This is a genomic window from Candidatus Schekmanbacteria bacterium RIFCSPLOWO2_02_FULL_38_14 (assembly GCA_001790855.1).
Lineage (GTDB): Bacteria > Schekmanbacteria > GWA2-38-11 > GWA2-38-11 > GWA2-38-11 > 2-02-FULL-38-14-A.
Genome location: MGDH01000022.1, coordinates 121,661 through 179,331 on the forward strand (window position 1 = coordinate 121,661; position 57,671 = coordinate 179,331).

Annotated in this window: 50 protein-coding genes, 1 other RNA gene and 1 pseudogene (2 of these 52 running past the window's edge); 13 read left to right on the plus strand and 39 right to left on the minus strand. The window is 39.1% G+C overall.

The window, feature by feature from the left end:
- Together A3H37_01475 and A3H37_01480 are read right to left on the minus strand one after the other, a co-directional pair.
- A pseudogene (locus A3H37_01475) lies at positions 1–2,333 on the minus strand (hypothetical protein) (it extends 904 nt beyond the left edge of the window).
- Positions 2,334–2,551: 218 nt separating this feature from the next.
- On the minus strand, positions 2,552–5,431 hold the full coding sequence (locus A3H37_01480) for a hypothetical protein (protein OGL49686.1): 2,880 nt from the start codon (positions 5,429–5,431) through the stop codon (positions 2,552–2,554).
- A gap of 353 nt (positions 5,432–5,784) precedes the next feature.
- Here A3H37_01480 and A3H37_01485 point away from each other — a divergent pair, with 353 nt between their 5' ends.
- Complete coding sequence (locus A3H37_01485) at positions 5,785–6,006, plus strand: hypothetical protein (GenBank protein ID OGL49687.1); 222 nt, start codon at positions 5,785–5,787, stop codon at positions 6,004–6,006.
- A 265-nt stretch (positions 6,007–6,271) separates the two neighbouring features.
- Here the strand turns inward: A3H37_01485 and A3H37_01490 are convergent, their stop codons facing one another.
- The 5 genes from A3H37_01490 to A3H37_01510 form a co-directional block, all read right to left on the minus strand.
- Positions 6,272–6,466, minus strand: coding sequence for a hypothetical protein (locus tag A3H37_01490; protein OGL49688.1), 195 nt, complete (start codon positions 6,464–6,466; stop codon positions 6,272–6,274).
- A gap of 99 nt (positions 6,467–6,565) precedes the next feature.
- Positions 6,566–7,273 carry a hypothetical protein gene (locus tag A3H37_01495; protein ID OGL49689.1) on the minus strand — a complete coding sequence of 236 codons (708 nt, stop codon included), beginning with the start codon at positions 7,271–7,273 and terminating at the stop codon, positions 6,566–6,568.
- 43 nt (positions 7,274–7,316) lie between these two features.
- Positions 7,317–7,934 (minus strand): hypothetical protein, encoded by a 618-nt coding sequence (locus A3H37_01500; protein ID OGL49690.1) that lies wholly within the window; start codon positions 7,932–7,934, stop codon positions 7,317–7,319.
- Positions 7,935–8,524: 590 nt separating this feature from the next.
- Positions 8,525–10,156, minus strand: a complete 1,632-nt coding sequence (locus A3H37_01505) for a chaperonin GroL (protein ID OGL49691.1) — start codon at positions 10,154–10,156, stop codon at positions 8,525–8,527.
- A gap of 71 nt (positions 10,157–10,227) precedes the next feature.
- Entirely contained in the window at positions 10,228–10,515 is a 288-nt protein-coding gene (locus A3H37_01510; GenBank protein ID OGL49692.1) for a co-chaperone GroES, read from the minus strand.
- Positions 10,516–10,978: 463 nt separating this feature from the next.
- Between A3H37_01510 and A3H37_01515 the strand changes: the two genes are divergently transcribed.
- Positions 10,979–11,959 (plus strand): cyclic pyranopterin phosphate synthase MoaA, encoded by a 981-nt coding sequence (locus A3H37_01515; GenBank protein ID OGL49755.1) that lies wholly within the window; start codon positions 10,979–10,981, stop codon positions 11,957–11,959.
- Between the two features lie 4 nt (positions 11,960–11,963).
- Here the strand turns inward: A3H37_01515 and A3H37_01520 are convergent, their stop codons facing one another.
- The 16 genes from A3H37_01520 to A3H37_01595 all read right to left on the minus strand — a co-directional run bounded on the left by A3H37_01520 (position 11,964) and on the right by A3H37_01595 (position 29,248).
- Entirely contained in the window at positions 11,964–13,127 is a 1,164-nt protein-coding gene (locus A3H37_01520; GenBank protein OGL49756.1) for a cell division protein FtsZ, read from the minus strand.
- Between the two features lie 32 nt (positions 13,128–13,159).
- Positions 13,160–14,398: a cell division protein FtsA gene (locus tag A3H37_01525; protein ID OGL49757.1), complete on the minus strand. Its 1,239-nt coding sequence runs from the start codon at positions 14,396–14,398 to the stop codon at positions 13,160–13,162.
- 45 nt (positions 14,399–14,443) lie between these two features.
- On the minus strand, positions 14,444–15,301 hold the full coding sequence (locus tag A3H37_01530) for a hypothetical protein (GenBank protein ID OGL49693.1): 858 nt from the start codon (positions 15,299–15,301) through the stop codon (positions 14,444–14,446).
- A complete protein-coding gene (locus A3H37_01535; protein ID OGL49694.1) occupies positions 15,298–16,239 on the minus strand; it encodes a hypothetical protein in 942 nt (313 codons plus the stop codon). Before A3H37_01535 ends, A3H37_01530 begins: the two co-directional genes overlap by 4 nt.
- A complete protein-coding gene (locus A3H37_01540) occupies positions 16,229–16,504 on the minus strand; it encodes a hypothetical protein (GenBank protein OGL49695.1) in 276 nt (91 codons plus the stop codon). Before A3H37_01540 ends, A3H37_01535 begins: the two co-directional genes overlap by 11 nt.
- A 36-nt stretch (positions 16,505–16,540) precedes the next feature.
- Positions 16,541–17,470 carry a UDP-N-acetylenolpyruvoylglucosamine reductase gene (locus A3H37_01545; protein OGL49696.1) on the minus strand — a complete coding sequence of 310 codons (930 nt, stop codon included), beginning with the start codon at positions 17,468–17,470 and terminating at the stop codon, positions 16,541–16,543.
- Positions 17,471–17,508: 38 nt separating this feature from the next.
- The gene (locus A3H37_01550; protein ID OGL49697.1) at positions 17,509–18,879 is read right to left on the minus strand and encodes a UDP-N-acetylmuramate--L-alanine ligase; all 1,371 of its coding nucleotides are present in this window, start codon (positions 18,877–18,879) and stop codon (positions 17,509–17,511) included.
- A 35-nt stretch (positions 18,880–18,914) separates the two neighbouring features.
- Complete coding sequence (locus A3H37_01555) at positions 18,915–20,009, minus strand: undecaprenyldiphospho-muramoylpentapeptide beta-N-acetylglucosaminyltransferase (protein ID OGL49698.1); 1,095 nt, start codon at positions 20,007–20,009, stop codon at positions 18,915–18,917.
- Between the two features lie 157 nt (positions 20,010–20,166).
- Positions 20,167–21,258 carry a cell division protein FtsW gene (locus A3H37_01560; GenBank protein ID OGL49699.1) on the minus strand — a complete coding sequence of 364 codons (1,092 nt, stop codon included), beginning with the start codon at positions 21,256–21,258 and terminating at the stop codon, positions 20,167–20,169.
- A 1-nt stretch (position 21,259) separates the two neighbouring features.
- Entirely contained in the window at positions 21,260–22,609 is a 1,350-nt protein-coding gene (locus A3H37_01565) for a UDP-N-acetylmuramoylalanine--D-glutamate ligase (protein OGL49758.1), read from the minus strand.
- A 16-nt stretch (positions 22,610–22,625) separates the two neighbouring features.
- Entirely contained in the window at positions 22,626–24,017 is a 1,392-nt protein-coding gene (locus tag A3H37_01570; protein ID OGL49700.1) for a hypothetical protein, read from the minus strand.
- Positions 24,014–25,519, minus strand: a complete 1,506-nt coding sequence (locus A3H37_01575) for a UDP-N-acetylmuramoyl-L-alanyl-D-glutamate--2,6-diaminopimelate ligase (protein ID OGL49701.1) — start codon at positions 25,517–25,519, stop codon at positions 24,014–24,016. The genes A3H37_01570 and A3H37_01575 overlap by 4 nt, the downstream gene beginning before the upstream one ends.
- A gap of 8 nt (positions 25,520–25,527) precedes the next feature.
- Entirely contained in the window at positions 25,528–27,357 is a 1,830-nt protein-coding gene (locus tag A3H37_01580) for a hypothetical protein (GenBank protein ID OGL49702.1), read from the minus strand.
- 28 nt (positions 27,358–27,385) lie between these two features.
- Complete coding sequence (locus tag A3H37_01585) at positions 27,386–27,793, minus strand: hypothetical protein (GenBank protein ID OGL49703.1); 408 nt, start codon at positions 27,791–27,793, stop codon at positions 27,386–27,388.
- Between the two features lie 60 nt (positions 27,794–27,853).
- Positions 27,854–28,789 (minus strand): 16S rRNA (cytosine(1402)-N(4))-methyltransferase, encoded by a 936-nt coding sequence (locus A3H37_01590; protein OGL49704.1) that lies wholly within the window; start codon positions 28,787–28,789, stop codon positions 27,854–27,856.
- 15 nt (positions 28,790–28,804) lie between these two features.
- Positions 28,805–29,248, minus strand: a complete 444-nt coding sequence (locus A3H37_01595) for a division/cell wall cluster transcriptional repressor MraZ (GenBank protein OGL49705.1) — start codon at positions 29,246–29,248, stop codon at positions 28,805–28,807.
- Positions 29,249–29,771: 523 nt separating this feature from the next.
- On the opposite strand from A3H37_01595, the gene A3H37_01600 reads away from it, so the two are divergent.
- Both A3H37_01600 and ssrA read left to right on the plus strand, forming a co-directional pair.
- Positions 29,772–30,800, plus strand: a complete 1,029-nt coding sequence (locus tag A3H37_01600) for a pyrophosphate--fructose-6-phosphate 1-phosphotransferase (GenBank protein OGL49706.1) — start codon at positions 29,772–29,774, stop codon at positions 30,798–30,800.
- 110 nt (positions 30,801–30,910) lie between these two features.
- Positions 30,911–31,266: a transfer-messenger RNA gene (gene ssrA / locus A3H37_01605) on the plus strand.
- Positions 31,267–31,295: 29 nt separating this feature from the next.
- Here ssrA and A3H37_01610 read toward each other — a convergent pair.
- Positions 31,296–31,802 (minus strand): hypothetical protein, encoded by a 507-nt coding sequence (locus A3H37_01610; protein ID OGL49707.1) that lies wholly within the window; start codon positions 31,800–31,802, stop codon positions 31,296–31,298.
- Between the two features lie 70 nt (positions 31,803–31,872).
- A complete protein-coding gene (locus A3H37_01615; GenBank protein ID OGL49708.1) occupies positions 31,873–33,384 on the minus strand; it encodes a hypothetical protein in 1,512 nt (503 codons plus the stop codon).
- Here A3H37_01615 and A3H37_01620 point away from each other — a divergent pair.
- From A3H37_01620 to A3H37_01645, 6 genes are all read left to right on the plus strand, one after another.
- A complete protein-coding gene (locus tag A3H37_01620; GenBank protein OGL49709.1) occupies positions 33,347–33,562 on the plus strand; it encodes a hypothetical protein in 216 nt (71 codons plus the stop codon). The genes A3H37_01615 and A3H37_01620 overlap by 38 nt on opposite strands.
- Positions 33,563–34,080: 518 nt before the next feature.
- The gene (locus A3H37_01625; protein OGL49710.1) at positions 34,081–35,016 is read left to right on the plus strand and encodes a hypothetical protein; all 936 of its coding nucleotides are present in this window, start codon (positions 34,081–34,083) and stop codon (positions 35,014–35,016) included.
- Positions 35,017–35,125: 109 nt separating this feature from the next.
- Positions 35,126–36,577, plus strand: coding sequence for a hypothetical protein (locus tag A3H37_01630; protein OGL49711.1), 1,452 nt, complete (start codon positions 35,126–35,128; stop codon positions 36,575–36,577).
- A 140-nt stretch (positions 36,578–36,717) separates the two neighbouring features.
- On the plus strand, positions 36,718–37,500 hold the full coding sequence (locus A3H37_01635) for a hypothetical protein (protein OGL49712.1): 783 nt from the start codon (positions 36,718–36,720) through the stop codon (positions 37,498–37,500).
- A gap of 92 nt (positions 37,501–37,592) precedes the next feature.
- Positions 37,593–38,444: a ferredoxin-NADP reductase gene (locus tag A3H37_01640; protein OGL49713.1), complete on the plus strand. Its 852-nt coding sequence runs from the start codon at positions 37,593–37,595 to the stop codon at positions 38,442–38,444.
- Positions 38,441–39,850 (plus strand): glutamate synthase (NADPH), homotetrameric, encoded by a 1,410-nt coding sequence (locus tag A3H37_01645; protein ID OGL49714.1) that lies wholly within the window; start codon positions 38,441–38,443, stop codon positions 39,848–39,850. Before A3H37_01640 ends, A3H37_01645 begins: the two co-directional genes overlap by 4 nt.
- A 143-nt stretch (positions 39,851–39,993) precedes the next feature.
- Here A3H37_01645 and A3H37_01650 read toward each other — a convergent pair whose 3' ends face one another.
- The 14 genes from A3H37_01650 to A3H37_01715 all read right to left on the minus strand — a co-directional run bounded on the left by A3H37_01650 (position 39,994) and on the right by A3H37_01715 (position 53,807).
- On the minus strand, positions 39,994–41,571 hold the full coding sequence (locus A3H37_01650) for a bifunctional phosphoribosylaminoimidazolecarboxamide formyltransferase/IMP cyclohydrolase (GenBank protein OGL49715.1): 1,578 nt from the start codon (positions 41,569–41,571) through the stop codon (positions 39,994–39,996).
- A 141-nt stretch (positions 41,572–41,712) separates the two neighbouring features.
- Entirely contained in the window at positions 41,713–42,276 is a 564-nt protein-coding gene (locus A3H37_01655) for a hypothetical protein (GenBank protein OGL49716.1), read from the minus strand.
- A gap of 283 nt (positions 42,277–42,559) precedes the next feature.
- Positions 42,560–43,723 carry a hypothetical protein gene (locus A3H37_01660; GenBank protein OGL49717.1) on the minus strand — a complete coding sequence of 388 codons (1,164 nt, stop codon included), beginning with the start codon at positions 43,721–43,723 and terminating at the stop codon, positions 42,560–42,562.
- Between the two features lie 126 nt (positions 43,724–43,849).
- Positions 43,850–44,089: a SirA family protein gene (locus A3H37_01665; protein ID OGL49718.1), complete on the minus strand. Its 240-nt coding sequence runs from the start codon at positions 44,087–44,089 to the stop codon at positions 43,850–43,852.
- Between the two features lie 144 nt (positions 44,090–44,233).
- Positions 44,234–44,629: a Fe-S cluster assembly scaffold protein NifU gene (locus tag A3H37_01670; GenBank protein OGL49719.1), complete on the minus strand. Its 396-nt coding sequence runs from the start codon at positions 44,627–44,629 to the stop codon at positions 44,234–44,236.
- Between the two features lie 216 nt (positions 44,630–44,845).
- Complete coding sequence (locus tag A3H37_01675) at positions 44,846–46,024, minus strand: cysteine desulfurase NifS (protein OGL49720.1); 1,179 nt, start codon at positions 46,022–46,024, stop codon at positions 44,846–44,848.
- A gap of 29 nt (positions 46,025–46,053) precedes the next feature.
- Entirely contained in the window at positions 46,054–46,491 is a 438-nt protein-coding gene (locus A3H37_01680) for a hypothetical protein (protein ID OGL49721.1), read from the minus strand.
- Positions 46,492–46,650: 159 nt separating this feature from the next.
- The gene (locus tag A3H37_01685) at positions 46,651–46,869 is read right to left on the minus strand and encodes a hypothetical protein (GenBank protein ID OGL49722.1); all 219 of its coding nucleotides are present in this window, start codon (positions 46,867–46,869) and stop codon (positions 46,651–46,653) included.
- 92 nt (positions 46,870–46,961) lie between these two features.
- Positions 46,962–47,168 (minus strand): hypothetical protein, encoded by a 207-nt coding sequence (locus A3H37_01690; protein ID OGL49723.1) that lies wholly within the window; start codon positions 47,166–47,168, stop codon positions 46,962–46,964.
- 376 nt (positions 47,169–47,544) lie between these two features.
- The gene (locus tag A3H37_01695; GenBank protein ID OGL49724.1) at positions 47,545–47,754 is read right to left on the minus strand and encodes a hypothetical protein; all 210 of its coding nucleotides are present in this window, start codon (positions 47,752–47,754) and stop codon (positions 47,545–47,547) included.
- Between the two features lie 240 nt (positions 47,755–47,994).
- Positions 47,995–49,395 (minus strand): hypothetical protein, encoded by a 1,401-nt coding sequence (locus tag A3H37_01700; GenBank protein OGL49725.1) that lies wholly within the window; start codon positions 49,393–49,395, stop codon positions 47,995–47,997.
- A gap of 250 nt (positions 49,396–49,645) precedes the next feature.
- Positions 49,646–51,430 carry a hypothetical protein gene (locus A3H37_01705; protein OGL49726.1) on the minus strand — a complete coding sequence of 595 codons (1,785 nt, stop codon included), beginning with the start codon at positions 51,428–51,430 and terminating at the stop codon, positions 49,646–49,648.
- 136 nt (positions 51,431–51,566) lie between these two features.
- Complete coding sequence (locus A3H37_01710) at positions 51,567–52,265, minus strand: acetyl-CoA synthetase (GenBank protein OGL49759.1); 699 nt, start codon at positions 52,263–52,265, stop codon at positions 51,567–51,569.
- Between the two features lie 144 nt (positions 52,266–52,409).
- Positions 52,410–53,807, minus strand: coding sequence for a hypothetical protein (locus A3H37_01715; protein OGL49760.1), 1,398 nt, complete (start codon positions 53,805–53,807; stop codon positions 52,410–52,412).
- Positions 53,808–54,117: 310 nt separating this feature from the next.
- On the opposite strand from A3H37_01715, the gene A3H37_01720 reads away from it, so the two are divergent.
- The 3 genes from A3H37_01720 to A3H37_01730 all read left to right on the plus strand — a co-directional run.
- Positions 54,118–55,281: an acyl-CoA dehydrogenase gene (locus tag A3H37_01720; GenBank protein ID OGL49727.1), complete on the plus strand. Its 1,164-nt coding sequence runs from the start codon at positions 54,118–54,120 to the stop codon at positions 55,279–55,281.
- Between the two features lie 142 nt (positions 55,282–55,423).
- A complete protein-coding gene (locus A3H37_01725; GenBank protein ID OGL49728.1) occupies positions 55,424–56,824 on the plus strand; it encodes a hypothetical protein in 1,401 nt (466 codons plus the stop codon).
- A gap of 193 nt (positions 56,825–57,017) precedes the next feature.
- Positions 57,018–57,671: the 5' portion of a hypothetical protein gene (locus tag A3H37_01730; protein ID OGL49729.1), read on the plus strand. 33 nt of this gene lie beyond the right edge of the window; 654 of the gene's 687 nt are visible here — the first part of the coding sequence; it begins with the start codon at positions 57,018–57,020; its stop codon lies off the right edge, out of view.

The window sequence follows — 57,671 nt, forward strand, 5'->3', positions numbered from 1 at the left end:
ATTCCTATACTAATACCGCCAAATTCATTTTTTTCAATAACGTTATTTTTTATAGTTAAAAAACTTGAATAGTTCGCCGCAATTCCTGCATTTGAATTTTTTATGGTAAATCCTTCAACTGTTACATTTTCTTCATAATTGATATTAATTGCCCAACTGCTATATTTAGCATCAATTACTGTATTTGCAGCAGCACCACCCATTAAAACAATACCTGATGACAATGTAAGCGGGAAAAATTCCTTGTCAGTTGAATAGGTTCCGGGATTTACAACAATTTCCTTTATTTCAATGCCTGAAGATTTGGCTGATTGTACTGCAAGGAGTGCCTCTGTGATTGATGAATAGGGACTTTGTTCAGAGCCATTCCCGCCGGATGAAGCTTTTGAGTCAACAAATATTTTTTCAGTACCTGCTTCTGGAATGTTCACCGGGAAATCCTTAGGATTCAGCGAGGCAGTGCCTTTGCTTATCTCTTCAATGTCAGAGTATCCGTCATTATCATCATCAGTATCAGCATTATCCCCTGTAACATCTTTATCTGTATCAATGGTTTCAGAAGGATTCTGCGGAAAGGCATCAAAAAAATCTATCACCCCATCGTTATCAAAATCTTTTTCATCTGGAGTAGGAATTGAAACCACATAAAGACCAAAGGCTGTATCCAGAATAAAACCATAATCCCCGTTGATTTTGATTTTTTTGGCACTGCTTGGTGTATCAATAACACCAACTGATTTGATATTTTCTTTATTACTTATATCAAAAACCTGAATACCTACCTCATGGCTTGCCAGATACACAAAGTTTCCGGATATTGCTATGTCAGCATATTTACCTTCGATTGTCCGGATACTGGGAATTTCAACCGGAGATTCAGGAGTGCTTATATCAACAACATGAAGCTTATCTTCATAATAATCTACATAATAAAGATAATTGCCTGAGATTGAAATTGATGAAGAAACAGCTTCTCCAAATGAATACAAGATACCCGGTGAAAAAGGATCCTTGATATCTATAGGTATAATACCTGATTCTCCGCTTGCCACATAAAGAAAATTATCTTTAATTTTTAAGTCAGAAGGGATATGATAAATGTCTATAATGATGTATGAAAGATTGTCTATATCAATTATAAAAATCTTACCGTTTTCGTTTACCCTGTTTTGATATAATATAAAAAAATATTGATTCTGCTTTAAAGTTTTAATTGGAATATCCAAATCCTCTACTGGCAAATCAATATACTTTATCAAAGCATCCGGGATTCCGTCGCTATCTGAGTCTTTTTGAAAATCAATACTCGCAGGATTATTTACATCAATAACAAAAAGCCTATTTGGGTCGTAATTAACTAAATAACAGATATTGTTATCTACTAACAAAGATTGAGCTGATAAATTTTTTCCAAGAGCTTGTGAAAAGGTATTAACTATTTTTGGTTCAATGGGGTTAGAGATATCTACAATCTGCAAACCTGAAAATCTGTCAGCAATAAATGCATAATTTCCGGAAATATCTAGGTCTGTTGGCAGGTCCGGCGTATCAACTGAACCAACAATGGCAAAAAATGTTACAGATTCTCCGGGGATTGATGGCGAGGTGACATTTATCTTTAAATCCTTATCAGAATTTCCAAGCTTAACCCTGAATTTTGCCCTGCCTTTTGAGTCAGTATAAATTCTTGTGCTGTTTTTAGATTTGAATGCCCTGTTTTCATTTTTCTTTTCCTCTGCTTCTGAACCTGTGATTATCTCCCCCTCACCCTTATCAACTGAGATATTAATTGGAACCTTAGGAGCGGGTTTTCCGAGTTCGTTCTCAACTGCTATTATGAAGGGTTCCTTTAAAATCTTACCGAGATTGCCTGTCTGATTGTTGCCTGATATCGGGATTATCTTTGCTGGTTTAAATGCGGCTCCCTTCTTCTTTGCTTCAAGGCTTATATTTCCCTCAACAGAGTTCTTATTGGTGTCAGTTGCAATTACTTTGAAAGAGATTTTTCCCGGCTTTTGCGGTGAGATTTTAAACCTTCCTGAATATATCCCGTCCCCTGAAGCGATATCTCCATTTTTCCCATTGTCCTGAAGGGGTCCGGTTTTTACCCAACCTGAGCCTTTTTTTATTTTAACCACTACATCTTCTAAATTGTTCTCCGGGACTAATATCTCTGCAGAAATTGTGATTTCTGATGCCCTGTTTGCCAAAATTGCCTGAGGGGTTATTGATGGAATACTCATTACAGGAGAATCCGCGTAGGAGCTGCTTGTCAGCAAAGAGATGATAAAAGCAATGGTTATGGGCAGAAAATTTCGGGTTAATTTATTCATCTTTTTATTAAATCAAAAAAATATCCTTGAAGTTTTCAGGCTGTCCTAAAATGTCATTGCGAGGAGCGAAGCGACGAAGCAATCTCAGAAATATTATTGTTATTAAGGAGATTGCCACGCTCCCTTTGGTCGCTCGCAATGACAGACATGGAATTGTCGGACAGCCTGCTCTGCTACGGGGTATTTTAAGTTTTAAAAAGCAAGGCTTCGCTTTTCATCTACTCTGTAATCCTCGTCCCCTTTTTTATCTTATCCTGCCCGCTTAAGATTTTTGCAACAGAGTCCTTTTCAGAAACATGGATGATTTCTATTTTTCCCGATTCCTCTCCTGCTCTGCTGATTGCCTTCATCTGCAATCCCTGCCTTGCTCCCTGAGAAGAACCAATATCAATGGTTATTTCTCCGTTTTTGCCGGATTCTGTAATCTCACCCCTAAGAGGGAATTCTTTTGAGATTTTCTCATTTATCTTTTTTGAAATTTCTTTTGCAATTTCGCCAAGAGATTTATTCTTACTGAAGCTTTCAGCAAAGGCAAACTTTATGCCGGAGGTTTCTGTTTCAATCATCCGCAGGCTCACCTGAATATCATCACCAAAACGCATAATGCCTCCTGTTGAGATGAGTTTTGCTGACAGGATTTTCCCGACCCTCAATGCTGTCTCATTATCAGCAAGGTCAGTTTGAGAAAGCTTTAACTCTTTTAAGAGTTTATCAAGGGCTTCCCTTTCAATAATCTTTATTCTTCCGCTTTCCTGCAGGCTATTTGTTATTGCCAAAGCCAGAAACTCGTTTTCCCCCTCTCTTTTTGATTTTTCACCCTTATTTTCAAAGCCTATGAATGTTGCTGTCAGCGGCTTTGAACTCCACTGGTTTTTTTCTCCCGCAACTCCTCCTTTTTTCTGGTATTGGGAGACTAAATCCTTTACAAGAGAATCAATTTTGTCCTGCTGCTCCTTATCCTCAGCAAACTTAATTTTCTTTTCTGCACCGGCTAAAAGGATTCTGCTCATCTCATCCTTTGGGTTGAGCTCAAGAGCCTTTTTGTAAAGAGCTATTGCCTCCGGTGTTTTTCCATCCTTTTCAAGCAGGAATGCCTTGTTCGCAAAATCAAGATATTGAGATGAAGAGTCTTTTGGCAGAGCAGTATAGATAATCTGGGTTTTCGATTTTCCTCCGGTTATTACTCCTGAATAATTTATTGCAAGGATTATGGCTGCAAGGAAGAGGAGAAGCACTGTTGATGGCAGTATAATTCTTGAAATCCTTTCTGTGTCGCCACGGAATTTCCCAGCCTCGATTACTTTTTTAATTTTAGGTTCAAGCTCTTTTTCGTGCTCTTCTTCTGTTTCCTCTTCTCCAGAAACTTCGAGGTATCTGAACTGAGGGTCCCCGTAGAGCATATAGCTTGCCCAGACTATTGTTTCCTCTCCATAGATTTTAATCAGATTCTGTCTTGACAGCCTTACAGCCTCGCCGATGCTTGTGCCCTTTAAAAGCTCCTGATATAGGCTGATTGCAAATTTCGAGCTTGACTCATCCATTACCTCCCAGAATGTTCCAATGTAGTGCTGGACTCCTGAGATTAGGAAGGCATTGGCAATTCCATAAATCCTCTGCTCATATTTCTCATCAATCTTCCATTCTTCTGTTCTTCCTGAATGGCATGCATTGGAAAATACAAGGGCGGGAAAGGGGCTTGAACCCCTCATACTCATCAGATCCTGCGCGCTGAGTTTGCCGTCGCTCAGAAGCCATCCGCTGTCAGAAGGATTTTTCTCATTATAGTCAGCATGTCCTGCATAATGGATAATATCAAAATTCCTTATTTTTTCCTTTACATAGTTAGCCCTGATATTGCTGCTTTGGAATGTGGTATTGATTAAATCCTCTTTCTCAAGGAGATTTCTTACCCTAAGACCTTCTTCGTAGGATGCGTTTAAATCCCCTTTCGGGTCTGCGAGAATTAAAATTTTAAGCGGTTTTTCAACCTTTCTTATCCTTGTTTCTGTTATGTCAAATCTTGTGGAAACAACCCTTCCTATATTAAATTTAAGGCAGAAAAATTCATTGCCGTCATAAATGAGTTCCCAAGGAATCTGGACAAGTTCATCATCAATATTGAGAATCATGGAGGTTGCCTTTGTAGAGGTTAATTTTTTCTTGGTTTCCAGAGGAAGGATCTGGTCATAAAGGACCTGCCCTGTTTCACGCAGTTTCAGTAGTATTTCTTTTGAGAGTTTCCCCTGCTTGTTTGCATTATTGAGGAGTCTTGTTACTTCACCGCAATAACGGCTGATGTCATTTTCAGAAACAGAAATTTCCTCATAGTGCCTTACTGTTACAACGCTTGATGACGCCCTTTCATAGGAGCTTATCTTTAATTTTCCTTCTTCCTTTGAAATCTCAAGCACAAAGACCTTTTCCTCTTCAGCTTTTTTCCCTGAGACTTTTTTTTCAGAAATAGTCCTTGTCTTGCTTGTCAGTATATCTTCATCAGTCCATATAACCCTGTAAATCTCTATTTCCTCTGCTTTTCCCTTTAGTTTTGAACTTTTTAAATGGCGGCATATGATTTCTTCAGAATTTTTTATGTTGGTATATACTGATTTTGAGATTACTATCTGGTCAGGTTCTGCAAGGGGTTCAATGCGCGCCGCAGTGTTTACCACATCGCCGAAGATGTCATTTTCTTCAACGATTCCCTTTCCCTGATTAATTCCAGTCCTTATATGAATCTGTTTGTTGGAATCTTTGTTTTGGTTAAAGCCAAAAAGTTTCTGCTGCATTTTTATTGCCGCTTTAACTGCATCTTCAGGATTCTCAAAGGAAGCCATTATGGCATCTCCGATTGTTTTGATGATTTTTCCGCTGTTTTCCTCTATGACAGGGAAGAGGAGGTCGTTATGTTCATGAACCATAAGGCGACCATCAAAGTCTCCCCTTGTTTCAAAAAATGCGGTTGATTCGCAGATATCAGTAAACATTACTACGATTTCTCTTGAATATTTTTTTTCAAGCTCAGCATCAAGCTCGCTTCGTAGTTTCAGGAGAGTTTTTATATCCTTCTGTTTTTCCTCTTTTTTTTCATTTTCTTCCATGCTTTTTCTCCCATATTGTGAGGTTTCTGCAATATCTCTTTATTGGTCATTGCAAGGAACGACTTGCCTACCGGCAGACAGGTAGTGACGCGGCAATCTCATTTCAGCTGTAAACTTTTAAGAGATTGCTTCGCTTTGCTCGCAATGACATGCGAGGAAACTTATACACAATAATAGTATAAAAATTTTTTCATAGCTTCCTCATACTTTAATAGACGACGCTCTATAAAAATCCTTGCATGCTAAAACCTGTGGTTGCCAAATCTGTGTAATCTCTCTTTAATCTCTGTAATCCTGTTTGAAATTAAAAATGTATTATTGATGAAACAAGTAGCAGATGCTGTTTTACATCAATGGTTGAATTTGGCACACTAGAGACTAAACCTTCAGCATCGTTTCCAAAACGATACGAGTCAAAGTCTATGATAACAGGACCTATTGATACACCTGAGCCAACAGGATTAAGGGTTGACGGAACCTCAGCCATCTGGGAATTGGAATATGACGGAACAGAGAAAACAAAAAATAGAAACAAGAAAATTCTTATTGATTTTAAAATTTCAGTTCCTCCTTGATAAACACATACTACTTCAAGGTTTGCCCCTACATTTTGTCTGTGGACAGGCGAGACCTACCTACCGCAGGCAGGCGCCTGTTCTACTGTTTTTCAATCTTCCTTCCTAATAGACGAATGAAATCTTAAAACCTTGCAAGAAATTTTTGAGAACTCAGAAAAATCAAATATCAGAAAATCTATTAAAACAACGCAACCTAAAGGTTACGAATGCAAACTTAATAAATTATTTGGTGGTAAGAAGTTTTTAATTAAGTATTGTGTTTTTAGATATAGGTTATTGGTTTTTTTGTCAATGCTTTAAATTGTTTAACTTTATCATCTCTTCTTGCTTTTAATAGACGAGGGAGGGGAGGAAACCTTGCAGGGAAATTTTTGATTTTTAGTTTTTGAATTTTTGTATGATTGTCGCTAGTAGTCCGTATACCGTATTCCGTAATCCATAGTTTAGTTGAAAGCAAAGCTTCGCTTTGCAGCTACATTTTACAATCCAGAATCTGCATTTTGATAGTTAGGAGCCGGTTGAAATGAGTTGAGCGGTTTAAACAGGTAAAAAAAGACTAACTAATCAGGCTTAATGAGAATTCGCCAACAGTCTCGCCCTTTTCTGAAATCTTTATATAGTAGTTTTTTGGTTCTATGTTTTCAAAACAGAGAAAATCATCTTCCATAGTATCTGATGCAAGCTCTCTGTTCTCATCTTTCAGGCTGACCACAAGGTTTTTTACACTCTTTTTCCTTTTGCTCAGGGTTCTTACTTTTAAATTTACAAGAGCTTCTACCTTTTCTACTTCAATTTCAAGGTCTATTTCCCCAATTTTTTTTACAAAAGAAAAACTCTGATAGGATTCCTTTTCGTCTTTACCCCTTACAAATACAGGCGCTAATCTTGGTATAAGGAGTGTGGTATCAAGAGAAGTTTCCACTATCTTAATTATACCTTTTGCTATTTCTATTACGACATCAAAGGTACTCTTTTTGCTTTCAGATAGCTTTAATACCTTATCAATAAGAGCCTTTGAAGGCTTAAGGAAGAGTTCATCTTTGGCTGCCTTCTTGGCAAGGATAACCTCATCAAGACACTTTTCACACTGTGAGAGGTGTTTTTCAACAGCTTCTTTTTCCTTTTCATCAAAGAGGTTATCAAGATAGCAGGAGATAAGCTCTTCTGAGAGACAGTTTTTCACAGAAAAAGAGGTTTTTGTTTTCATAACCTTTTTAAAAGTCATTTCAAATTTGTCTTCTATGTTTTTGTTTCTATTTTCCATAAATTCCTCCAATCCATATAGACGAACTGGTTCTAATTTTCTTTCAAGAGTTATCAAATTTTTTTAAAATTTTTTCAAATTTATCCAAAAGCCTTGATTTCTTGCTGTAAATTGCATTAAGTGACAGGTTCATAGTATCTGCAATTTCTTCCGTTTCCATTTCCCTTTCATAATAGAGCGTTAAAAAGAGTTGGTCTTCAGGAGAAAGCTCATTGATAATTTTTTCTTTTAGCTTTTCCATTTCCTCTCTTTTAATTTTTTCATCAGGAAGCTCTCTTTCATCCCTTAAAACTTTTGCAGGGGAATTCTCGTTTTCATTCTGATTATCAATAGAATCAGATTCTTTATGTGTTCTTAAAAAATCAAGGACAATTCTTGTGGCAATTGTTCTTATCCATGTTGCAGGGCTACAGCCATTCTTTCCTTCAAACTGGTGGAGCTTTTTGCAGTTATTCTCAAAAAGTTTCAGGAATATATCGCTGAAAAGATCATCAACGTCGTCTTTGGTATAACGAAAATTCTTTATTTTGAATATTTTGTGGATAGAGCTGTAGATAAGACATGAATATTTATTTACAAAAAGTTTCCATGCTTTCTTGTCACCCTGAGCACACTTTTTGAAAAGTTCTAAGTCTTCTGAATCTGGTTTTTTATCAGTCATAGTAAATTAAAAAAATGTAGAAACAATTCTACTCTCTTCAGTATGTTCCATAGTGTCATTGCGAGCGATAGCGAAGCAATCTCAATTTAGCTGTCAGCTACCAGTCATCAGCAGTCAGTTTCTTAAGTAGATTGCTTCAGGGTTAAAGCCATTCGCAATGTATCATGAGGAATATCTTGCGACAACAATGCTGGTGTTTTTTCAAAAAGCTTTTAATATCCATAATCACAGATGTGAATTAATTTCCAGAAAAATTTAACATAATATATTTCCCCATTTAATCCTGTGATATCAATTGCTATGGCAAGATTATTATAAATCCTGTGAAAAAAGGCTATTGTGTGAAGTGTGGTGGCTTCTGTGTCAATATAGTTGAGACACCTTCCCTATGATAAATTAGAGTAGAGGGCGGGGAAGAGAAAACATAATGATAGCTGAAAAGGAAAGCAGACAATGTCCAGAATACGACAACATCACCTTCATAGAGATTCAATCCCTGACCTTATGAAGCTTTTAAACAAAAAAGCCCTTCCCTGAAACCGGAAAGGGCTTTTTGATATAGCACAGCAAATCTCTTGCTTCTCTCTATCTTAGTACATTCCTCCGCCTGGAGGCATTTGAGGCATTCCACCCATTTCTTTCTTCTCTTCAGGTTTCTCTGTGATGAGCGCTTCGGTTGTTATGAGAAGCGCAGCAATGCTTGCGGCATTCTGCAGGGCTGACCTTGTAACCTTTGTCGGGTCAATAATTCCTGCTTTCATCAGGTCCTCATATTCCTCTGTCTCTGCGTTGAATCCAAAGGATCCCTTTTCAGTCTTTACTCTCTGAACAACGACAGAACCTTCAGCGCCTGCATTGTTTGCAATCATTCTTATTGGTTCTTCCATGGCGCGCTTTACGATTTCAATACCTATCTGTTTGTCACCATCAAGCTTTATTTTTTCAAGTGCTGGTATGCATCTTAAAAGGGCAACTCCGCCGCCAGGAACGATTCCTTCTTCTACTGCAGCCCTTGTTGCGTGAAGCGCATCTTCAACCCTTGCCTTTTTCTCTTTTAATTCTGTCTCAGTGGCTGCTCCAACATTGATTATTGCAACTCCTCCAACAAGTTTCGCAAGTCTTTCCTGAAGTTTTTCCTTGTCGTAATCAGATGTTGTTTCTTCAACCTGTGCTCTTATTTGCTTTACCCTGCCTTCAATTGATTTTGAATCGCCTGCGCCTTCAATTATTGTTGTATTATCCTTGTCAATAATAACCTTTTTGCACTCTCCCAGATCCTCAAGCTTTACATTTTCAAGCTTCAGTCCAAGGTCTTCAGCAATAACCTGTCCTTTTGTCAGTATTGCAATGTCCTCTAACATTGCCTTTCTCCTGTCACCAAAACCCGGAGCCTTTACAGAACAGCAATGGAGCGTTCCTCTCAGTTTATTAACAACAAGAGTTGCAAGAGCCTCACCCTCAACCTCTTCTGCAATAATCAGGAAATTTTTTCCTGTTTTTGCAATTTTTTCAAGTATTGGAAGAAGGTCTTTCATGTTGCTTATTTTCTTTTCGCAGATAAGGATGTAAGGATTTTCTAAAATACACTCCATTCTTTCTGCATCTGTAACAAAGTATGGAGACAAGTAACCGCGGTCAAACTGCATTCCCTCCACTACTTCAAGGGTTGTTTCCATGCTCTTTGCTTCTTCAACTGTAATGACTCCATCCTTTCCAACCTTCTCCATTGCCTCGGCAATCAGGTTTCCGATTGTGGAATCATTATTTGCAGAGATTGTTCCAACCTGGGCTATTTCTTTCTTGTCTTTTGTTGGCTTGCTCATTTTCTTAAGCTCATCAATCACTGTCTCAACAGCCTTTTCAATCCCTCTCTTGAGTTCCATCGGATTAGAACCTGCTGTAACATTTTTTGAACCTTCTCTGAAAATAGCCTGAGCAAGAACTGTAGCTGTTGTGGTGCCATCTCCTGCAACATCGCTGGTCTTGCTTGCAACCTCTCTTACCATCTGAGCACCCATATTTTCAAACTTATCCTCAAGCTCGATTTCCTTTGCAACTGTTACGCCATCCTTTGTAATTGTTGGTGAACCAAAGCTTTTATCAAGAACTACATTTCTTCCCTTTGGTCCAAGTGTTACTGCAACTGCCTGAGCCAGAATATTCACACCCTTTAAAATTTTACTTCTGGCTTCATCACTAAATAGAATCTGTTTAGCTCCCATAAGGAAAACCCTCCTTTTAAAATTTTTCTGTCTTTACTGTTTCTTTAGTCAGGAAAGACACAATTCTGTTTTTATTCAATAACACCGAGGATATCGTCTTCTCTCATAATCGAATACTCTTCGCCTTTAATCTTGACCTCTGAACCTGCATACTTGCTGAAAAGAACCTTGTCACCCACCTTTACATCAAGAGGGGCGATTTTTCCATCCTCAAGCATCTTTCCTTTGCCCACAGCAATAATCTTTCCTTCCTGTGGTTTCTCCTTTGCTGTATCAGGAATAATAATTCCTCCCTTGCTTTTTTCCTCTTCCTCAAGCCTCTGAACTAATATACGGTCGTGTAATGGTCTGATTTTCATACCTTAAACCTCCTTTTTAATAAAAATCAACAAGTTATCTTGTGGATAATTAAACTAAAAAATTTTAAATCTGCTGTAGATATTGCAACAGAATTTAGAAAACCCTCACCCCCTTTTCTATTAGCTATTAGCACTCTCTCTGAGCGAGTGCTAATTATAAGAATCTATAAAAAATTTGCAAGTCTTTTTTTTTTAAAATTGAGAACTGTTTGATAAATAATAGCATTTTTTGCTGGTTGAACAGATATGTCGTTTGTCACTTAAAGCTAATTGTCATTCTATCATCTGGTAGCCTGAATTTCTTTTATTTACTCCTGACTTTTCTTTTTAGGATTGACATATTGGGTTTAATTATATATTCAAAAAAAAGATTCAAGGATTCGAGGGGCAAGGGTTCGAGGGATTTTAGAATTTAGAATTTGGATTAAAATTTTGATATTTGATTTTTGATTTTTTAACCATGCTGATTGACACACAAAACAGAGTAATCAATTATCTCAGGGTTTCGGTTACTGACCGCTGCAACCTGCGCTGTATATATTGTATGAGCAGAGACGGGGTTGATATTAAGGCGCGCTCAGAAATCCTCTCCTTTGAAGAGCTTGAAAAGATAATCTCAGTAGCAACAAAAAGCGGTGTTACCAAGGTGCGAATAACCGGAGGAGAGCCGCTGATTAGAAAAGGGCTTATTGATTTCATTTCACGGATTTCAAAGCTTCCTGAAATAAAAGACCTGAGTATGACCACAAACGGAATCCTGCTTAAAGATTATGCCTCCTTATTAAAGTCCGCCGGGCTTCAGAGAGTAAATGTAAGCCTTGATACCCTTAGCCCTGAAAAATACAGAGAAATAACAGAAAACGGAGAGATTGAAAGGGTCTGGAGCGGAATATTTGAAGCAGAAAGGATAGGGCTTTTACCAGTGAAAATCAATCTCGTTGTAGTGCGCGGCTTAAATGACAATGAGCTCTGTGATTTTGCGCAACTCACAAGAAAATATCAATATGATATCCGTTTCATAGAATATATGCCGGTTGGCGCAACAAACTACTGGAGCAGGGAAAAATTCATGGCAAGCTCTGAAATACTGGAAAGAATCAGCCGCAGATTAGGAGAATTAACACCTCTTGAAACAGAAAATCACAGCCCTGCAAAATATTTTCAGCTCGCCAATTCAAAAGGAAGAATAGGGGTAATAAGCCCTATTTCAAATCATTTCTGCAGCAGCTGCAACAAGCTCCGCCTTACATCGGATGGAAGGCTTAGGGCGTGCTTATTCTCTGATGATGAGGTTGACCTTAAAGCAATTCTGAGAAGCAACTACAACACAGATGATATAAACAATCTTCTTAAGGAAGCTGTTTTGAGAAAACCTAAAGATCACAATTTAAAAGAAGGTGAATCCTTTCTTTTAGAAAGAACTATGTCACAGATTGGCGGATAATTTTTTAATCAACCTTCCTTCTCAAAAATGCAGGAACTTCCAAGTCATTCTCATCATATATAACAGGCTCATCCATGATTTTTCCGGAAACCGCCTTTATTACTACATTTTTTCTCCTCATATAAGTTGGTATTTCTATATTTTCAGGATGGAACTGGTAGATAGCTCCCTTCCCTTCATCTCTTTTAATGGGAATAATTTTCTGTGATTCCTCTTTTCCGAAGCCTGTTGCAATCACTGTAACCATCATCTCATCTTCAAGCCTTTCATCAATAACAGCGCCGAGTATTATGAGGGCTTCCTCATGAACACATTCATTGATAATTGATGCTGCTTCAGTTATCTCGTGAAGTGTAACATTTGCTCCACCGGTTATATTTATCAGGACTCCCTTTGCGCCTTCAATTGAACCGTCCTCCAGAAGCGGGCTTGAAATCGCTTTTTGTGCAGCTTCACCTGCCCTTCCTTCTCCTGAAGCAACACCTGTTCCCATTATGCATCTCCCCATGCTCTCCATTACTTTTCTTACATCAGCAAAATCAACATTTATACGTCCGGGCTTTACTATTATATCTGATATGCCCTGAACTGCCTGTTTCAGTACATCATCAGCAAGCTGGAATGATTCGAGGAAAGGAAGTGTTCTTCCGGCAATATTTAAAAGCCTCTGGTTTGGCACAATAATCAGGCTGTCAACAACTTTTCTAAGTTCTTCAATGCCTTCTTCTGCAATCCGTGTTCTCGGTTTACCCTCAAAAAGAAAGGGCTTTGTCACAACTCCGACTGTTAGCGCATTGCAGTCCTTTGCTATCCGCGCAATTACAGGCGCAGCCCCTGTTCCGGTTCCGCCTCCCATACCTGCAGTAATAAATATCATATCAGCCCCTTTGCAGGCTTCTAAAATCTTGTCAGTATCCTCAAGTGCAGATTTTTTCCCAACAGAGGGGTCCGAACCAGCACCCAACCCCTTTGTTGTTTTTTCCCCAAACTGGATTTTTTGGGATGCAAGAGACGCTTTCAGAGCCTGCACATCCGTGTTTGCTGCAATGAACTCAACACCTGAAAGAGATGCCTTTACCATTGTGTTAATTGCATTCCCGCCACCGCCACCAACACCAAAAACCTTTATTTTAGCAGTACACCTTAAATCTTCTTCAAATTCTAACATGCCTTCACCTCCATTTAAAAAAAATTGAAGCTTTAGAAGAATTCCTGAACCCATTCTTTCATTCTCTTGATGATTTTATTAAACATCCTGTCATCTGAACCCCCGCCAAGCCCTTTTCTTCCTCTGTTTCTACTCCCGTAAAGCACAAGTCCTACAGCTGTGGAATAAATAGGACTATTAACTATATCAACAAGCCCTCCGACTCCGCTTGGGGTTCCAATGCGCACAGGAAGCTCAAACACCTGCTCTCCTATGTTCTGTATCCCTTCCATTATTGAAGCACCTCCAGTAACCACGATTCCTGAAGCAATCAAATCCTCTATGCCTGAACGCTTTATTTCCTGGCGGATTAAAGTTAAAATCTCCTCAACCCTTGGCTGGATTATTTCACTTAGAATCTTTCTTGAAAGGACTCGTGAATCCCTGCCGCCAACACTTGGCACTTCAACGGTTTCATTTGCCTTGACAAGCAAAGCAGAGGCAGAGCCAAATCTCCTTTTTATCATCTCAGCATCTTTTGTTGGAGTCCGCAGACCTACAGCTATGTCATTTGTCACGTGGTTCCCTCCCAGTGCTATGACAGACGTGTGCTTAATGCTTCCCTGATAATAAATTGCAAGGTCCGTTGTGCCTCCTCCAATGTCCACAAGAGCCACGCCAAGCTCCTTTTCATCAGCTGTAAGCACTGCCTCGCTTGAAGCCAACTGCTGCAGGACAATGTCCCTTACATTAAGCCCTGCGCGGTTACAGCTTTTGATTATATTCTGGGCTGAAGTAACAGCCCCTGTAACAATGTGGACCTTAACCTCAAGCCTCACTCCTGACATTCCAAGCGGGTCTCTTATTCCATCCTGGTCATCTACAATGAATTCCTGCGGCAAAACATGTATTACTTCCCTGTCAAGCGGCATTGCCACGGCAGTTGCAGCATCCACTGCACGCTGAATATCCTTGGTAGTAACTTCCTTGTCCTTCACTGCAACAACACCATGGCTGTTAAAACCCCTTATATGGCCACCTGCTATCCCTGCATAAACAGAATCAAACTCAACTCCTGCCATGAGTTCTGCTTCTTCAACTGCTTTTTTTATGGAATTAACCGTACTCTCAATATTTACAACCACTCCCTTTCGTAGTCCGAAGGAAGGATATGTTCCTATCCCGACAATCTCTATCTCTCCTGATTTTGAGATTTCAGCCACAAGCGCACATATTTTGGTTGTACCGATATCAAGCCCAACTACGATATCATCTTTTTTGCCCACGCTAATCACCACCTTTAACTGAATTTAGTTTTAAATTTTTATTAAAAGTTTTCATAAAATGTCTCCTTTATTTTTATCCGCCCGCTTAATAGGCATAACTATAACCCTGTTTTTAAAACGAAGGTCAATATAAGATACCAGCGGAAATGCCTCTTTCTTATTTGAGCTGAAGGCTTTGAGCTTTTTTATTTTCTCATCCAGGTTCCCAACTCCGAGATAAATCTGCCCCGGATAATTTTTTACAGTCAAGACAGGGTTTGACGGGTCTTTTACATCAATTGTTGAAATATCCGACACAGGAATCAGTCCTTTGCCCTGAATTTCCTTAAGAGTCTCTATTCCGGTTTTAAGATTAAGAGATGAAATCTTATCTCCTTCCTTCATGGATATATTCTCATTAAATCCTGAAATCACAGGGAGTTCTTTTTTCTCTGTCCCGATGGTTCTGCTAAGAATTACTCCTTCCTCATCTATGAGATTCAGGTTATCAAGCTTTATCAGAGCAAATGGCGAACGCTCGTTAACTGCTATGGAAATTTTATTTGGAAACCTTCTTCTCATATCAACCCCTCTTATCCACGGATTTCCAACAAGCATTGATGCAGCTTCTTCTAAATTTACAGCAAGAAAATTTTTTCCTTCTATTCCTGAAATTTTTTTGATTTCATCTTCAGAGAGACTCCTGTTGCCGCTCACCTTGATATTTTTTGCTTTTAGAAATTCTATTCTGAACAAACCCCATGGCGCATATTTCCAGACATAGAACGCTGAAGCAGAAACAAACACCAAGACTATTATGCTATAAATAAAAGTCTTGTTCTTGATAGAAAAGAAATTTATATTCCTTCTCTCTGCCCTGCCTTTCTTCTGCCTTTTATTTCTTATCCGTGTTCTTTTATAATCTTTCAACTTACAGATTCCTCCAGCATTATCTCAACAAGTCTGTTAAAGCCGATACCTGCCTTTGAAGCTGCCATTGGAAGAAGGCTTGTTTCTGTCATTCCCGGAATAGTATTTGCTTCAAGAATAAATGGTCTGTTATCAGGAGTCAGACGGAAATCAATCCTCGGCGCACCCTTACATCCAAGCGCAAGGTATGCCTTCATGGCAATATCCTGAACCTTCTCTGCTGCTCTGGATGGAATTTCAGCCGGGCATATATATTTTGTTTTACCCATTTTGTATTTTGACCTGTAATCATAAAAACCGCTTTTTGGAACCATCTCAACAATTGGAAGAGGGCGGTTTTTCAGAATTCCAACCGTAAGGTCTCTCCCTTCTATATATTTTTCTATCAAAATTGTGCTGTCAAAAGACAGCGCCCGGGAAACAGCTTTTTTCAAATCTTTTTTTGACGAAACAATACTGATTCCGATGGTTGACCCTCCTGTTGCAGGCTTTACAACAACCGGGAGTTTTACTGATTGAGTCTTTATGAATTTTTCAATTCCGCTTCTCTTGCCTGAATAAATCCAGAATTCAGGTGTTGGAAGCCCGTGATAGAAAAATATTTCCTTTGAAAGTATTTTATCCATAGCAACAGCACTCGCACATACCCCTGAACCCGTATAAAGGATTCCCATTATCTCCAAAACCCCCTGAATTCCTCCATTCTCACCCCAACCGCCATGCAGGGCAATGAAAGCAACATCAATTTTTGTTTTTAAAAGTTTTTCAATTATATCTTTGTCAGCATCTATTCTTGATGCCTTGTATCCTGAAGCTTTAAGCGCTCTGAATACAGCCGTTCCTGTTTTCAAAGAAATCTCCCTCTCGGGAGAAGTTCCTCCCATGATTACGCCAATCCGTCTCTCTTTTAGCGATACCGTTTTCTTTTTAGCTCCCATTCTCTTTTCCCAAATTTCCTCTCGAATCTCTTTTCATTTTCTCAAACTTATTATCTATAAACTTAATTATCTGAGTGTGCAGTTCCTTTGAGTTTGCTGCAACAAGCGACTGAATATTCCATTCATCAGAGCTTGTCATAAAAGTATCTTCAAGCCCCACAACTGCTCCCTTGCCGGTTATTTCAGATGATGAAGCCTTCCCGAGAAAAGGAAACGCTTCCTTTTTAATTTCTTTAGCAAGCTCTATTGTAATATTGTTCAACATAATCGCTTTCACAGGGTTCAATGGGTCCAAATAGTTTCAAATAAATCCCTCACCCAGCAGAACAATTTCAAGTTCAAGGTTAATCCTGAATTTTTCCCATACCTTTTCTTTAATCTCGCATATCAACTTATAAACATCCTTTGCCTTTGCTTTGCCTGTGTTTACAATGAAGTTTGCATGCTTTGCTGAAACGTGAGCATCTCCGCACCGTTTTCCCTTAAGCCCTGCCATATCTATCAGTTTCCCTGCATTGTAACCCGGAGGATTTTTAAATACAGAACCTGCAGTAAATGAACTGCATGGCTGTGTTTTTTTTCTCATCAACTTGTACTTTGCTGCCAGTTTATCAAAAATTTTCTTATCCCTTTTTTGCAATTTAAACCACGCCCCTGTTATGATATAGTCATCAGGAATGTTACAGCTTCTGTATTCAAAGGAGATTTCTTTTTTTGAGATTTCCCTTATCTCTCCCTCAGAATCTATAACCTGAAGCCTCTCAAGCCTTTCAGATATGCACATGCCAAAAGAACCTGCATTTCCCTTTATGCTTCCACCAACAGTACCGGGGATTCCGCAGGCAAATTCCAGGCTTCCAATCCCCTCTTTCCCAAGCCCCATTATCATAAGAAGGAGATTTACACCGCCCTGTGAAAAAACCATTCTGAAATTTTTCGCAACGCTCTCCACTACTTCAAACCTGTTAAAAGTTTTCGAAAGGTTTATTACTACTCCATCAAATCCCCAGTCGCTTACAAGCAAGTTAGTTCCTTTTCCGATTGTAAAATAAGGCATCCTGTTTTTTAAGCAGAAAGATACCACACCGCTTATTTCCTGAATTCTTTCCGGAAAAACCATCGCCCGGCATTTTCCGCCTATTCTGTAAGATGTATATTTATCCATTGAAACTTCAAACCTGATTCTGTCTTTGAAAATATTTTTAAGTTCCTTTATTTTTTGAACTTCCATAACCTTCCAAATTTTTTTAATTTTTTAATCCTATATAGCTATGATTGCCTGCCTTTTAAAAAAGCCTCGCCTATTTTATAAACATCACCTGCACCAAGAGTAATCAGAAGGTCTCCTTTCTCTGTTACCTTGAAAAGATGTTTCAGAATATCCTTCCTTTCCTTTATATGGCTTACATTTTTATGCCCATGGGCCATAATTCCCTCACGCAACTTATCGCTGTCAATACCATCAATTGGCTTTTCTCCTGCAGCGTATATATCCGCGAGTATGAGCAAATCAGCGTCATAGAAGGACTTGAAAAACTCCTCCAGAAGGTCCTGAGTTCTTGAATAGCGGTGAGGCTGAAAAAGGGCAACAATCCTTCCTGTCCAGTTTTCTCTTGCTGCTTTCAAGGTAGCCTTGATTTCTGTTGGATGATGCCCGTAGTCATCAACAACAGTCACTCCATCCCTCTTACCCTTTACCTGAAATCTCCTCTCAATTCCCGAGAACCCCTCAAGGGCTTTTTTGATGTCATCAAACTTTATCCCAAGTTCAATTCCAACTGCGATTGCTGCAAGGGAATTGCAGATGTTGTGGATTCCTGAAATTTTCAATTTAATCCTCCCAATCACATTATTATGTTCTATGACATCAAACTCAGATTTAAATCCTGAAAAATTTATGGAAGCTGCTGTATAATCAGCCTGCCCTTTCAATCCATAGGTTATAAGTCTCTTCTCTATTGCAGGAATTATGCTCTGAATATTTTCATCATCCATGCATATTACCGAAACCCCGTAAAATGGTACCTTATTGATGAAGTCTGAAAAGGTTTCTTTGATTTTTTCAAGACTCCCGTAGTAGTTCAGATGCTCCCTGTCTATGTTTGTTATCACTGCTATTGATGGTGTAAGGCTCAAAAATGAGCCATCACTCTCATCAGCCTCTGCAACCAGAAACTCTCCCTGTCCAAGCTTCGCGTTTGTTCCAAGGCTGTTAAGTCTTCCGCCAATAACAACTGTCGGGTCAAATCCTGCATGGGCTAAAATCTGGGATATGAGTGAGGTTGTAGTGGTTTTCCCGTGAGCGCCTGCAACTGCAATCCCGTATTTCATTCTCATAAGCTCTGCAAGCATTTCAGCACGGGGAATAAGGGTAATCTTTTTTGTAATGGCTGATTTTACCTCAGCATTTTCCTGTGTAACAGCTGATGAGTAGACAACAACATCAGCGCCTTCAGCATTTTCTGCCCTGTGACCTTTACAGATTTTTGCTCCAAGCCTTGAAAGCCTTCTTGTAACCTTTGAAGGCTTAAGGTCTGAACCGCTCACCTGGTAGCCGAGGTTTAACAACACCTCTGCGATACCGCTCATACCTATTCCTCCAATTCCAATAAAATGGATTTTCAAGTCTTTTTTGTACATTTTATTTCATCAAATCCTAAGCCGTAAATTTCAAATTATCCCCTTATTAACTCCTCACACGCATCCACTAATGTCGCAGCAGCGTCACCCTTTGAAAATTTACTGCTGTTTCTGCTGAGTTCATTAATTTTATTTCCCCTCGTTATCAAACTTATGATTTTCTCAGATAAAATTTCTCCATTGAGTTCTTTGTCAAGAACCATCAGAGCCGCATTCTCATCAGCAAACGCCCTGGCATTTAATTCCTGATGATTATTTGCCGCGTATGGGAAAGGAATCAGTATTGACGCCTTGCCGCATTCTGACAGCTCACTCAGTGTTATTGCGCCTGCGCGGCATACAACAAGGTCTGCAATTGCATAGGCATTTTTCATTTCTTCTATATAAGGAGTAACATAATTCCTTATCATGTTTTTGTTGTACTCCTCCTTTACAAACCCGAAATCGTTCTTCCCTGTCTGATGCACTATCTGAAGCATATCAGAATATTTCTCAAGTATTGGCAGTGCCTGAACAACGCATTGATTGATTCTTCTTGCTCCCTGACTTCCGCCAAAAACAAGAAGGGTAAAACAGTTCTCCTTCATCCCCCACTGCTTTAAAGCCTCTTCTCTTGAGCCCCTGTTGATATCTCTGCGCACAGGGTTACCAGCGACAACAACCTTCTCTTTCTTGAAAAACTGCGTTGATGATTCAAAATTAACCCCAACCCTTTTCACAACCTTTGAAAGTATCCTGTTGGTCAGACCCGGATAAAAATTCTGCTCAAGTATTATTGTTGGCAGACGCAGCATAGCAGCGCAGAAAACTGTTGGTCCCGAGGCATAACCGCCAACTCCAATTACTATGTCAGGTCTGAAGCTAAAAATAATCTTCATAGCCTGAAAAAATCCCATTGGTATTTTCAAAATGCCTTTAACCATGTCATTTAAAGACTTTTCTTTTATTCCTGATGCCTCAATCAGCTTTAAATTCATCCCATGAGCCGGAATTATTCTTGCCTCAAGCCCTGAAGCTGTGCCAACAAAAAGTATTTCAGAATCAGGTTTTCGCTTTTTTATCTCATTAGCGATTGCAATGCCGGGATAGATATGTCCTCCAGTTCCTCCACCGGCTATAATTGCTCTCACAAGAATTTTCCACCTATCAAATTCTTTTTGTAGAAACAGGTTTTTAAACCTGTTAACAACAGACCTGAAGGTCTGTTTCTACAAATTCGCAGGCTAAAGCCTGCGGCTACAAAAATTAATACATCAACTTAGTCACCTCAGTCTAACTCTCTGATTTTCACGCATGGTCCGAGATACTCAGGAGAACTCCAACTGAAAACAGAGACAACACAACTGAAGAACCTCCATAGCTTATAAATGGCAGAGGCAGCCCTTTTGTTGGAAAAAGCCCCAGTGTAACACCAATATTTATTGCACTCTGCAGCCCTAGTAACAGCGTGATTCCAAGGGAAAGAAAAGTTCCAAAAAGGTCTCTGGAATTCATCGATATCCTGATTCCCCTCCATATTAATGTAAAAAACAAAAAGATTACTGCTGAAACTCCTATAAAACCAAGTTCTTCTCCAATAATTGAAAAAATAAAATCTGTATGTGGCCACGGGAGGTAGAAGAGTTTTCCCTTCCCTTCCCCTATTCCGGTTCCCCATATCCCGCCACTGCCGAATGCCAGAAAAGATTGGACTATCTGGTATCCTGTATCAAGCTGGTCACTCCATGGGTCAAGAAAAGCAAGAATCCTTCTCCTCCTGTAAGAAACATTTAAAATTGAAAAATATAAAAATGGCAGTGAAGCAAGAACAAGATAGATTAAATGGCGGAGCTTTGCACCTCCTGCAAAAAGGAGCAAAAAGGTCGTTGATGCCATTACAATCACTGTGCCAAGGTCCGGCTGGAGCATGATTAACATGCAAAAGATTCCAAGCATTATCAGAAGCGGTAGCGTGCCATTGAAAAAGTCGTGAATTTTTTCTTTCCTTTTTGAAATGGAATAGGCTGTATAGAGAACAAGGCTGAATTTGGCAAGCTCTGAAGGCTGAAAAACAAACCCGAATATGTTCAGCCATCTTCTTGCCCCGTTTTTTTCAAGGCCTAATCCAGGTATTAAAACTGCAATGAGCATTATGAATGAAAGAAAAAGGAAGGGAACTGCAAGATTCCTGAGACGGGTGTAATCAAAGTGCATGACAATTGCCATCAATACAAACCCCATGAACAGGAAAACCAGTTGTTTCTTTAGGAAGTAGTAGGAATCATTCTTCCCCTCAAGAGCAATAATTGCGCTCGCACTGTAAACCATTATTGCTCCTATTCCTGTCAGAACAAGAGTAATGAAAAGAAGCAGATGGTCATATGCATATTTTCTTGGCATATTACTTAAGCCCCATTACAGCCCTCCTGAAGGCAACTCCCCTTTCCTCATACGAGTTGAACATATCAAAGCTTGCACAGCCCGGGGAAAGAAGTATTATGTCTCCTGAAGATGCTGCTTCAAATGATTTTTTTACAGCGTCATTCATATCGCTTGCATTAATTGAGTGAGTAAATCCGTTTAAAGACTTTTTAATCTTCTCCTTGGCTTCACCAATCAAAACAAGTTTTTTTACTTTTGATTTTACCAAATCCCTGAGCATATCAAAGTCGCCTTTCTTATCCCTGCCTCCTGCAATCAATATAATTGGAGAGGAATAGCTCATAAGGGATTTAACCACAGCCCCAACATTTGTCCCCTTTGAGTCATTAATAAACCTGACCCCGTTTAGCTCCCTGACAAATTCTATCCTGTGAGAAGGAGGTTTGAATTCACTTAAAACCTTTTTAATTGTCTCCGGTTCAACATGACAAAGACTGCAGGCAGTTATTGCAGCAAGGGCATTCTCAAGATTATGAAGCCCTTCAAGTTTTACATCACACAAAGAACAGACAGCTTTTACACTATTTTGAAAGCCAAAAAATATTTCGCCGCCTTTTACAAAACATCCGTTGTTAATTACTTCTTTTGTACTGAAATAGAGCACTGAAGCTCCTGTTTGGGGTGAAAGTTTTCTCAGCATCAGGTCATCATAGTTTAATACCAAAAAGTCCTTTTTTTTCTGTTTCTCAAAAATTCTGTATTTTGTTCGGGAGTATTCTTCAATGCCTTTGTATCTGTCCATGTGGTCAGGAGTAATGTTTAAAATAAGGCTGATAAAAGGCTTGAAATTGACAACCTCTTCAAGCTGAAAGCTTGAAACTTCAACCACCAGATAATCATATTCCTGAGAGTTCAGAGCAAATTCTGAAAGAGGTGTCCCGATGTTTCCAAGTCCCAAGGACCTGTAACCAGCAGCAATTAAAAGTTCATTTATGAGCTTTGTTGTTGTGGTTTTACCGTTTGTACCTGTTATTGCAATTACAGGTACTTGTAAAAAATTATAGGCAAACTCTATCTCGCTCACTATTTTTATCCCCATATTTCTTGCCTTTAAAAGTATAGGTATTGTGCCTTGTATGCCTGGAGAAACCACTATTAAATCGATTCCCTTAAGAAGCGATTCAGGATGGGAACCAAGGAAAAATCTAACATCAGCGCCTTCAAGCATTTTAATATGCTCATTTAATTCTTCCTGAGATTTTATGTCAGAAACCATAACATCTGCGCCAAGGCTATTGGCAAGTCTTGCTGCTGCAACTCCTGTTCTTGCAAGACCAAGTATGAGGAGTTTTTTGCCTTTAACTTCCAATCCGTTAAACTTTTTTTCACCTGCTGATTTCATTTACTATCTCATCAAGCTTCATTCCTCTTGAGCCTTTTACAAGAATCCAGTCTCCCCGGGATAACAAGTCCTTCAATGGTGCAATAACTTCCTTAGAATTTTTAAAACTTTTTACTTTTCTCTTTTCCATCCCCTCTCTTACAGACGAAAGGGCTATAGTTTTTGCAAGCTCTCCAACTGTAAAAAGAAAGTCATAGTTGCCTTTTGCCACAATAACACCTATATCTCTGTGGCATTTCAGAGCAATCTTTCCAAGTTCAAGCATATCTCCAAGAAGGAGAATTTTTTTCCCCGCAGCAGATATCTTGGAAAAGCTATCAAGGGCTTTTGCCATAGATAAAGGATTTGCATTGTAAGAATCATTCAGAATATTTATCCCTTCAGGAGTTTTAATAACCTCAAGCCTCAGATGCACCCCTTTGTAGGACTCAAGACCCCTCTTTATCTCCCCTTGGGTAACACCAAAATGGTATGAGCATGCAGAGGCAGCAAGCGCATTATATACATTATGCTCACCAATAACAGGGAGACAGATTCTCTGTTTCTTCTTGCCAATGCATAGAGTGAATTTGATTTCCAATCCTCTTTCATCAATCCTATCTGCCCTGACATCATTCTCATAAGCCTTACCAAAAAATATTTTCCTTCCCCTGAAACGGCTAACTGCCTTTACTAAGTTTGGGTCATCTCCATTAATGATAGCCACTCCGCTGACAGGGAGTGAATAAATAAGCTCAGCTTTTTCTTTTGCAATATCCTTGATGCTTCTGAAATTCTCTGCGTGTGCAAGTCCAACATTTGTAATAACCCCAACCGTAGGCATTGCTATTTTGCAGAGTCCCTTAATCTCTCCTGCTCTGCTCATCCCTAGTTCAAAAACACCAATCTGATGTCTTTTATCAAGATGCAGAAGACTGAGAGGCAACCCTATATGATTATTAAAATTGCCCGGGTTTTTAATGGTTTTGAATTTACGGCTCAATATTTTATCAGTCATCTCTTTAACAGTGGTTTTTCCGTTGCTTCCGGTAATTCCAATAAGAGGCATTGAAGTCTTTTTCCTGTAAAATACTGCAATATTCTGAAGTGCTTTCAGGGTATCATTTACCTCAATAAAAACAGTTTTGGAAAATGACTTAATCAGTTTATCTAAAAAAAATTTTTCAGAATAAATAACTCCTTTAGCTCCGCGCTTCAGAGAATCAGAAATAAACGAGTGTCCGTCAAACTTCTCACCCTTTATCGCAATAAAAAGCTCGCCGCTTTTTATTGCCCTTGAATCTATTGAAATGCCTCTGAAAGATTCAGCCTTTTTCCCTGACCTGAGCAATCCCCTTGTCCCTTCAAGTATGTCAGAGAGATGGAACCTCTTCATTGCACCTTTATCTCTTCAAGTTTTTCCATAATCACTTCTCTGTCATCAAAATGGATTATCTTTTCACCAAGAATCTGATAGTTTTCATGCCCCTTCCCTGCAATAATAACGAGGTCATTTGGTTTCGCTGCTTCCAGAGCCTTAAAAATTGCCTTTTTTCTGTCAGGAACTATTCTGACTTTACCGTTGTTTTTTTCTCCATTTATCCCGGCTTTGATATCATCAATTATCTTAAGAGGGTCTTCACGCCTTGGATTGTCTGAGGTGATAAAAACTATATCACTCAGCTCAGAAGCAATTTTTCCCATTACAGGCCTTTTGCTTTTGTCTCTGTTCCCGCCACATCCAAAAACAGTTATGACATATCCCCCTGAAATCTTCTTTGCCTCTATTAAGCATCTGAGCAAAGCATCAGGAGTATGGGCATAATCAACTATGACATCAAAGCCGCCTTTCCATTCAACGCGCTGAAATCTTCCCGGAACAGATTTTAACGATTCTATCCCTTTTTTAATTTCATCCTTCCTGACGCCAAGATAATAGGCAGTTGCTGCAGAGGCTAAAATATTATATATGTTGAACTCACCTATTAAAGGAGAAAAGACTTCTATCTCATCATCAGGGAATAAAATTCTGCTTCTGATTCCGTTAAAATCACCTTTTAAATCAACGGCTCTTACATCCACCCCCGGCTTAAGCCCGTATGTTATTGCTCTGACAGAAACCGCGTCTTTAATTTCGCAAGCCATCAGGTCATCAGCATTGATTACTGCAAAGGGTTGCAGCTTATCATCCGGAACTGCATCCAGCATTTTGAAAAGCCTTTTCTTTGATTCAAGATAATTTTTCATATTCCCGTGAAAATCCAGATGTTCCTGTGAAAGATTTGTATAAACTGCTGCAGTAAAATTGCATCCAAGAACTCTATCAAGTTCCAAAGAATGTGAAGATACTTCCATAACCGCAAATTCACTTTTGGATTCTAACATCTCTTTTAAAATTCTCTGAAGGTCAAGGGATTCCGGAGTTGTTTTTGAAGATGCCACAATCCTGTCTCCAATATGATAACTTATAGTTCCAATCAGTCCTGTCCTTTTTCCGTCTTGACTGAGAATTGATTCAATGAGATATGAAGTGGTTGTCTTGCCGTTTGTCCCTGTTATGCCTATGAGCCCAAGGCTTTTGCTTGGAAATCCATAGAATTTATTTGCAACAAGCGCGAGAGCTTTTCTTGAATCCGGAACTGCTACTGCAGTGACTGACCCATTCTGTATTACTGTATTGATGTCAGAAAAGCCTCTATTTACAACAACTGCCTTTGCCCCGCTCTTTACTGCATCGCCTATAAAAAGATGCCCGTCATCAACCATCCCTTTGACAGCAACAAAAACTGAACCCTCTTTAACCTTTCTTGAGTCATATTCAACACCTGAAATATCAACATATTCATTCCCATAAATACTTTTTTCAGAAAGAATTTCTATAAGTTCCTTTAATAGCATTTTGTTTGTTACAGATTTCTGTTTCTAACTGGTAAATTTTTACCGTTGGATTTTTTTGTTTTTTCCAATTTAGAAAAAACCAAACCATCCGGAAGCCTGTTCTCTGCCTCAACAATCATTGGAATAGCTGGGGTTTCTTCTCCTTGTTTTATGTTTAAATATCTCATAATCCTATCCGCCATTCTTGAAAAAGCAGGAGCTGCAATTATACCGCCGTAGTGTGCAGTTGAAGGTTCATCTATTGTCACAAGTATTGTCACCGCAGGTTTGTCAGCAGGAAGATATCCCACAAAGGATGAAACATATTTATTGCTCAGATATCCTCCGCCTCCCCTTTTTGCTTTTTGTGCGGTTCCGGTTTTGCCTGCAACCTGAAACCCCTTGACTTTGGCGAGATTGCCTGTGCCTTCTTCACTCACAACCCCTTTTAAAATGCTGCTTAAAATCTTTGCTGTTTTTTCTGAAACTACTCTTCTTTTTATCTCAGGATTGAATTCCTTTATTATATTTTTTTCACTGTCTTCTATTCTTAAAGCTATCCTCGGCTTATAAAGAATTCCCCCGTTTGCAATTACAGAGTATATTAATGCAAGCTGAAGCGGAGTCACCGAAACCTCCTGTCCTATGGGAATTGCGCCAATGGATGTTCCTGACCATTTTTCAGGACTTCTCATAATCCCTGGTGATTCTCCGTAAAGCCCGATTCCGGTTCGCTGGCCAACACCAAAAAGAGAGATGTATTTATAAAGCTGTGAAGGACCTAACATCATTCCAAGCTTTATTGTCCCAACATTGCTTGATTTCTGAATGACCTGTTCAAAGGTAAGCTTTCCGTATTTGTGAACATCTCTTATCCTTTTATTTGCCACCTGGATAAATCCGTTTGAGCAGTCAAGGACTGTATCAGGTTTTGCAACTGACTCCTCAAGGGCAGCGCAGGCTGTTATCACCTTAAATGTTGAGCCGGGTTCGTAAGGGTCGCTTATTACCTTGTTTCTCCTGTCTGAAGGAGAATACTGGTTAATTTGGTTCGCATTGAATTTTGGCATTGATGCCATTGCAAGAATATCACCATTCATTGGGTTCATCACAACAGCGCACCCTCCTGAAGCTTTGACTTTCTCAACCCTCTTTTCAAGCTCTGACTGCACGATATACTGGATGTTCTCATCAATTGTCAGAACTATGTTCTTTCCTTCAGACCTTGGCTTTTCAAAAACATAAACAGACCTTCCCTTGGCATCCTTTTCTGTGACAACCCTAATTCCTGACTCACCCTTGATGAATTTTTCAAAAAGTCTTTCAATCCCTTCAAGGCCATCATTGTCAATGCCTGTGAATCCTATAAATTGGCTTGCGAGTTCTTCCTTAGGATAAAATCTCTGGCTCTCCTTGACAAAATCTACACCTTTAGGTTTTACCCTCTCTAATCTCTTGAACTCATCATCTGTTATTTTTCTTTTAATCCATGCAAAAGTTTTTTTATCATTACGCATTGAATTCAACCTGCTCTCAAGAGACTTCCTGTTTACACCAAGCAACTGTGAAATGACCTCAGCAACCTTTTGCGGGTTTTTTATTTTTAATGGATTTGCGTAAACTGAATTTACATCTATGCTTACGGCCAAGCTTCTGTAATTGCGGTCAAATACTATTCCTCTCACAGGATTGATTACTATTTTTTGAGTTGTCTGTTTATCTGCCCGCTCTTTTAATATCTTGTGCTCTATTATCTGGAGGTAAAAATCCCTTAGAAAAGCGCATAGGTATAAAACTGAGAGAAAAGAAAAAACAATAAATATTCTTTTTTTTATGTTTTCAGTATTACCGTTAGTCATTGTTCACTCTGTTAGTATTATTACCATTCTATTTATCTTCTATGAGCCTCTCCCCTAAGGAGACATCAAAAAAAAGCTTCATGGGGTCAGGAGATGAAGAAACTATCACCTTTACCTGTTCAGACTCCGGTGATTTCAGGTTTAAGATTGAGACAGCTTCTTTCTCTATTCTGCTGAGCGATGAAAGAGTTGATATCTCAAACTTAAGCTTTTTATTATTGAAATTTAGCTCCTTCAGATTACGCCTCAGCTGATGAATTTCATAAGTGAGTTTCATGATATATATCTCCTCCCATACCATGAAAAATATGCCGCTGAAAAAAACCAGAACAGTAAGCAGGTATATAAAAAACCTCCTGAGTTTCTTAATGCCTTCCTGCCTGAGAACAATATTTCCGCCAAGAAAAACACTGGTGTTTGAAAGTGTCTTAGCCACTGGAATTCTCCCTCACTCTTTCTATCCCTTTCAGTACCAAGTTATTAGCAGGCATTTGCCTTATATCCTTTCTCCTGCCCTGAGCTTTGCGCTTCTTGCCCTTGGATTTTGCGCAATCTCTGATTCAGAAGCACGGACAGGTTTTTTGTTAATAATCTTCAAAACGGGTCTTACATTGCATCTGCACTCAGGAAATCTTGGAGGGCAGATACAGCCCTTTGCCTTTTTATTGAAAACTTCTTTCACAATCCTGTCCTCTAATGAATGGTAGGAGATGACGCAAATCCTTCCTCCGGAACTTAATTTTGAGATTGCAGATGTTAATGCAGGAGTCAGGATTTCCAGTTCTTCATTAACCTTTATTCTTAAGGCTTGGAAAGTTTTTGTAGCAGGGTGGATTTTACCGGGCCAGTTGGATTTAGGAATGATATTTGAAATGATTTCTGCTAACTCGGTAGTAGTTAATATATTTTTTTCAGATCTTACCTTAACTATAACCCTCGCAATCCTGCCTGCCCACTTTTCCTCTCCAAAACTTCTTATTACATTTTCAAGCTCCTTCTGAGGTAAACTGTTTATTAAATCAAAAGCTGTTGTCTTTTTTCTTATGTCCATTCTCATATCAAGAGGTCCTGCCTTTCTGAAGCTGAACCCTCTTGACTGTTCATCTATCTGATAGCCTGAAACGCCAAGGTCAAAAAGAATGCCATCAATCTCTCTGATATTTTCTCTTTCAAGTATTCCTTCAATATCCCTGAAATTTCCTTTTAATACCCTGAATCCTGCGCCAAACTCTTTTAATCTTTCCGAAGCAACCCTGATTGCCTCTTCATCCTGGTCAATACCAATCACAACGCTTGCAGGGTCTGTTACCTTTAAAATCTCCTCGCTATGCCCGCCTCCCCCGAGAGTACAATCAACATAAATCCCTTTTCTGTCACATCTTAAAGATTCTAAAACTTCCTCTGCAAGAACAGGAGTATGAAATGAGTTCATAAACCATGGCTCAATTTATAGCCCTATCCTCTCAAGCTTCTCTTTTATATTCTTAAAAACGTCGGGCATATCTTTGTTATATTCCTCCCATACCTTCTTGTCCCATATTTCAAATGTGTCAGAGTTGCCGGTAATAAACACATCCTTTTCAAGATGGGCATGTTCTCTCAGCATTGGAGGAATAAGAATTCTTCCTGTCTTGTCAAGGGCGCATTTTTCAGCAAAGGAAAGCAGGTATCTTCTTGCTTTCTTCTGGTCTTCATCAAGGTTTGAAAGCTGCTTGAGTTTTTCCACCAGAACATTCCACTCTGCTAAAGGATATGCAACAAGACACTTGTCAGGATCGCGGGTCAGCACCACCTCTTCAGAATATTTTTCTCTTAATACTTCTCTGAATTTAGAAGGAATGCTGACTCTCCCCTTTGCATCAATCGTATGATTAAATGTTCCCTGAAACATAAGGAAATATCAATCCCCACTTTATCCCACTTTATGGGTACAATTTACCCCCGAGTATACCTTTTGTCAAGAGAAAAACAGAATATTTTCCATATCTATTTTTTATTTTATTATTAAAACGTTATGACAAGTTAAACAGGCAGGCTATATTGTGCTAAAAAAACAATCTTACACTTTATATAGCGTGTGTATTTTTTTGCGAAGACAGGAAATTTAAAAGGGATGTAGAAAAAACAGAGGAAAAGTGAACCGTTGTCAACTGGTCCCTGCCTGCCGGCAAGCAGGTAAAGACCAGTTTCTATATCTATCTAAAAACAGTGATTTGAGAAACCCTATGTTTAAAACAAAGAAAAACATATAATTTTTGCAATTAGTATTTTGTTTTTTTTAAATCTATGAAGAAAAAATTTTTATTTTTCTAAGGACAGAAGAAAAACTGTTTTGACAAAAAAGATATGCTGATATATAAAATATCAAGAAAGTTTTTTTAATGTATTGACAAAAAGCAAGGAGACATTAAGCTATGAGAATCGGAGTACTAACAGGAGGAGGAGACTGTCCGGGGCTTAATGCAGCAATAAGGGCAATTGTCAGAAGGTCAAGCTCATACGGATATGAAGTTCTGGGGATAAAAAAAGGATGGCACGGTCTTATTTACGGAGAGACTGAACCCCTCACAAATTTTTCAGTATCAGGAATACTTCATGTTGGAGGAACAATCATCGGAACATCAAGGACAAACCCGTTTAAGAAAGAAGAACATCTGCAGAGATTAATGGAGAATTATAGAAAATTTGGAATCGATGCCTTAATTGCTATTGGAGGAGAAGATACCCTTGGGGTTGCCAATCGGCTTTCTCAGATAGGACTAAAAGTGCTTGGAGTTCCAAAAACAATCGACAATGATGTTGACGGAACAGATTTTACTTTTGGCTTTGATACAGCAGTAAGCATTGTTACAGAAGCAATTGACCGGCTCCATTCAACCGCAGAAGCCCATGACCGCATAATGGTAGTTGAGGTCATGGGCAGGCATGCCGGCTGGATTGCTACCTTTGGAGGGATTGCAGGAGGAGCAGATATAATTCTCATCCCCGAGGTCCCATTTGATATTGATGAGGTTTGCAATATGCTGAGGAAACGCCACAGCAGGGGAAAAAACTTCAGCATTGTGGTTGTTGCAGAAGGCTCAAAACCAAAGGAACTCGATAGACCGGTTACAACAAGCGATCAGAGGGATGATTTCGGACATATTAAGCTCGGCGGCATAGGAAGTTTTCTTGCTTCAGAGATTGAAAAAAGGACCGGTTATGACACAAGGGTAACTGTTCTTGGCCATATTCAGAGGGGAGGCACGCCAACAGCTTATGACAGAGTCCTTGCAACTAGGTTTGGAGTTGCCGCAGTGGATTTGGTTAAAGACGGAATTTTCGGAAAAATGATGGCATTTCACTGCAACAAAATTGTGACAGTTGACCTTGCAGAGGCAGTTGGTAAACTTAAAACCCTTGATATGGAAATCTACGAAATCGCAAAAGTTTTCTTTGGCTAAAAAGGTAAAAGTTCAGAGTTTGACGTTGGATGAAGTGAATAGTTAACTAAGTTAGAACTTGAAATATTAAAAGCTAATAGCTATAAGCTATAAGTAACACAAAGTGTTCTGGGGGCGAATTGGATTCGACGGGGATAAGTGAGGTTTGACGGAGCATGCCGAGGTCCCAGTGGCTCGTAAAACAGCTGGAAATAAAAATAAACGCAGACAATTACGCTCTGCCCTTAGCTGCCTAAGAACAGCTAATCCTGGTTAGGTTCTCGCCTGTGGGATTTAATCGGGACCATTTAGCAGGCTGGTCTTTTTCTCATCGCTTGATGGGAAAAAGACAAGAAAAATTCAAGCTGGTTCTCTGAAAATCCTGCCTCCGGGAGATTCAGGGGATGAGATTAAAACAGAGGATAAGCATGTAGCGCCTTAAGCATCATATCTTCGGACAGGGGTTCGATTCCCCTCGCCTCCACTAAGATTTTATTATATAAAAATAATTCTATTTCACATTCTGTCATATTTTTCCACAACCCGTCCAGTGATATCAACAGAAGGAGAAAGATAAATAAGAGTTTCTTTTTCCAAAATTATTGTATAATTTTCGCTCTTTGCTACATCCTCAACTATATTTATTATCTCGCTCAGTATTCTCTGGTTTACCTGCGAATTCTTTTCCCCCATCTCTTCTTCAAACTCCTCTCTGTCTCTCTGGTATTTTTTCAGTTTCTGATTAAAATCCTCTTCTTTTTTCTCCTTTGTCTCATTGCTCCATATTGATACCTTATCAAGAATTTCTTTTTTAAGCATTTCCAATTCTTTGTCCGCAGATTCAATCTTTTTTCTTTTTTCCTCAAATTCCTCTTTAAGTTCCTTCAAAGACTGCTTTCCCTTTTTTGATTCAAGCATAATTTTCTGTATATCAACAACTCCGATTTTAAAATTTTCTCCATAAGAACTTGAGGCATATAAAGAAAACAGCATCAGACTAATTACAGAAAAAAATATTTTCATATAAAAATGCTTTTATTTTAGGTTAGTTGCGAGTTTGTCTGGATATAGGAGAATTTCTGATAAGCTTTAATCAGTATAATATATTCTTTTGCGACTCTACTAACTGAGACCTCTTCCTTACGTCAGAGACAATACTATTCAAATCGATGCTTAACTGATTGCACTCGACAATCGCAGCTATCTGAGCTGCAAGGCTTGCCAACATTGCAACTTCTTCCTGCTTAATCGGATTGGAAGAAAAGTATTTGTCAGCAACAATATATCCCAGCGCCCCATTTTTTCCTATTATAGGAACTGAGACAAACTGCTCAGCAGCTATATCCTTCAATATCTCATTGCATATTATCCCATTCATTTCATCTTTTGACCTGATAAACAGTATCTCAGGTTTTCCCTGAGAAAGCTGGTAGGAGACAATAGAGCCTTTTTCTCCAAGCGTTTTTTTCATAACTATTTTCTGATATCTTGTCATTAAGGCTTCTATTTTGTTCAAATCCTGAGCCCAGCTGAAAACTTTTATTATCTTCTTTCTTTCCGGATCCAAGAAGTGAAGTGACGACCTCTCAAAACCTATCATATTAATTAGCTTGCTTGCTGTTTCCCATATATCCTCAGGTTTTTTTGCAACATTCAGCTTTGAAGTCAGGTCAAAATACTTGACTTCCAGGGGAATATTCTCATCACCATTGCCAACAATGCGGTATTTGAGCAGTTTAAGATACTCTTTATACCCCAGTTTGCTGAAAGCCAAATATGACACTACTGAGAATACCAAAACAACCAGCCCAAACTGTTTTCCGCTGTCAAATGTCAGATAAAGCGCTAAAAAGGAAAAAAGTACCGAAAAAGAGTAAAGTATTATGACAACCCTTCTGTGAGAAAAACCCATTTCAAGCAGTTTGTGATGTATATGTTCTTTATCTCCCTGAAATATGCTTGTATTTTTTAACACTCTTCTTATTATGGATAATCCTGTATCAATTGCAGGAAGACCCATTAAAATTATTGGAATCATTATAGAACTTATCGTGGCAGTCTTCATTGCTCCAACCAGAGAAATACCTCCGAGCATATATCCCAGAAATAAAGACCCCGTATCTCCGAGAAATATCTTTGCAGGATTAAAATTGAAACGCAAAAATCCAAGTGTTGCCCCTGCAAGGGCAACACACATAAATGAAAGTATCTGGCTATTATAAGAAATTATACCTAGTGAAAGAAAAGAAATAGAAGAAATACCGGTTGCGAGTCCATCAAGCCCGTCAATAAGATTCATTGCATTAGTAAAAGAAAGCATCCAGAGGAGTGTCATAAAAAAAGAAATTATATCTGTCGTTGTACCTGACTCAAGATGGCTTAACAGGAAGTCAAATCTTATTCCACAAACCCATATAATCGATGCAGCTAATGCCTGAACCATAAACTTTCCCCATGGGCTTACACCTTTTATGTCATCAAAAACACCAAGAACCAGTATAATCAATCCCGAAAAGAAAAGGATTAAAGGTTGTTTTGAAAGACCATGCATTTCAATAGACTCAAGCTTGAAGATAAAAAATAAAGAAACTATAGAGGCAATCATTGAAAGGACTATTGCAATACCCCCCAGTAAAGGCATAGGACTTTCATGTACAGTTATGTGGTTCGGCTTTTTGACTATATTGAATCTTAAGGAAACCAGTTTGATAAAAGGAGTCGCTATAAGGCAAAAGATGATTGAAGAAGCAAAGATATATATATTGAATAATAGCATTCTTTAAAATCTCCCAAAATTATAATTATAAACAAGAAAATAAAATTTATGAGCTGATGTTATAATGCTTGGTATAATTATAAATTCTTCCAGAATTGACTTAATTATATTCAACAAAAGCTTTTTGTCAAACAAATTTATTTTATTTTTATATTATCAAATGATTTGGTATTTGAAATTTGATATTTAATATTCTTGTTATCTTTTCATAAGGGATTCCTCTATGAGACCTGTTTACATGATTTCAGGCGGTGTAAGTAAGTTTACAATGGACAACCTGCTACTTTGGCAGTGAGGAATTTTTAAAAGAAACACCCCTTCCCTCTGTTTACTTTGTTCCCGTCTTTGATAAGAAAAAAGTTGAAATATTAAATATAGTGTTATAATGTAATCAATTCAGAATTAGTTTTTTTATTAACATCTTTTATATGAACTGCAACATATTGAGTTTATTACAATAAAATCATTTAAAATGAATTGTTCTACACCAATAATTCTAAACAGAAACCCATCAAAGACAGGATAATGGAAACTGCTCAAACTACAAAAATTCTGATAGTTGAAGATGAAGAATTGCAGAAAAACGTGCTTGTAAGTCTGCTTCAAAGCGACGGACACGAAGTCGTTACCGCAACAAATGGCATTGATGCAATAAAAATAATAGAGAAAGACAACTTTGAAATAATCATAACCGACATTATAATGCCCGGTGCTGACGGGATTGAGGTTTTGAGAACATCAAAAAGAATTGACCCTGATTGTGATGTAATTATAATTACAGCCTATGCCACTGTAGAAGGGGCTATCGAGTGCATGAAGCTTGGAGCTTATGACTACATAACAAAACCATTTAATCTTGACCACATAAAAATTGTCATAGCAAAAACCATCGAAAAAAGAAAGCTGATGAAAAGTGCCGCAGAAGGGGAATATTATAAACAGCTTTCAAGAATTGATGGTCTTACACATCTTTATAATCATCGTTTCTTTCATCAGTTGCTGGAATCAGAAATCGCCAGAGCCAGAAGATATGAGCATCCTCTGTCTCTTCTTATGGTAGATATTGATAACTTCAAGATTCTAAATGACACAAAAGGGCATCAAAGCGGAGATACGATTTTACAGGAAGTTTCTGTAACGCTCAAGCAGGTAAGCAGAAATTGTGACCTCATTGCAAGGTATGGAGGAGATGAGTTTGCCATAATAATCCCTGAAACAGACAAGATGAATGCAGCAACAATCGGTTATAGAATAAAAGAACTGATAGAAACAAAAAAGTTTTTCACCCGCGAAATAGCAAAACAGAGCAAAATAACAATAAGCGGAGGAATTGCTGCTTTCCCTTTTGATGCAAAAAACAGAACAGATTTGATAGAAAGGGCAGACAAAGCTCTCTACAAAGCCAAAACTCTTGGAAGAAACCAGATCTGCATCTATTCTGAGCAATCAGAAGCAAGCTGAGAATGGAAACGTTTCAGATTCACCAGCCGTAGTTTTTTGCCTGAGAATAAAATCCCCAGATGAATTCTTGAATTGCAAAGTTGAAATAAATTTTGTATAGAAAGAAAGCATGAAGAAAAAAAATATTAATTTATTTTTCTATTTGATAATTCTTATGCCTTCCCTTATTTTCCTTCAGTGTGTAACTAATCCTGTTACAAAAGAAAAAGACTTTATCCTCATCTCCGAAGCACAGGAAATCTCTATGGGGGTAAGTGCTGACAAAGAGGTGCTTGACACCTACGGGCTATACAGCGACCAGAAGCTGCAAAATTATATTGATGAAATAGGACAAAAAGTTGCGGGTGTGAGCGACAGGAAAAATATCAAATTTTTTTTCACTGTAGTTGACAGCACTGAGATAAATGCCTTTGCCCTTCCCGGAGGATATATTTACATAACAAGAGGAATTCTTGCCCTTCTTAACAGCGAAGCGGAACTTGCAGGGGTCCTGGGACATGAAATAGGCCATGTCTGCGCCCGCCACAGCGCAAAACAAATTTCTCAGGCGATAGGATACCAGGTTCTTATGACAGGCGCTTCAATTGCTCTTCCACAGTTGAGCCAGTGGGGACAGATAAGCGATATCATCTTTGGGACAATTGAGAATGGTTTTGGAAGGCAGTATGAATTGCAGTCTGATGAACTTGGGCAGAATTATGAATTCAGAGCCGGTTATGACCCATTGCAGGCTGCGTCCTTTCTTACCACACTGAAGAAGACTGAAAAAGGAACAGGAGTATTTCATGGTCTTTTTGCAACCCATCCTGAAACAGAAAACAGGATAAAACAGGCAATCATTCACGGCAATAAACTTAAATCCACTACAACAGCACAGTTACAAATCCTCGATGACAAATACATCAGCATGCTTCAGGGACTTGTATACGGAAGAGGAGAAAAAGAAGGAATAGTCTCCGGAAACAGCTACAAAAACCGTGCATATCGCTTCGCTATCTCGCTTCCTGCAGGATGGGACAATACAATAAAAAACGGAAAACTGTTCTCAAAAGATCCTGAAAATATTCTCAACATTGAACTTGAGCAGATTAACAGAAGAGAAGGTCTTACATCTGTTCAGTTAGCGGAAAAATGGGAAGGGAAAACACATCTGAAGAGATTCCAGAATGAACCCTATTCTAAAAACGGCTTGGACGGTTACATCTGCTATTACGATGCTAAATCAGAAAAAACGCCTCTGAGACTGAAAGTTCTCTTCTTTGTTAAAAACGGCTCCGGGTTTGCACTTATATGCTATTCACCTGCAAAGGATTTCCGGTTTGCATTAGATGATTTTAACAAGACTATTTACAGCCTGAGAAATCTGTCAGATAATGAAACTGAAGGGCTTAAGGCAAAACACCTTAATATATATACTGTTAAAGAAGGGGACAATTTCAACAAAATAGCGGAGAAAGAATTAGGTGACGGAAAAAAAGCTGAAGAGCTTGCAACCCTAAATGGACTTGAGGTTAATTCGCAGCTAAGGGTCGGAAAAAAGCTTAAGCTGCCGTCATATTAGGGTTCAAGGGTTCAAGTGGAATAAGATTAGAAATTAAAAATCAAATATCAAAATTTTCAATTAAACTTTTAACTTTAGATTTGTTATTTTGATTTTTACCAGACCTCTTTAATCCTATAGAATTTAGGAGAGAAGCTAAATTGGCAAATAATAATATTTTCATCCATATCCCGTACAAAAAAATTGCAGGATACAAAACGCTAATTTTTGAGAAAAAAATAAATCTTGAAATATATTTCTCAGGTGACACACTTGATGAAGTATCTCTTAATGATATAAAGGAATTAAGCAAACAACTCTCAGTTAACGGTATCAGGACCACATTTCATTCCCCTTTTCACGATTTAAGCCCCGGAGGCTTTGATAAAAAAGTCAGGGAGGCTACTGTTTCAAGGCTGCGCCATGTTCTTGAAATTGCAGAAATCATTCATCCGGAAAATATTGTAGTCCATCCCGGATTTGACAGTTTAAGGTTTCAGGGATTTGAAAATGTTTGGTTTGAAAACAGTCTCATAACATGGAAAACGCTTCTAAAAGAGCTTCCGCACGATGATATTTTTTTTACCATAGAAAATGTTTTCGAAGAAAAACCTGACAGACTCGTTGAACTTGTTTCTGAAATAAATTCTAAAAATTTTAAAATCTGCTTTGATATTGGCCATTTTAATGTTTTTGGGAAAATTCCATTAGAGCAGTGGATTAACAGCGTAAAATCTCATCTAAAGGAAATACATATCCACGACAACAACGGAACTAATGATGACCACATAGCCCTTGGAGAAGGAGGCATAGATTTTAAAAAACTTTTTTCTCTTACAAATCATTTGCTTAATAGTTTAATTATTACAGTTGAAGCCCACTCAAGAGAGAATGCCCTTAAAAGCCTTGCCTGGATTGAAAAGAATTCTCCGGGCGCACTTTAAAACAAATTCTGTGTAATCAATCTTCTAATATTCCCTTGACAAAGAAGTCTATTTTTGTTTAAGAGGCTTTGCAATTTCACAGGGAGTATGTGATGTTTGAGATAGTTGAAAAGAAAGTCCTTTCACCGGTTGTAAATCTTTTCAGGATAAAGGCTCCGTCCATAGCTAAAAAGAGGAAAGCCGGGCAGTTTGTAATTTTTCAGATTGATGAAACAGGAGAAAGAGTCCCGCTGACAATAGCTGATTCCTCGCCAGAAGAAGGAACTGTCACTATTATCTGCCAGGCACTTGGTAAAAGCACAATAAAGCTTAATTCCCTGAACAAGGGAAACATCATTTTAAATCTTGCAGGACCACTTGGCATACCATCCCACATTGAAAATTTTGGAACATCAGTCTGCATTGGAGGTGGTGTTGGGATAGCAGTAGCATATCCCCTTGCAAAAGCCTTAAAGGAAAAAGGGAATAATGTGATTTCCATTATGGGATTTAGAAGCAGGGAGCTCCTTTTCATGGAAGAGGAACTTAAAGCTACAAGCAATGAACTCCATGTTACAACTGATGATGGAACCTATGCAAGGAAGGGACTTGTCACTGATGTGCTCAAGGAAATTCTTGAAAAGGACAGGAAAGTTGACTTTGTCCTTGCAGTAGGCCCTGTTCCAATGATGAAAGCTGTATGCAATATAACAAAAAGCTATAAGATAAAGACTATGGTAAGCCTTAATCCTGTAATGGTTGACGGAACAGGGATGTGTGGCGCATGCAGGGTAACTATTAACGGCAAAACCAAATTTGTCTGCGTTGACGGACCTGAATTTGACGGTCATCATATAGACTTTGATGAGTTGATGAAAAGGCAGAGTTTCTATAAGGAATACGAGAAGCTCTCCTATGAAAAATTCCAGCATGAAGGATGTTGCAGCGAGGCGATAAAAAAATGAGTGAGAAGATTGACCCTAAAAAGAGGATGAAAATCCCAAGGCAGAAAATGCCGGAACAGGAGCCTGAAAAAAGAAAGAAAAACTTTGAACAGGTAAACTTCGGCTTGCCTCCTGAGATTGCAAGAATAGAAGCCCAGAGATGCATTCAGTGCAAAAAACCCTTCTGTGTTGGTGGCTGCCCTGTCGGAATAGATATCCCGGGATTCATCAGGCTGATTGCAGAGGGAGATTTCATAGGTGCGGCAAGAAAGCTTAAGGAAAAAAATACCCTTCCGGCAGTATGCGGAAGGGTATGCCCGCAGGAAGAACAGTGTGAAGTACCATGTATTATCGGGAAAAAGGGAGCCCCTGTTGCAATAGGTAATCTTGAGCGCTTCGCTGCTGATTTTGAACAGGAATACGGAGAGATAAAAATCCCCGACCTTCCAAAATCTACAGGCAAAAAGGTTGCAATAGTTGGTTCAGGACCTGCAGGTCTTACAGCAGCAGGAGAACTTGTAAAGTCCGGACACAGAGTCACAATTTTTGAAGCCCTCCACAAGCCAGGAGGAGTTCTCATCTATGGAATACCTGAGTTCAGGCTCCCCAAAAAAATTCTTGAAAAGGAAATCAACTATATAAAAAGCCTCGGGGTAGAAATTGTAACAAACTATGTAGTTGGGAAAACTGAAACTCTTGATGAGCTTCTTTCTAATGGTTTTCATGCTGCGTTTCTCGGAACAGGAGCAGGACTTCCGTACTTTATGAACATTCCGGGGGAAAATTTAAACGGAGTCTATTCTGCCAATGAATACCTCACGCGTGTCAACCTCATGAAGGCATATCTTTTCCCTGATTATGACACACCGGTTTTTAGCGGGAAAAGAGTGGCTGTGGTCGGGGGGGGGAATACGGCAATGGACGCTGTGAGAACTTCAAAACGCCTTGGAGCCAAACATTCATACATTATATACCGCCGTTCAAGAAATGAGATGCCTGCAAGGGTTGAAGAAATAAAACACGCTGAGGAAGAAGGAATTGAATTTGTCCTCCTCACAAATCCAACAAAAATCATTGGAGATGAAAAGGGATGGGTTAATGGCATTGAATGTCTAAAAATGGAGCTTGGCGAGCCTGATGCTTCAGGAAGAAGGAAACCTGTTCCAATAAAGAATTCCGAATATGTCATTGATGTAGATACAGTGGTAATAGCCATTGGCAACGGTGCAAACCCGCTAATACCAATGACAACAGGCGGACTTAAAACAAACAAATACGGCTATATAGTTGCAGACCCTAAAAACTGCGCAACCAGCAAAAAGGGAGTTTTTGCAGGGGGAGATATTGTAAGAGGCGGCGCCACAGTAATCCTTGCAATGGGTGATGGTAAAACTGCAGCGTCTGCAATTAATGAATATCTGAAATAGCTTTGCAAGCTATTAAATTCTAAATTCGAAATCCCAAACAAATTCAAATGACCAAAATCCAAAATTCAAAACAGTTTTGAACATTAGAATTTTGAGTTTTGAATTTCACTCGAACCCTTGAACCCTGGAACCCTTCTACAAGCCTAATGCCTGAAATGCCTTATTCCTGTAAAGACCATAGCAATATTATATTCGTTGCAGGCATTTATAACCTCGTCATCTTTAACAGAACCCCCCGGCTGGATTACTGCTGTAATCCCTGCCTTTGCAGCCTCGTCAATCCCGTCTCTGAAAGGAAAGAAAGCATCTGAGGCAAGAACAGTTCCTTTTGTTGGAAGGTTTGCTTTCATAACAGCAATTTTTGAAGAATCAACCCTGCTCATCTGTCCAGCACCAATCCCTACTGTCTGACCTTTTCTTGCATAGACTATTGCATTTGACTTGACGTACTTGGCAACTTTCCATGCAAATTGCAGGACTTCCATTTCATCCTGTGTTGGTTTTCTCCTTGTTGGATATTTGAGGCTCATTAAGTCAATATTCTTAACATCCCTATCCTGTATCAGAACTCCACCACCTACCTTTTTAATGTCAAAACCGTTCTGAATATTATCCAGTGTTTTTACATCCATTGGAACCTGAATCAACCTTAAATTTTTCTTTGACTCAAGAATCCGAAGGGCACTATAAGAATATGACGGAGCAACTATTGCCTCCGTAAAAAGCTTTGAAACCTCCTTTGCAGTCTCTTCGTCAACCTCTCTGTTAAAGCCGACTATTCCTCCGAAGGCTGAAACCGGGTCTGTTTCTTTTGCTTTAATATAGGCATCAAGAAGAGAGGTATCAGCTATGGCAACACCGCATGGGTTTGTATGTTTTATGATTACTGCTGCACACTGGTCAAATTCAGTGGCAAGGTTTAATGCAGCATCAAGGTCAATTATATTATTAAATGAAAGTTCCTTTCCCTGCAATTGCTTCCCGCTGGAAATTACAGGAAAGAGCGGAGGCTTTGCTTCCCTGTAGAAAGCAGCATTCTGATGAGGGTTTTCCCCGTATCTTAAATCCTGAACCTTAACTAAGCTTAGTGTCAGTCTTTCAGGGTATTTTTCAGGCATTGCATTGTCAACCCTGATAGAATTAAGGTATGTTGCTATTGATGAATCATATGAGGATATCAGGGCAAAGGCCTTTCTTGCAAGGTGAAATCTTGTTGACTTGTTTAGCTCTCCGTTCCTCTCTTCTAATTCTCTTAAAACCGGATCATAATCTGCAGGGTCCACAACAACTCCGACACTTTCAAAATTCTTGCACGCAGACCTCACCATAGCAGGACCGCCAATATCTATATTCTCAATTGCCTCTTCTATGGTAAAATTCTTTCTTTCTATCACCTGCTCAAACGGATAAAGATTCACAACCACTAAATCTATCAAAGAAATCTTATGTTTTTCAACCTGCTCCTGATGAGTCTTTTCCTTTCTTCTTGCAAGTATTCCGCCGTGGACAAAGGGATGCAAAGTCTTTACCCTTCCATCAAGCATTTCAGGAAAACCTGTTAGTTCTGCAACTTCAATCGCAGGAATATTATTATCGCGCAAAAGTTTTGCTGTTCCTCCTGTTGAAACAATTTCAACATTGAAAGACTTGAGTCCTTTTGCAAACTCAACAATTCCTGTTTTATCAGAAACACTTATCAATGCCCGTTTTATCTTTACCATATCATTCTCCTGCTGAAATAATTTATCCCCTCCCTTTTGCTGATGGTTTTATAATTGAAGCAAAATTTTTCGTCAAACAAAAAAAGTCGTTAAATTTAACGCCCCTATTCTAAACTTCTTTACTCAGGCTAACACCTGAGACTAAAATTTCAGATTTCTAATCACCTTAATTTTTTTCTCAATAAAAAGTATAATAGCAGATACACTGCAACCTAAAAACATCCCCGCAACCACATCAGAGGGATAATGGGTTCCTACATAAATTCTTGAAAATCCGATTAGCACAGCAATTACAAGAACAGGAATTCTGACTCTTGGAATTTTAACAGCCAGAACAGTTGCAAATGCAAAGGCAACAGTAGTATGGCCTGAGGGAAAAGAAAAAGTGTAATGCTCCATTTCAAGGACATGGGTATTTTCAAGGATTGCAAATGGTCTTTGCCTGCCAAAAAATACTTTAAGGAACCTGCATACCCATCTTGATGAGAAGATTGAAACCTGTGTCAAAACAAACGGATAAATTCCTTTGCGTCTGAGATGTATGCAAAACAAAGCTGTCAGCATTACAAGATAGGGCCACAACCCGAAGTCTGTAATTAAAGGCATTAAAATATCAAAAAAACCATTACTTATTCTCTGGTTTATAAAATAAAAAATCGCTATATCTATACTTTTAAGCAATTCCATAAGCACCCCAAGAGACAAAGCTTCGCTTTGAAGCTACTCACTCTTCACTAACAACTATTCATTAATCCACAAGCTATCATAAAACAAGAAAGGGCTCCGCAGAATGATATTATCCGTGGAGCCCTTTCGAAAATAAAAACTTAGCAAGAAGCCTTGCACTTACAAGTGATACCTGCTTTTTTTGTTACCTTTCTAATCTTCATGGAATCACCTCCTTTAATGATTACACAGTTTAACAGTTTGACCAAGAATTCCGCCTTGTCATAACGAACCTTCGGGTCGGATTGCTCAGCATATTAAACTATAAACTCACTCCAAAAGCAGCGCAGCGGACCAAATCAGCACCCATCAAATCACCTTCAAGAAACGCCCTGAACCTGCAACCTCCTCTGCAATCTTTCAAATATTCACAGCCACTGCACTTGAGCTCATCAAGTCTAAAATGTTTTAACCTCTTCCAACACTCTCCTATGGTATCATTATATATACTGCCCAGAGGTTGGTCAATAAAAAAACTGCACTTGCAAACTCTTCCGTCAGGGGTAATTGCGCAGAGATGAGAGCCACAGGAGAATTTCCCTGATGATTCGTATAAGCCCGACCCAAACCCATACTTCAAAAACCTGCCTCCTTTTTCAGGAGACAGGGAAAAATCAGGATTTGTCTCAAGGTAACCGGAAAAAACCGGGAAATCAACTGACCAGTCCTTTACTCCCATTTTCTTAAACAGCTTTTCCATTTCGTCAAAATCATCAAGGTTGTACGGATGGATTATTGTCGCAACTGAAAGGTCAATTCCTTCTTTGAGAACATTTTCAGCCCCCCTCATTGCAGCTTTAAACATTCCCCTGCCACGCAGTAAATCATGGGATTTTTCTATTCCGTCTATGCTTATCTGAACCTCCTGGACCTTTAACATCTTAGCTGCCTGAGGAGTTATGAGGGTCCCGTTGGATAGAAGTATTGAACGGAATTGATATTTGCCAACACCATCATTAAATTTCCAGAATTCCTTATGAAGCAGAGGTTCTCCACCTGAAATTATTAATCTCAATCCCTGAAGTCTTTCAAACTGCTCACAAATATCAAAAATTTTCTCTAAACCCAGTTCTTTCTTTTTCTGCCTTCCAAGATAACAGTGCCTGCATCTGAGATTACATTTATCTGTTATCTGAAGCTCAAGATATCTCAGAGATGGTTTCAACGGCTTTGATAATATTATTTTTCTTTTAGAAGGCTTCTTATACAGGGTAAGGAGTTTTTCTTCAAAGCAGTATTCAAGGAGCTCCTCATCACTTTTTAAATTGCTTTTCTTGTTTGTACCGTCACAGAGTTTCAGAAACTCAAATGCCTCCTGATTAAGCTGGTAAAGCTCATCTCTGTCCCTGTGATACAGAGATGGTCTTTCAAGGTTTTTTAAAGAGCATGGTTTTGATAAAGTCAGATATTTTTTTTCTGAAGACATTAATTGAAAAATACTTATAATGTGACATATGCCTTTGCAATATGCCCCATTATGTTAATTTCGTTTTTTACTTTAAAATGGGCTGTTTTATTTTTTAAAGGCAGACCAATCTTTCGGTTTTCCTGACTACTCGTCAGCAACAAGCTTTTTTACAAACACATGAAACTGGTCATCGGCTTTTTCTATTTTTAGAAACTGGTTACCGGTGCTTTTACACCATGAAGGCATATCCTTTACAATTCCCTCATCATCTGCAATCACCTCGAGAATCTGTCCTACTTTCAACTCCTTCATCTTCTTTGTTGTCAAAAGTATTGGCATTGGACAGTAGAGTCCAACAGCATCTAACTTTTCATCAGCCTCCATATTGTTCTCCTCGTCTAACTTTAATTGAAGTCCCAAATCACAAGCATCAAATTTAAAATAAATTTCAAAATCCAAACAATCAACTTATAATTATTTTAGTTATTGAAATTTTGGCAATTGGGATTTTTTTAGAATTGAATTTTGTTATTTGAAATTATTCTTCTGCTTATTTCCCTTATTCTGGTATTCTTCAATCGCTGCTTTTAGTGCATCAGCGGCAAGGTTTGAGCAGTGCATTTTTTGTGGAGGAAGTCCGTCTAAAGCTTCAGCTACAGTTGCTTTGGAAATCTTCAGGGCTTCATCAATAGTTTTTCCTATTACAAGTTCTGTAACCATGGAACTTGTTGCAATTGCGGCACCGCATCCAAAGGTCTTAAACTTTGCTTCAACTATCTTGCCATCTTTTACTTTAATAAAGAGTTTCATTATGTCCCCGCAGGATGCATTTCCTACTGTTCCTACTCCATCAGCGTCAGTAATCTCACCAACATTTCTGGGATTTTGAAAATGCTCCATAACTTTTTCAGAATATTTTTCCATAACATCTATTCCCCTTTCTAACCTTTATCCTGCCGGATTTTATACTTAAATTAAAAGTCTAAATTAAATCCCTAAAACTATGTAAATCCTAAATTCTTTTTTATAGCTGTAAGCTATAAGTTGTAAGTTGTAAACTTTTTTAAAATTTTAAGACTTTACTTTTAAAACTTTAATACTTTTGATTAGTTTCTTTTTTACAGCTTATAGCTGTTTTACTCATTTCATCATCTTGGCTTCTTCATAAAGAGGAGACATCTTTCTGAGCCGCTCAACAATGGGAGGCAGTATCTGGCAGATATAATCTACATCTTCATCACTGCTTTCAGCACCAAGGCTGAAAAGAAGCGAGCCCTGGGCTATCTCAGGAGCAACTCCCATTGCAGTCAAAACATGAGAGGCTTTAAGCGCTCTTGATGTACACGCTGAACCACTGGAAGCAGCAACCCCGTCAATATCCAGGAATAAAAGCATTGACTCGCCTTCTACATACTCCACAGAAATATTAACGTTACCCGGAAGCCTTTTTATTTGATGACCATTCAGATATGCGTGGCCAATCTTCGAAAGAATACCATTTATAAATTTATCTCTCAGCGCAGTCATTTTTTTTACTCTTCCCGGAATCTCTTCCTTTGCAAGTTCACAGGCTTTACCCATTCCAGCAATTCCGGCAACATTCTCAGTACCGGCTCTTCTGCCATTTTCCTGAATTCCTCCATCAATAAAAGGAGTAACCCTTACTCCCTTTCTGATATAAATTGCTCCTATCCCCTTTGGACCGTAGAACTGATGTGCCGCAAGACTAAGCAAATCAACCCCAAGCTCATTGACATTTACAGGAATTGTTCCTGCTGTCTGAACAGCATCGGTATGAAAAATAATTCCGGTCTCTTTTACAATTTTGCTTATTTCTCCAATTGGCTCAATGCTCCCAATCTCGTTTGAAGCATGAAGAATTGAGACAAGTATTGTATCCTTTTTTATTGCTGATTTTACTGCCTGAGGGTCAACCATTCCAAATTTATCAACAGGAAGATAAGTAACTTCAAAGTCTTGTTTCTCCAGACTCTTTGCTGAATACAAAACCGCGTGATGCTCAATCTGTGAGGTTATTATATGCCTGCCCTTTTTCTGATGGGCAAGAGCAATTCCCTTTAAGGCAAAGTTGTCGCTTTCTGTCCCTGAAGATGTAAAATAGATTTCCTCAGGCAAAGCGCCTATCAACCCTGCAACCTTCGCTCTTGCTTCATCAACTGCCTGCTTTGGTTTATCGCCGAAGTTATGAAGACTTTGGGGATTACCAAAATCTTCTCTTATAAATGGTATCATTGCATCTGCAACTTCAGCCCTTACAGGCGTAGTTGAGGCATAATCCATATAAACCTTCCGTTTCATCACTTCCACTCCTTAACCCCTTGAACCCTCTAAATATAAAGCTTTGTATCCGCATCAGATGCAAGCTTTAATATTGATGGCAAACCTGTTATTTCATCTACTTTCTTAAGGACTTCCTCTTTTCTCAGACCCATGAATTCCACATTTGCACTGCAGGCTAAAAATTTTAATGTTCCAAGGCTCTTAACCGTATCAATCATTTCAGTTATTGAGTTAGGATTCATTGCCTTCATCTTCTGGTACACATCCTTACCATTATTTTGAAACTCCGCAGACATATCTTCTATGTCTGTCTTCCCCTCAACAAACTTCTTTAAAGCCTCAAAAAACAGAACCACATAAACTTCCTCTCCCATTGCCGCTGCTGTTACAGCAATAGTAGCAGTCTGATAAAGCCTGTCAAAGGTACTGCTGTGAGCAAAGATTACAAGCCTTCTGCGTTTTTTTTCCATCTTTTCTTCTGCCATCAAAATCCTATTACAATTCCAAAAATTTTATAGAAAACCCTGTACTTATGACTACAAAGATTAATAATCAAACCCTCCAGTATTTGCAGCCACAAGCTTTAACCTGCGTATCAGGGTTCTGTTTGCAGTCCCCGTAATCGAAAACCTATAAAAGAATTTTTAAACTGAAACAACCTCCTCAATCTCGGGAACTTCTTCTTTTATTGCCCTTTCAACTCCCATTTTCAGGGTCATCTGCGCTCCGGGGCATCCGGCACACGCTCCTATGAGCTTAACCTTCACCTTTTTGTCCTCAATACCTATTAGCTCTATATCCCCGCCATCCATCTGTAGCTTTGGCCTTATCTTATCTATAACAGCCTGCACTTTATCTAACATTTTCAATCACCTCTCTTTCAGAAATTGAACCTTCCGTCTATTGATTTAATACTGTTTTAAATTATTTTTTCAATGCAAATCCTTATTTAGCATCACATTTCCTGCAATATATTCTTTTCATATTCCTCTTCAAGCATTCTGACATGCTTTGCCTCTTCTTCAGCAAGGAATGAGAACATTTTCTTAGCCCCGGGGTCATCTACAACTTTAGACGCCTTCTTGTAAAACTCATAAGCGATTTTTTCTCTCTGAATTGCAATCTGGAGAGCATCCTGAACTCTTGTCGTTGAATCAATCATCTGTCTTCCTCCAAAAATAAACTTTTATGTCTGTCTCCAAGATTTTATAAATCATAGCCAAACTGAACTTAACAAATAGTTTTAATTAGTTAAAAAGTCAAGAGTTCAATTAATGTTGTGGGAGCCAAATGAAATAACACTCATAAAACAAAATTGTCCGTTATTGAGTATGTTATTGCCATTCCAAGAAACGAGTTTTCAAAAAATGCGCATTTTGGGACAGCCTGACGGTTTTTTTTATTTCCTATTTCTCAGAAGTCTTGGGGTTTAAAGGGGAACGCTGTTAGTGCAATTGTTATGGCAAATGTTCTATGTCCTCCAAATCCTTATGCCTGCCACATGCTCGTTTGTTGGCCTTAAGATCACAATAAGGTACTCAACTCCGTTGAAGTTCAGCAATCTCAAGAAGTCTTTGAAGTCTGGATGAAGTTCGATTTGTGCCATACACCATCCGTCGATTGATCTCAATTGCGTTCAAACGGTCGACCTGTTTTTGGGATAACCAATACTCTTTCTCCTCCATTATATCATTGAGGGAAGAAACATTCAGCCGTGTCTTATCAAGGCGAGGTATATAGTCAGCCATATCTTATTATTCCTCTCATTTTTGCTATAATATTCAAAATATTCAATAAAAATTTACAATACAATTAGTCATATGTCAATTAAAACAACCCAAAATTTGTATTGCCCTTAGTGGTATAATGCAGTATAAAAATCAAATAATAATTATGACAATAAAGGAAATGGTTGTTAATGAGATTGCCACGTCGCTTCGCTCCTCGCAATGACCGGCAAGCAGGTATCTCAAAGACATTAAAAAAAATTACCTAATCCCGTATTCCCCCCACCTCTTCATTACCTTTTCAATAATCTCCTTTGATGATTTTCCCGGCTCAGGAAATTTTGCAGGATACCCTTCTTCCTGAAGTTTCATTGTAGCATCAATTGTAACCTTTGCAACACTTTGCCTTCCTGCTGTTGCAACATCAAAGCTGGGACCCTGAAGTTTTGGATTAAGAATAATGTCTTTCTCAAAATCAACCCTTGTTGCCAAAGCCCACATAACCTGCGAAGGGTCATTAACATCAATATCCTCATCAACAACAACCAGCATCTTTATCATTATGCTCCACGGGAAGGTCCAGATTTTCTCGTTTATCTCCTTTGCAACAAACGGTTTCTCTTTCCTGACTGAAACAACATAGATATGCCCCATGCTTGCTGAGTCAAAGGTAAAGTCAACAATCTGCGGCAGTGCCTTTTTAAGCTGCGCCTTCTGCTGTTTGCTTAAAAGATACCTGTAAACCTCCATCTCACCCTCAGGAGTCTGCCCGGTCATGCTTGTCTCAAAAATTGCATCCTTCCTGTGTGTTATGCACTTTATTCTTATCACATAATTATCCTTGACCTTTGTATAGTAGCCCTGAAAATCCACATAGGGACCCTCAGGTTTTTTTGTGTTTGGCAGAAGCTCGCCCTCCAGAACTATCTCTGCGTCTGCAAGAACTTCCAAGTCAACAGTCCTGCACTTCACCATCTCAACTGCCTTTCCTCTGACAGCGCCTGCCTGCGCTACTTCATCAATTTTCCCTGCAAGCGGAAGCGCAGCGCAAAGCCACACAGCAGGGTCACACCCAATCACAACTGCAACATCAAGAGGCTTTCCCTCTTTTTCTCTCTTTTGAAAATGCCTGAGCATATGGCGGTTTGGAAAACCAAAATTGACATTAATCTCGTTCTTATCCCTCACCATCATCCTGTAAATTCCTGCATTCCGCGCACCTGTCTCAGGGTCTTTGCTGATTGAAACTCCGGCAGTAATATATCTTCCGCCTTCTTTTGGATTAAACTTTGGAACAGGGAATTTTAATAAATCAACATCATCACCTGTAAGCACAACTTCCTGAGATTTTCCTCTCTCAACAATTACAGGCGGGAAATCGTTTCTTGGAATATTCAAAAGATTTTCAATCTCATCATCAAGCTCTCTGCTGTTTCTCTCAAAGGCAAGCTCAACTCTTTTTGAAGATGTCAGCTGCCCTATTAAAACAGGAAACCCGGAACCCTTTACTTTTTCAAAAAGAATTGCCCTGTTTTTCTCTTTGCTCGCCCGGACAAAAACCGCTGAAAGTTCCTGGTCCCAGTCAACCTCGGCTTTTACTCTCACAAGCTCTCCTTCATCTTCAAGCCTTTTTATAAACTCTCTCACATCCCTGTATGGCATAACAATTCCTCCAGATTTTTTTCACACTATAAACAGGGAAAAATCAATTCTGTCAAGGGGAAACAGCTCGTAAATAAGTTTATCAGGTTGTTACTAAACAGAGATAAACAATCTAAATCATAGCAGGACAGTTGAACCATCAGACGAAGAGTTGTCCGTATATTAACAGAATATATTAAATCAATCTGAAGCTATAAACCATAAGCAATTGGTAGATTTCTGAAAAGGACAAAGTCTTTTTCAGAAATCTCTAATAAACCCTGACAGGGAAAAGTTTTGGCATAGCAAGTTTTTTGACAATTATGGGATAAATATAGCTTTGCCCTGAATCAATAACCATACCAACATTGTAGTTTCCTACCTGGTCTGATGTGAACTCTACTGAGGCAGTAAATTTTCCATCAGTAATATCAGCATAAAATTTAATTCTATTATCAGGATTAGATTCATCTATAAAAAACATTACTACTCTATTGCCTGGTTTAGTTACTGTTCCGCTTATCAAGACTGTTTCATTCTTGGAATACGAAGTAGGAAGAGAGTTATCAAGGATTATCCCGTTATCCTCAAAGGTATCAACTGCAAGGGGCATATCTCCTGGATATGCTCCAAACTCCTGCGCGCCAATCAGCATTCCATCATCAGTCAGCGTAATTCCAAGCCCGACTCTTGACCATTTCGGGTTAAGAATATTTGCCTCATGCGCAGGGCTTTCCTCAAGCCCAACATGCATTCCCAAAACACTGTTGCCCCAGCTCAAGTTTTCTCCAACAACCCCTCCTTCAGGAATCCCTTCAGCCTCTGCCCTTTGCTGAGGACCCTCTCCCTGCGGATTTATATGGCCAAAATAATTATTTGCTTTCATATCATTTGTATGTCCTTGTCCTGCCTTGTTGAGAATCGGGTCAAGTGTTACCGCATTCAAACCAACTGACTCCCTTTCTTCATTTATCAACGCCAACCATTCCTGCCTAAAAGTAGCAAGGTCAAAACTGCCATCAAATTTTGGGAAATAGTTATCAAGGGGAACAATAGGAATACCAGCTCCAACATAAACAGGCCTGTTAAGAGACGCCGAACCGGCATAGCCGTTTATTTCAATTATATAAACTCCTTCATCCTGAAAATTATAAGAAAGAGTGAAATCTGAGCCTTTAGGAAGTTTTGGTCCAAAATATTCATCCTTTATTGTTCCTGATGTAGTCATCCTTACATTTTCAACAAATTTGCTTGGAAGCTTTATTGACACATCTGCCCTGAAATCAGCTAATGCCTTGCCTGAAAGATTTATCTTGCCGCCTTTATTCACCTGGTCAGGAAATGATGATGTAAGCGATATTTGACTGCTTTCAATAGTATCAAATCTATGGATTAAAGCCTTTGCAGTAATTGAACCAATATTCTGATAATCTGTGTTTCTGCTATTGCTTAAGGAAAGATTTATCTGAAGATTTTCTCCTGCAACAAAATCCTGAAACTGCGTATAGTCTGTTTCCCAAGTTTCTGTATTAAAATTATAAATAAGCTCCTTTGAAAGGGTTAATAAAGAGCTGTTTTCAACAATTTTAGCAATGCTCTTATTCCCCTGAACAAAATCTATTCTGGCAAAAGCAAACCCTTTGCTATCCCAGCTTAGGGTTGTTTCATTATTTTTAATCTTAAAGGTAATAGGTTGTTCAGAAGGTTTCTTTTTTACAAGAAATTTCTTGCTTACTGCTTTTCTGGTGTCAGGAAGGATTATTACTACCTTTACATAACCTGTCTTTGCTGTTGAAGAAACTGTGATTGTTGCCTTAATCCTGCTTGCAGAAAGAACCTCTGCGGAGTTTACAGTGATTCCATCATTTTTAAATGAAACTGTTAACCCCTCAATAAACCCCCTTCCTCGTATTATTACCTGCTGATTTTCACTTCCCTGAATTACGCTTGCAGGCTTAAATGCAGTTATAACAGGTTTTGGGGTTAGGGCAAATGCGTTAAGGGATGAAAATAGAAAGACAGAAATGAGAAGATTTAAAAAATATTTTCTTTTCATAAAAAATATTTTTCTCTGAGAATCCCCCTCACCCTAACCCTCTCCCACAAGGGGAGAGGGAAATGATTAGAGGTTCAATCTTTATTCCCCTCCCTTGATGGGAGGGGATAAAGAAGAGGGTGTTTCTGTAGAGAATTTAGATAAAGATTCTTGCGTCAGCAACAGTGGCTCTTTCTTTATTCACAAAGATTGGATTTAAATCCATCTCCTTTACTTCATCAAAATCAAGCAGAAACTTTGACACATTCTGAAGGGTTTCCTTAATGCTCTCAAGATTAGTTTTTTCTCTTCCCCTTGCCCCGCAAAGAAGGGGATAGCCCTTTAATTCAGAAAGCATTTCTTCTGCATCTATCTTCTCTATTGGAATAAGCCTGTAGGAGACATCCTTGAATATCTCAACAAATATTCCACCAATCCCTAACATCACCATTGGACCGAACTGAGGGTCTTTAACAGAGCCGATTATTATCTCCTCCCCCTTTGCCATTTCCTGGACTGAAATACCTTTTATTATTGCCTTTGGATTGAATTTTTTCTGGTTCTCAATAATCTGGTTAAATCCTTTTTCAAGCTCCTGCTCGCTTTTTACGCCAACAATAACTCCGCCTGAATCGGTTTTGTGGACAACATCAGGCGAAACCACCTTGAGTACAACAGGGAAACCGATTTTTTCTCCTGCCTTTACAGCCTCCTCAGAGGTTTTACAGACTGTTTCTTTGGTCACATTAATCCCGTAAAGACTCAAAGCCTCCTTTGCCTCATGCTCAAGCACATAGCTTCTGTTTTCAGCCTTAACCTTATTAAAAATTTCCTTTACCTTTTCTTTGTTTCCCACAGTATACTGTCTTCTTTCTGTAAATCTCCTCTCCCCTTGAGGGAGAGGATTAAGGAGAGGGGGTCTTTTCTTTTTCCCCTCACCCTGGTCCCTCTCCCCAGTGGGGAGAGGGAAGCCGCTTGCGGACAGAGGCAAGCTCTGTCCCTACATATTTTTTATATCAACTCCCCTTTTCTGCAAAAATTTTGAATAACCATAGATTGCGCTTGCTGCGTTTGCAACCCTTTCTGTCCATTCAAAGCAGGGTATCTTTGCATCTTCAAAAATTTCCTTGTTGCGCAAAGAATCCTTAAGGGATATCCAGCAAATATAAGTAGGCTTTTTTATCTCCTTCTGGCATTTCAGAATCACATCCCTGACTGATTCAAGAACCTCTTTCATCCTTGTTGCGCGAAGGACAATAATCGGAACAATAATGTCTATCTCCCTGCTTTTATAAAACTCTTCAATGGTAACTTCCATTATTTTTTCAAACTGAGCCCATACAGGAGTCATATCAACAGGGTTTTTTGCGCTCGCATAGGAGGGAATGTGAGGTCTGATTTTTGCCTGTGTCTTTTCTGAAAGCTCAGGAATTTTCAACCCGTGTTCCTCGCACAGGTCTGTAAGTTCAACGCCAAATCCGCCTGAGGCTGTGATTATGCCGACTCTGTTCCCTTTTGGAAGCGGCTGCCAGTCAAGACCCTTGACAATGTCCATCAGCTCAAGGGTGTTTCTTGCGTATATTGCGCCTGACTGCCTGAAGGCTGTTTCATATGCCTTGAAATCACCGGCAAGCGCTGCTGTATGGGAAGATGCTGCCCTTGCAGCTCCCTCTGTCCTTCCTATTTTTGATACAACTACCGGCTTTTTAAGAGCAACTTTTTTTGTCTCTTCAAAAAATCTTTTTCCTTCCTTTATTGCTTCAAGGAACAGGCAGATGACTTTTGTTTCTTTGTCATCACCAAAATATTCAACTACCTCATAGTCTTCAAGATCGCTTTTATTTCCGCAGACAATAAACTTTGCAAATCTCAAACCTGTATCTTTTGCCTGAACATATATTGCCTCACCGCCTCCACCGCTCTGTGTAAGAAATGAGATATCTCCACCCTCTTTTGCTCCTTCAAAGGCAAAGGTTGCATTAAGACCCACATTGCAGTTTCTAAGTCCAAACGAATTGGGACCAATTATTTTAACTCTCCCTTTTCGCGCAATTTCAAGCATCCTGTTTTCAAGCTCTTTCCCCTCTTTTCCTACCTCTCCAAACCCTGATGTTGTAACAAGGGCAGCTTTTACACCCTTGTGTGCGCAGTCCTCAATTACCTCAAGAACAGCTTTTGTCGGCACTACAATTACCGCAAGGTCAACTGCATCAGGAATCTCTTTAATTGATTTATATGATTTAAGCCCCTGGACAGTTTCCTCATTTGGGTTAACAGGAAAAATCTTTCCCCTGAAGTCATCTACGAGGTTTTTCATGTAGAAATAGCCGATTTTCCCCTCGCTGTTTGAAGCACCAACAAGGGCAACGCTTTCAGGATAAAATATGTAATCTAAAATTTTTTTTGCCATTGAAAAATCCTATAGGGGTTTAGATAAAAAGTTTTTTTGTTCTGTGTAATTCTTTTAAAATCTCTGTAATCATAAGTTCAAAAATACTTGACTTTTAAAATTTAAACCTATATCCAAACGGACGCTTGATATAAGCCCAAAACATACTTTTGTCAAGATGATTGATAGTTATGATGAATAGGGTTAAAGGTGTCAAGTGGTCGAGGGGTCAAGTGAAATAGAAATATTAAAATCTTAAATTTCCCTCGAACCCTTGAATCCTCGAACCCTTGAACCCTTTTATTGAGGAACAAAAAAAATGACTACGGAGATTTTAAATCTTTCATTAAACGAAGAACAGGAAGCTATACTTCAGACAGTCAGGAAAATCACAAAGGATGTAGTCGAACCGCAGGCAACTGAGATAGATAAAAAAGGGGAATATCCCTATGAGATAATGAAGATATTTGCAAAGGAAGGGCTCCTTGCCCTTCCTTTGCCAAAGGAATATGATGGTTTAGGCGAAAGTCTTATTGTGCTCTGCAAGGTAGTTGAGGAGATTGCAAAGGCTGATATGTCCTGCGCAATGATTGTTGCAACCCACTGCCTTGGCTCCTTTCCGATGGACCTCATGGCAACAGAGGAGCAAAAACAAAAATACTTCCCGAAACTTGCCGCAGGCGAACTCCTCTCAGCAATAGCAATGAGCGAGCCTGATGCAGGCTCAGACCTTGCATCGCTGAAGACAAAGGCTGTTAAAGACGGCGATTATTATATCCTCAATGGCGAAAAAAGATGGATTACAAACGCAGGCGTTGCTGACCTCTATGTTGTTTTTGCAAGGACTTCGCAGGAAAATAAAAAGGCAAAAGGGATAAGCGCCTTCATAGTTGAAAAAGAAACGCCCGGCTTTTCAATTGGAAGAAAAGAGGATAAACTCGGCGCAAGAGGTTCAGTAACAGGAGATTTGATTTTTCAGGACTGCAAAATCCACAAAAACCAGCTTATGGGCGAAGAGGGAAAAGGGTTTATCCTTGCCATGCAAAGCCTGAACAAGGAAAGGCCCATAGCAGCATCCCTTGCACTTGGAGTCGCTGAAGGTGCTATTGAATATTCAACAAATTACGCAAAAGAAAGAGTGCAATTCGGAAAACCCATAGCCGATTTTCAGGCAATCCAGTTCATGCTTGCAGACATGAAAATACAGGTAGAAACAGCCCGCCTTTTGCTCTATCAGGCAGCTTTAAAGGCAGAAGCAAAAACTCCTGACGCAACTCTTTACTCCTCGATGTGTAAAACCTATGCCTCTGATGTAGCAATGAAGGTAACCACAGATGCTGTACAGATTTTAGGTGGCTATGGATGCACAAGAGAGTATCCTGTTGAAAGAATGATGAGGGATGCAAAGATAACCCAGATATTTGCCGGCACAAACCAGATACAACGCATTGTCATAGCACGAGAGATGCTGCAGGAAAAGTAGCTGCTTGCCTGCGGTAGACAGGCAGAGCCTTGCTCTGCTTTAAAAAACAGAATCCTGATAGCTGACTATAAAAGTTACCTCAGGCTTTAGTCTCCCTTTAAAATTATTGGTAACTTGTTAATAATCATATCCAAATTTCAATATGTACACCAAGCTCACAGATAAACTCCTTGACTCCCTTGAAAAAGAGCTCGGGGAAGACACTGTTTTCTCCTCAGAAGATGCACTTGAACCCTATTCAAAAGACCAGACTGCAGGGCTTCAATCCTATCCTGAGGCTGTTGTAAAAGCAAAAAATGCAGAGCAGGTTCAAAGGGCTGTTCAGTTTGCCAATGAGAACAAAATCCCAGTCACTCCAAGAGGGCTTGGTTATGGTCTGAGCGGTGGCGCTGTTCCAGTATGCGGCGGCATTGTTATCTCCACAGAGAGGATGGATAAGATAATTGAAATTGATAGTGGCAACCTTATGGCAGTAATTGAGCCCGGCATAATTACAGGAAACTTTCACCGGGCTGTTGAAGAACAGAAACTCTTTTATCCCCCTGACCCTGCAAGCATTGACAGTTGCAGCCTTGGTGGAAACATAGCAGAGGGTGCAGGAGGTCCCCACGCGGTCAAGTACGGAACAACAAAGGATTATGTCTGCGGTTTGGAAGTAGCGCTTCCTGATGGTGAGATAATAAAAGTGGGCGGTAAGGTTGTAAAGGACACAACAGGGTATAATCTCACCCAGTTTTTTGTTGGCTCAGAGGGAACCCTTGGAATTATTACAAAGGCAATCCTGCGCCTTGTCCCTCTTCCTCCTGAAAGGGCTGACCTTCTTGTTGTATATTCCTCTGTTGATGATGCATCAAAAAGCGTTGCAGAACTTATCAGAAACCACGTAGTCCCCTCATGCCTTGAACTCATGGACAATGAATCAATTAATCTTGGAAAGGAATTCTTAAAACGCGAACCGCCATTCCCTGATGCTGGAGCGCATCTGATTATCACTCTTCACGGCAATGACAAAAAAGACCTCACAAGAGAAACTGAGGTAATTGGAGAAATCTGCGGCAGGAACGGAGCAGAAGATATACTTGTCTCCCACGGCAGCACAAACCAACAGCGCCTCTGGGAGTTCAGACGGTGCATGTTTGAGGCTGGCAATGCAAGAAGCCCTCTCTCCAGAAGTTTGGACCCGGTAGTTCCAAGAATGCAGATACCTCTGTTTGTGCACGAAATTAATCAACTGAAAAAGAGAATTGGTTTTGAAGCTGCCTGCTTTGGACATGCAGGCGATGGAAATATCCACGTTATAATGTTTCCCGGAAAATTTGATGAGGAAACTTGGTTAAAAAAATATCCTGACATCTGCAAGGAAATCTTTAAAAAAGCACTCTCACTCGGCGGGAAAATTGCCGCAGAACACGGAATCGGAGCAATCAGGAAATCCTACCTTAAAATGGCAATTGAACCCGCCCAGCTTGAGCTTCTAAAACGTATCAAAAAAGCCTTTGACCCGCAAAATATCATGAACCCCGGCAAAGTCTTTGATTTGTAAAAAAACAGCCGTCAGCTTTCAGCATACAGCAAATTTATAAGTTACAAACTTCTTGACAAAATATTAAAAAGAAATGTTATAATTTATTAAACAAACTTGTATTGCTTACCAAGACAAGATATATAGCATACAAATTAAAGATTAGGAGTTTAATGCATTATTGCATCATCAACAAACCAATGGAGGTGCCCCCATGTACAAATTCAAGAAACCAAAATGCAGGATTTTGACAGCAATTGTTTTTTCAATTTTTCTCTTATCTGTCTATTTCCTTGTGAATAACCCTGTCAGCGCAGAAGCAAAGAAGGGCAAAGTCGCAGAAGTAAGAATGGGCAAACTTGAGCGTTTGTCTGACCAAGCATGGAAAGAGATTAAAAAAGATGCTGAGGTTTCTTTAGGAGACAGATTAAGAACTGATAAAATGGCTCTGGCTATTGTTGAGCTTCCTGATATAGGGCGTTTTGTAATTGGGCCTGATTCTGAGATTGAACTTGGAAAACAGGAAAAGGATTTTAATGCAGATTTGCCAAGAGGCGCAGTCTGGATGAAAGCCAATCTTGCTAAAGGAGCAAAGGCATCAATAACATCATCGCTTGCAACTGCAGGCATAAGAGGCACAAAATTCTCGGTTTTCTATGGCAGGGGAACGCTTGATGTTTGTGTCTGCACCTGCATAGGAGATGTAACAGCTACCTTAAAAGATGGGAAGACAGTTCAGGTTTCAAAAGGAACAATCCTTGCCATAAAGGGCGATGCGCCTGCACCTGATAAAGCAGAATCAGCCATGCCAATACTTGATAAGGAAGGCAAGGGTTGGGATTTTTGTTTTAATTGTCATATTGAAGGC

What these genes read in the sequence shown, in the direction of transcription:
- A3H37_01625 (OGL49710.1), top strand. Translation starts at nt 34,081, where the DNA reads ATGGAAACTGCTCAAACTACAAAAATTCTGATAGTTGAAGATGAAGAA.
- A3H37_01665 (OGL49718.1), bottom strand. Translation starts at nt 44,089, where the DNA reads ATGGAGGCTGATGAAAAGTTAGATGCTGTTGGACTCTACTGTCCAATG.
- A3H37_01560 (OGL49699.1), bottom strand. Translation starts at nt 21,258, where the DNA reads ATGCCAAGAAAATATGCATATGACCATCTGCTTCTTTTCATTACTCTT.
- A3H37_01535 (OGL49694.1), bottom strand. Translation starts at nt 16,239, where the DNA reads ATGGGAGCTAAAAAGAAAACGGTATCGCTAAAAGAGAGACGGATTGGC.
- A3H37_01595 (OGL49705.1), bottom strand. Translation starts at nt 29,248, where the DNA reads ATGTTTCAGGGAACATTTAATCATACGATTGATGCAAAGGGGAGAGTC.
- A3H37_01615 (OGL49708.1), bottom strand. Translation starts at nt 33,384, where the DNA reads ATGATTGCCTCTATAGTTTCTTTATTTTTTATCTTCAAGCTTGAGTCT.
- A3H37_01610 (OGL49707.1), bottom strand. Translation starts at nt 31,802, where the DNA reads ATGAAAATATTTTTTTCTGTAATTAGTCTGATGCTGTTTTCTTTATAT.
- A3H37_01485 (OGL49687.1), top strand. Translation starts at nt 5,785, where the DNA reads ATGGTTGAATTTGGCACACTAGAGACTAAACCTTCAGCATCGTTTCCA.
- A3H37_01505 (OGL49691.1), bottom strand. Translation starts at nt 10,156, where the DNA reads ATGGGAGCTAAACAGATTCTATTTAGTGATGAAGCCAGAAGTAAAATT.
- A3H37_01550 (OGL49697.1), bottom strand. Translation starts at nt 18,879, where the DNA reads ATGTACAAAAAAGACTTGAAAATCCATTTTATTGGAATTGGAGGAATA.
- A3H37_01675 (OGL49720.1), bottom strand. Translation starts at nt 46,024, where the DNA reads ATGAAACGGAAGGTTTATATGGATTATGCCTCAACTACGCCTGTAAGG.
- A3H37_01670 (OGL49719.1), bottom strand. Translation starts at nt 44,629, where the DNA reads ATGGAAAAATATTCTGAAAAAGTTATGGAGCATTTTCAAAATCCCAGA.
- A3H37_01570 (OGL49700.1), bottom strand. Translation starts at nt 24,017, where the DNA reads ATGAAGAGGTTCCATCTCTCTGACATACTTGAAGGGACAAGGGGATTG.
- A3H37_01690 (OGL49723.1), bottom strand. Translation starts at nt 47,168, where the DNA reads ATGATTGATTCAACGACAAGAGTTCAGGATGCTCTCCAGATTGCAATT.
- A3H37_01510 (OGL49692.1), bottom strand. Translation starts at nt 10,515, where the DNA reads ATGAAAATCAGACCATTACACGACCGTATATTAGTTCAGAGGCTTGAG.
- A3H37_01660 (OGL49717.1), bottom strand. Translation starts at nt 43,723, where the DNA reads ATGTCTTCAGAAAAAAAATATCTGACTTTATCAAAACCATGCTCTTTA.
- A3H37_01725 (OGL49728.1), top strand. Translation starts at nt 55,424, where the DNA reads ATGTACACCAAGCTCACAGATAAACTCCTTGACTCCCTTGAAAAAGAG.
- A3H37_01705 (OGL49726.1), bottom strand. Translation starts at nt 51,430, where the DNA reads ATGAAAAGAAAATATTTTTTAAATCTTCTCATTTCTGTCTTTCTATTT.
- A3H37_01590 (OGL49704.1), bottom strand. Translation starts at nt 28,789, where the DNA reads ATGAACTCATTTCATACTCCTGTTCTTGCAGAGGAAGTTTTAGAATCT.
- A3H37_01680 (OGL49721.1), bottom strand. Translation starts at nt 46,491, where the DNA reads ATGGCAGAAGAAAAGATGGAAAAAAAACGCAGAAGGCTTGTAATCTTT.
- A3H37_01685 (OGL49722.1), bottom strand. Translation starts at nt 46,869, where the DNA reads ATGTTAGATAAAGTGCAGGCTGTTATAGATAAGATAAGGCCAAAGCTA.
- A3H37_01495 (OGL49689.1), bottom strand. Translation starts at nt 7,273, where the DNA reads ATGGAAAATAGAAACAAAAACATAGAAGACAAATTTGAAATGACTTTT.
- A3H37_01640 (OGL49713.1), top strand. Translation starts at nt 37,593, where the DNA reads ATGTTTGAGATAGTTGAAAAGAAAGTCCTTTCACCGGTTGTAAATCTT.
- A3H37_01695 (OGL49724.1), bottom strand. Translation starts at nt 47,754, where the DNA reads ATGGCTGACTATATACCTCGCCTTGATAAGACACGGCTGAATGTTTCT.
- A3H37_01575 (OGL49701.1), bottom strand. Translation starts at nt 25,519, where the DNA reads ATGCTATTAAAGGAACTTATAGAAATTCTTTCTGAAAAAAGTATTTAT.
- A3H37_01480 (OGL49686.1), bottom strand. Translation starts at nt 5,431, where the DNA reads ATGGAAGAAAATGAAAAAAAAGAGGAAAAACAGAAGGATATAAAAACT.
- A3H37_01520 (OGL49756.1), bottom strand. Translation starts at nt 13,127, where the DNA reads ATGTTAGAATTTGAAGAAGATTTAAGGTGTACTGCTAAAATAAAGGTT.
- A3H37_01630 (OGL49711.1), top strand. Translation starts at nt 35,126, where the DNA reads ATGAAGAAAAAAAATATTAATTTATTTTTCTATTTGATAATTCTTATG.
- A3H37_01700 (OGL49725.1), bottom strand. Translation starts at nt 49,395, where the DNA reads ATGCCATACAGGGATGTGAGAGAGTTTATAAAAAGGCTTGAAGATGAA.
- A3H37_01645 (OGL49714.1), top strand. Translation starts at nt 38,441, where the DNA reads ATGAGTGAGAAGATTGACCCTAAAAAGAGGATGAAAATCCCAAGGCAG.
- A3H37_01540 (OGL49695.1), bottom strand. Translation starts at nt 16,504, where the DNA reads ATGTTGAACAATATTACAATAGAGCTTGCTAAAGAAATTAAAAAGGAA.
- A3H37_01580 (OGL49702.1), bottom strand. Translation starts at nt 27,357, where the DNA reads ATGACTAACGGTAATACTGAAAACATAAAAAAAAGAATATTTATTGTT.
- A3H37_01545 (OGL49696.1), bottom strand. Translation starts at nt 17,470, where the DNA reads ATGGAAGTTCAAAAAATAAAGGAACTTAAAAATATTTTCAAAGACAGA.
- A3H37_01720 (OGL49727.1), top strand. Translation starts at nt 54,118, where the DNA reads ATGACTACGGAGATTTTAAATCTTTCATTAAACGAAGAACAGGAAGCT.
- A3H37_01600 (OGL49706.1), top strand. Translation starts at nt 29,772, where the DNA reads ATGAGAATCGGAGTACTAACAGGAGGAGGAGACTGTCCGGGGCTTAAT.
- A3H37_01500 (OGL49690.1), bottom strand. Translation starts at nt 7,934, where the DNA reads ATGACTGATAAAAAACCAGATTCAGAAGACTTAGAACTTTTCAAAAAG.
- A3H37_01650 (OGL49715.1), bottom strand. Translation starts at nt 41,571, where the DNA reads ATGGTAAAGATAAAACGGGCATTGATAAGTGTTTCTGATAAAACAGGA.